The sequence below is a fragment of the Paenibacillus sp. J22R232 genome, assembly GCF_056269165.1.
The window spans coordinates 1-55,978 of record NZ_JBWDNK010000026.1 but is presented as its reverse complement, the minus strand read 5'-3'; the positions used below and the strand labels follow the sequence as shown (position 1 = coordinate 55,978).

The 55,978-nt window shown below is 48.5% G+C and carries 50 protein-coding genes, 7 tRNA genes and 1 other RNA gene; 4 read left to right on the top strand and 54 right to left on the bottom strand.

The genetic code is table 11. From position 1 onward, the window contains the following. Window positions 1-152 precede the first annotated feature (152 nt). The 14 genes from AC0YN3_RS32125 to smpB form a co-directional block, all read right to left on the bottom strand. The gene (locus tag AC0YN3_RS32125; RefSeq protein ID WP_475778898.1) at window positions 153-2,003 is read right to left on the bottom strand and encodes a Rieske 2Fe-2S domain-containing protein; all 1,851 of its coding nucleotides are present in this window, start codon (window positions 2,001-2,003) and stop codon (window positions 153-155) included. 268 nt (window positions 2,004-2,271) lie between these two features. Next, a complete protein-coding gene (locus AC0YN3_RS32120) occupies window positions 2,272-3,120 on the bottom strand; it encodes an undecaprenyl-diphosphate phosphatase (RefSeq protein WP_475778897.1) in 849 nt (282 codons plus the stop codon). Next, window positions 3,120-3,857: an ABC transporter permease gene (locus AC0YN3_RS32115; RefSeq protein WP_475778896.1), complete on the bottom strand. Its 738-nt coding sequence runs from the start codon at window positions 3,855-3,857 to the stop codon at window positions 3,120-3,122. The genes AC0YN3_RS32120 and AC0YN3_RS32115 overlap by 1 nt, the downstream gene beginning before the upstream one ends. Continuing rightward, a complete protein-coding gene (locus tag AC0YN3_RS32110; protein ID WP_475778899.1) occupies window positions 3,850-4,770 on the bottom strand; it encodes an ABC transporter ATP-binding protein in 921 nt (306 codons plus the stop codon). Before AC0YN3_RS32110 ends, AC0YN3_RS32115 begins: the two co-directional genes overlap by 8 nt. A gap of 60 nt (window positions 4,771-4,830) precedes the next feature. Continuing rightward, on the bottom strand, window positions 4,831-5,877 hold the full coding sequence (locus AC0YN3_RS32105; protein ID WP_475778895.1) for a sensor histidine kinase: 1,047 nt from the start codon (window positions 5,875-5,877) through the stop codon (window positions 4,831-4,833). Continuing rightward, window positions 5,864-6,580: a response regulator transcription factor gene (locus tag AC0YN3_RS32100; protein WP_475778894.1), complete on the bottom strand. Its 717-nt coding sequence runs from the start codon at window positions 6,578-6,580 to the stop codon at window positions 5,864-5,866. Before AC0YN3_RS32100 ends, AC0YN3_RS32105 begins: the two co-directional genes overlap by 14 nt. A gap of 415 nt (window positions 6,581-6,995) precedes the next feature. After that, the gene (locus AC0YN3_RS32095) at window positions 6,996-7,823 is read right to left on the bottom strand and encodes a PIG-L deacetylase family protein (RefSeq protein WP_475778893.1); all 828 of its coding nucleotides are present in this window, start codon (window positions 7,821-7,823) and stop codon (window positions 6,996-6,998) included. Beyond that, a complete protein-coding gene (locus AC0YN3_RS32090; RefSeq protein WP_475778892.1) occupies window positions 7,820-8,659 on the bottom strand; it encodes a PIG-L deacetylase family protein in 840 nt (279 codons plus the stop codon). Before AC0YN3_RS32090 ends, AC0YN3_RS32095 begins: the two co-directional genes overlap by 4 nt. After that, window positions 8,652-10,925, bottom strand: coding sequence for a helix-turn-helix domain-containing protein (locus AC0YN3_RS32085; protein WP_475778891.1), 2,274 nt, complete (start codon window positions 10,923-10,925; stop codon window positions 8,652-8,654). Before AC0YN3_RS32085 ends, AC0YN3_RS32090 begins: the two co-directional genes overlap by 8 nt. A 35-nt stretch (window positions 10,926-10,960) precedes the next feature. Beyond that, window positions 10,961-12,478 (bottom strand): extracellular solute-binding protein, encoded by a 1,518-nt coding sequence (locus AC0YN3_RS32080; RefSeq protein WP_475778890.1) that lies wholly within the window; start codon window positions 12,476-12,478, stop codon window positions 10,961-10,963. Between the two features lie 35 nt (window positions 12,479-12,513). Then, window positions 12,514-13,407 carry a carbohydrate ABC transporter permease gene (locus AC0YN3_RS32075; protein ID WP_475778889.1) on the bottom strand — a complete coding sequence of 298 codons (894 nt, stop codon included), beginning with the start codon at window positions 13,405-13,407 and terminating at the stop codon, window positions 12,514-12,516. 22 nt (window positions 13,408-13,429) lie between these two features. After that, window positions 13,430-14,338, bottom strand: a complete 909-nt coding sequence (locus AC0YN3_RS32070; protein WP_475778888.1) for an ABC transporter permease — start codon at window positions 14,336-14,338, stop codon at window positions 13,430-13,432. Between the two features lie 390 nt (window positions 14,339-14,728). Continuing rightward, window positions 14,729-15,093: a transfer-messenger RNA gene (gene ssrA / locus AC0YN3_RS32065) on the bottom strand. A gap of 272 nt (window positions 15,094-15,365) precedes the next feature. Then, window positions 15,366-15,845, bottom strand: coding sequence for an SsrA-binding protein SmpB (gene smpB, locus AC0YN3_RS32060; protein ID WP_475778887.1), 480 nt, complete (start codon window positions 15,843-15,845; stop codon window positions 15,366-15,368). A 138-nt stretch (window positions 15,846-15,983) separates the two neighbouring features. On the opposite strand from smpB, the gene AC0YN3_RS32055 reads away from it, so the two are divergent. Beyond that, entirely contained in the window at window positions 15,984-16,712 is a 729-nt protein-coding gene (locus AC0YN3_RS32055) for a copper homeostasis protein CutC (protein ID WP_475778886.1), read from the top strand. A gap of 91 nt (window positions 16,713-16,803) precedes the next feature. Here the strand turns inward: AC0YN3_RS32055 and AC0YN3_RS32050 are convergent, their stop codons facing one another. From AC0YN3_RS32050 to AC0YN3_RS32005, 10 genes are all read right to left on the bottom strand, one after another. After that, the gene (locus AC0YN3_RS32050; RefSeq protein ID WP_028609190.1) at window positions 16,804-17,004 is read right to left on the bottom strand and encodes a cold-shock protein; all 201 of its coding nucleotides are present in this window, start codon (window positions 17,002-17,004) and stop codon (window positions 16,804-16,806) included. Between the two features lie 258 nt (window positions 17,005-17,262). Continuing rightward, complete coding sequence (gene rnr / locus AC0YN3_RS32045; RefSeq protein ID WP_475778885.1) at window positions 17,263-20,199, bottom strand: ribonuclease R; 2,937 nt, start codon at window positions 20,197-20,199, stop codon at window positions 17,263-17,265. A 169-nt stretch (window positions 20,200-20,368) separates the two neighbouring features. Further along, window positions 20,369-20,605, bottom strand: coding sequence for a preprotein translocase subunit SecG (gene secG / locus AC0YN3_RS32040; protein WP_183570711.1), 237 nt, complete (start codon window positions 20,603-20,605; stop codon window positions 20,369-20,371). Window positions 20,606-20,704: 99 nt separating this feature from the next. Then, window positions 20,705-21,472, bottom strand: coding sequence for a sugar phosphate isomerase/epimerase family protein (locus tag AC0YN3_RS32035; protein WP_475778884.1), 768 nt, complete (start codon window positions 21,470-21,472; stop codon window positions 20,705-20,707). A 130-nt stretch (window positions 21,473-21,602) separates the two neighbouring features. Continuing rightward, the gene (gene eno / locus AC0YN3_RS32030; RefSeq protein WP_308996222.1) at window positions 21,603-22,895 is read right to left on the bottom strand and encodes a phosphopyruvate hydratase; all 1,293 of its coding nucleotides are present in this window, start codon (window positions 22,893-22,895) and stop codon (window positions 21,603-21,605) included. A 24-nt stretch (window positions 22,896-22,919) separates the two neighbouring features. Further along, window positions 22,920-24,461 carry a 2,3-bisphosphoglycerate-independent phosphoglycerate mutase gene (gene gpmI / locus AC0YN3_RS32025; RefSeq protein ID WP_475778883.1) on the bottom strand — a complete coding sequence of 514 codons (1,542 nt, stop codon included), beginning with the start codon at window positions 24,459-24,461 and terminating at the stop codon, window positions 22,920-22,922. Window position 24,462: 1 nt separating this feature from the next. Continuing rightward, entirely contained in the window at window positions 24,463-25,221 is a 759-nt protein-coding gene (gene tpiA, locus AC0YN3_RS32020; protein WP_475778882.1) for a triose-phosphate isomerase, read from the bottom strand. A gap of 40 nt (window positions 25,222-25,261) precedes the next feature. After that, the gene (locus AC0YN3_RS32015) at window positions 25,262-26,446 is read right to left on the bottom strand and encodes a phosphoglycerate kinase (RefSeq protein WP_475778881.1); all 1,185 of its coding nucleotides are present in this window, start codon (window positions 26,444-26,446) and stop codon (window positions 25,262-25,264) included. A gap of 174 nt (window positions 26,447-26,620) precedes the next feature. Then, window positions 26,621-27,625, bottom strand: a complete 1,005-nt coding sequence (gene gap / locus AC0YN3_RS32010) for a type I glyceraldehyde-3-phosphate dehydrogenase (RefSeq protein WP_441944371.1) — start codon at window positions 27,623-27,625, stop codon at window positions 26,621-26,623. 109 nt (window positions 27,626-27,734) lie between these two features. Then, a complete protein-coding gene (locus tag AC0YN3_RS32005; protein ID WP_475778880.1) occupies window positions 27,735-28,772 on the bottom strand; it encodes a sugar-binding transcriptional regulator in 1,038 nt (345 codons plus the stop codon). Between the two features lie 235 nt (window positions 28,773-29,007). On the opposite strand from AC0YN3_RS32005, the gene AC0YN3_RS32000 reads away from it, so the two are divergent. Beyond that, window positions 29,008-29,082: transfer RNA gene (locus AC0YN3_RS32000), tRNA-Arg, on the top strand. Between the two features lie 412 nt (window positions 29,083-29,494). After that, window positions 29,495-30,079 (top strand): ATP-dependent Clp endopeptidase proteolytic subunit ClpP, encoded by a 585-nt coding sequence (clpP, locus tag AC0YN3_RS31995; protein WP_169091151.1) that lies wholly within the window; start codon window positions 29,495-29,497, stop codon window positions 30,077-30,079. A gap of 373 nt (window positions 30,080-30,452) precedes the next feature. Here the strand turns inward: clpP and AC0YN3_RS31990 are convergent, their stop codons facing one another. The 24 genes from AC0YN3_RS31990 to AC0YN3_RS31875 all read right to left on the bottom strand — a co-directional run bounded on the left by AC0YN3_RS31990 (window position 30,453) and on the right by AC0YN3_RS31875 (window position 54,335). After that, window positions 30,453-30,722 (bottom strand): HPr family phosphocarrier protein, encoded by a 270-nt coding sequence (locus AC0YN3_RS31990; RefSeq protein ID WP_028609180.1) that lies wholly within the window; start codon window positions 30,720-30,722, stop codon window positions 30,453-30,455. A 209-nt stretch (window positions 30,723-30,931) separates the two neighbouring features. Then, a complete protein-coding gene (gene whiA, locus AC0YN3_RS31985) occupies window positions 30,932-31,861 on the bottom strand; it encodes a DNA-binding protein WhiA (protein WP_475778879.1) in 930 nt (309 codons plus the stop codon). A gap of 6 nt (window positions 31,862-31,867) precedes the next feature. Beyond that, window positions 31,868-32,854, bottom strand: a complete 987-nt coding sequence (locus AC0YN3_RS31980) for a gluconeogenesis factor YvcK family protein (RefSeq protein WP_221226501.1) — start codon at window positions 32,852-32,854, stop codon at window positions 31,868-31,870. Window positions 32,855-32,866: 12 nt separating this feature from the next. After that, on the bottom strand, window positions 32,867-33,754 hold the full coding sequence (gene rapZ, locus AC0YN3_RS31975; RefSeq protein WP_475778878.1) for an RNase adapter RapZ: 888 nt from the start codon (window positions 33,752-33,754) through the stop codon (window positions 32,867-32,869). Window positions 33,755-33,919: 165 nt separating this feature from the next. Then, window positions 33,920-34,870, bottom strand: a complete 951-nt coding sequence (locus tag AC0YN3_RS31970) for an ROK family glucokinase (RefSeq protein ID WP_183570734.1) — start codon at window positions 34,868-34,870, stop codon at window positions 33,920-33,922. Between the two features lie 185 nt (window positions 34,871-35,055). Next, a complete protein-coding gene (gene trxB / locus AC0YN3_RS31965; protein ID WP_475778877.1) occupies window positions 35,056-36,003 on the bottom strand; it encodes a thioredoxin-disulfide reductase in 948 nt (315 codons plus the stop codon). A 21-nt stretch (window positions 36,004-36,024) separates the two neighbouring features. Further along, window positions 36,025-37,776, bottom strand: coding sequence for a tetratricopeptide repeat protein (locus AC0YN3_RS31960; RefSeq protein ID WP_475778876.1), 1,752 nt, complete (start codon window positions 37,774-37,776; stop codon window positions 36,025-36,027). Between the two features lie 166 nt (window positions 37,777-37,942). Then, entirely contained in the window at window positions 37,943-38,893 is a 951-nt protein-coding gene (locus tag AC0YN3_RS31955) for a ribose-phosphate diphosphokinase (RefSeq protein ID WP_183570740.1), read from the bottom strand. A gap of 115 nt (window positions 38,894-39,008) precedes the next feature. Then, window positions 39,009-39,815 carry a histidinol-phosphatase HisJ gene (gene hisJ, locus AC0YN3_RS31950; RefSeq protein ID WP_475778875.1) on the bottom strand — a complete coding sequence of 269 codons (807 nt, stop codon included), beginning with the start codon at window positions 39,813-39,815 and terminating at the stop codon, window positions 39,009-39,011. A gap of 43 nt (window positions 39,816-39,858) precedes the next feature. Beyond that, window positions 39,859-40,551, bottom strand: a complete 693-nt coding sequence (hisIE, locus tag AC0YN3_RS31945) for a bifunctional phosphoribosyl-AMP cyclohydrolase/phosphoribosyl-ATP diphosphatase HisIE (protein WP_475778874.1) — start codon at window positions 40,549-40,551, stop codon at window positions 39,859-39,861. Beyond that, window positions 40,548-41,306, bottom strand: coding sequence for an imidazole glycerol phosphate synthase subunit HisF (hisF, locus tag AC0YN3_RS31940; protein WP_475778873.1), 759 nt, complete (start codon window positions 41,304-41,306; stop codon window positions 40,548-40,550). Before hisF ends, hisIE begins: the two co-directional genes overlap by 4 nt. 66 nt (window positions 41,307-41,372) lie before the next feature. Then, window positions 41,373-41,990 (bottom strand): imidazole glycerol phosphate synthase subunit HisH, encoded by a 618-nt coding sequence (gene hisH, locus AC0YN3_RS31935; RefSeq protein WP_475778872.1) that lies wholly within the window; start codon window positions 41,988-41,990, stop codon window positions 41,373-41,375. 1 nt (window position 41,991) lies between these two features. Continuing rightward, window positions 41,992-42,597, bottom strand: coding sequence for an imidazoleglycerol-phosphate dehydratase HisB (gene hisB / locus AC0YN3_RS31930; RefSeq protein ID WP_183570751.1), 606 nt, complete (start codon window positions 42,595-42,597; stop codon window positions 41,992-41,994). Between the two features lie 949 nt (window positions 42,598-43,546). Next, complete coding sequence (hisD, locus tag AC0YN3_RS31925) at window positions 43,547-44,833, bottom strand: histidinol dehydrogenase (RefSeq protein ID WP_475778871.1); 1,287 nt, start codon at window positions 44,831-44,833, stop codon at window positions 43,547-43,549. Window positions 44,834-45,184: 351 nt separating this feature from the next. Beyond that, window positions 45,185-45,400, bottom strand: coding sequence for a hypothetical protein (locus tag AC0YN3_RS31920; protein ID WP_475778870.1), 216 nt, complete (start codon window positions 45,398-45,400; stop codon window positions 45,185-45,187). 35 nt (window positions 45,401-45,435) lie between these two features. Continuing rightward, on the bottom strand, window positions 45,436-46,080 hold the full coding sequence (gene hisG, locus AC0YN3_RS31915; RefSeq protein WP_475778869.1) for an ATP phosphoribosyltransferase: 645 nt from the start codon (window positions 46,078-46,080) through the stop codon (window positions 45,436-45,438). Further along, window positions 46,077-47,306: an ATP phosphoribosyltransferase regulatory subunit gene (locus tag AC0YN3_RS31910; protein ID WP_475778868.1), complete on the bottom strand. Its 1,230-nt coding sequence runs from the start codon at window positions 47,304-47,306 to the stop codon at window positions 46,077-46,079. Before AC0YN3_RS31910 ends, hisG begins: the two co-directional genes overlap by 4 nt. A 195-nt stretch (window positions 47,307-47,501) precedes the next feature. Next, on the bottom strand, window positions 47,502-48,035 hold the full coding sequence (locus tag AC0YN3_RS31905; RefSeq protein ID WP_475778867.1) for an acyltransferase: 534 nt from the start codon (window positions 48,033-48,035) through the stop codon (window positions 47,502-47,504). Then, window positions 48,022-48,693: a pyrophosphatase PpaX gene (gene ppaX / locus AC0YN3_RS31900; protein ID WP_475778866.1), complete on the bottom strand. Its 672-nt coding sequence runs from the start codon at window positions 48,691-48,693 to the stop codon at window positions 48,022-48,024. The genes AC0YN3_RS31905 and ppaX overlap by 14 nt, the downstream gene beginning before the upstream one ends. A gap of 23 nt (window positions 48,694-48,716) precedes the next feature. Further along, a complete protein-coding gene (gene lgt, locus AC0YN3_RS31895) occupies window positions 48,717-49,718 on the bottom strand; it encodes a prolipoprotein diacylglyceryl transferase (protein WP_475778865.1) in 1,002 nt (333 codons plus the stop codon). 21 nt (window positions 49,719-49,739) lie between these two features. Continuing rightward, window positions 49,740-50,678: an HPr(Ser) kinase/phosphatase gene (gene hprK, locus AC0YN3_RS31890; protein WP_475778864.1), complete on the bottom strand. Its 939-nt coding sequence runs from the start codon at window positions 50,676-50,678 to the stop codon at window positions 49,740-49,742. A gap of 179 nt (window positions 50,679-50,857) precedes the next feature. Continuing rightward, window positions 50,858-51,979, bottom strand: a complete 1,122-nt coding sequence (locus tag AC0YN3_RS31885; protein WP_183570767.1) for an ABC transporter ATP-binding protein — start codon at window positions 51,977-51,979, stop codon at window positions 50,858-50,860. 89 nt (window positions 51,980-52,068) lie between these two features. Next, on the bottom strand, window positions 52,069-53,211 hold the full coding sequence (locus AC0YN3_RS31880; RefSeq protein WP_475778863.1) for a PucR family transcriptional regulator: 1,143 nt from the start codon (window positions 53,209-53,211) through the stop codon (window positions 52,069-52,071). A 176-nt stretch (window positions 53,212-53,387) separates the two neighbouring features. Beyond that, on the bottom strand, window positions 53,388-54,335 hold the full coding sequence (locus AC0YN3_RS31875) for a glycosyltransferase family 4 protein (protein ID WP_475778862.1): 948 nt from the start codon (window positions 54,333-54,335) through the stop codon (window positions 53,388-53,390). A gap of 182 nt (window positions 54,336-54,517) precedes the next feature. On the opposite strand from AC0YN3_RS31875, the gene ssuE reads away from it, so the two are divergent. Then, window positions 54,518-55,069 (top strand): NADPH-dependent FMN reductase, encoded by a 552-nt coding sequence (gene ssuE, locus AC0YN3_RS31870; protein ID WP_475778861.1) that lies wholly within the window; start codon window positions 54,518-54,520, stop codon window positions 55,067-55,069. A gap of 147 nt (window positions 55,070-55,216) precedes the next feature. Here ssuE and AC0YN3_RS31865 read toward each other — a convergent pair. The 6 genes from AC0YN3_RS31865 to AC0YN3_RS31840 all read right to left on the bottom strand — a co-directional run bounded on the left by AC0YN3_RS31865 (window position 55,217) and on the right by AC0YN3_RS31840 (window position 55,807). After that, a tRNA-Lys gene (locus tag AC0YN3_RS31865) sits at window positions 55,217-55,292 on the bottom strand. 15 nt (window positions 55,293-55,307) lie between these two features. After that, a tRNA-Tyr gene (locus AC0YN3_RS31860) sits at window positions 55,308-55,392 on the bottom strand. A gap of 37 nt (window positions 55,393-55,429) precedes the next feature. Continuing rightward, a tRNA-Phe gene (locus tag AC0YN3_RS31855) sits at window positions 55,430-55,505 on the bottom strand. A 16-nt stretch (window positions 55,506-55,521) separates the two neighbouring features. Next, window positions 55,522-55,598 (bottom strand) — tRNA-Asp (locus AC0YN3_RS31850). 34 nt (window positions 55,599-55,632) lie between these two features. Then, window positions 55,633-55,708 (bottom strand) — tRNA-Val (locus AC0YN3_RS31845). A gap of 22 nt (window positions 55,709-55,730) precedes the next feature. Further along, window positions 55,731-55,807: transfer RNA gene (locus AC0YN3_RS31840), tRNA-Met, on the bottom strand. Window positions 55,808-55,978: the final 171 nt, after the last annotated feature.

Genomic DNA, 55,978 nt, shown 5'->3' with positions numbered 1-55,978 from the left:
ATGGCTAATTTCTCTTCCCCGCAGTACTCATTTATTTGAGACATGAAAAAACTCCCCTTGATAAACAGGTTTTTATTATTTCACCTGTCTACCTAAAGGGGAGCATATCAATGGGTAGTTGTCTTTTTGGTTATTTAATCATTACTCGTATCTCATTCAGCGAACAAAACATCGAGTTCCTGATACAACCGATCCTTTTTTTCTTGCAGAATTCCATGGGACAAAAGGGCGAGTTCCAGCGTTTCCTGATTAGATCGATAACACCCCATACAATATAATCCATATCGTCCTAATATCCGCTCGATGTCATCTCCATACCGATCAAACAAATCTGCTATAGTCATTTTATTTATATCATTCTTGGAATTTAATTGTGATAATCGGTTAATCCTTGGATTCTTACGATAATACGGTGCTTGAAGCAATCTCCAAAAGTCAGCATGATAGATATCCGAATCTCGATAGAAGCTACACCAGTATCCAATAAAAGCTTCATCCCATGATATATCCTTCTGCACGATCGAGCCTAGAATTTCATTCGGCATACTAATCGATATCCCAGTTCTCTCTACTCCCGCTTCTTCAATCGATAATGCTCCATTCGCGATACGAAAAGAAACGTCAAATGCTAAGTCGGATATCTTCCCGGTCGATGTCAGTAAAACCTCAACATCCTCTGAAAAAATAATCTCAGGTACCTCGTTTAACTTCAATAAGTAAGAGATGACTTCCTCTCGAGAGACCTTGGTGGCCGACGGATACGATTTCAAAAAGCTTGCTTGGTCAAACTGATCCTTTAACCAAAGACCTTTGCTAACCGGATCATACAATTCTCTGCGATTATATCCAATACGTTCAATCTCATCTACATTCGGTACCCATTTTTCTCCAGCTAACAAATCGACGATACGTATCGGCTTATTTTCGAAAAACCGAAGCACGTCATCCAAGCTGTTTTTGAGAGATTTTTTTACAAACGGCTCGTGTTCCGGGTTCCATAGTTCAAAATGGCTTGCAAAGGGAATTAAATAGTTGGTTTGGTACAAAGACGCCGCTTTTTCCAACATCGTCAGAAGACCGCTGCAGCTTTTCCTCATAATCGTTGATTTTTCGTCTTCACTTAAATGTCCCCATGTTAAAGGGAATCCCGATGCGCCAGGCGAGAATGCTGAGGCGATGGCATCTACGGGACCAACCTGCCTGGCAATGTGAGGATTTAACCCTGCGTCGTTTAAATTCAAGAAACGGAACCCTTTAATTTCAATGAGTACAATCGCATCATTCCAGAGGCTTATTGGCTCGTAACAAGTAATAAAAATTTGATCTGCGATCTGAATTTTCTCTCCGAATGGCATTGCATGAACTCTACTGAAGCCAAGCTCCGTTAATCGGTGCTTCAACCGCTGATTAGGAAAGTCGGGTACGTAAACAGGGGTCTCTTTATTAAAATGAGCGAGGGTCGGCTCATGGAAGTGATCGGAATGCTCGTGCGAAATCCAAATTGCATCTGGTCGCAAATCCGAGCCATCCGTTAACGGGGTAGGGTAGTGAGTCCACGCCCCTAAAAAGCAGGGTCCGTCAAGCCATGGATCAGTCAATAACCGAAAATTTTCAGTCTCGAATTCCAAGCATGCATGAGAATGGAGCTTAATAGACAAATCCTTCGGAATTTGATTCGTCGACTTTTTCACGGATGGCTCCTCTTCGTCACTTTCTAAAAGAGCAAAGATCACCCCATCTTCAATGATCGTATCTATGGATTTCATACTCTGATTCACATTAGTTAAACATTTCCCTGACTTCTCATCAAACTTCCACATATGCACCGGGCATTCGAAAACACCATCCGTATGACAAATAGTACCTCCCATATGCGGGCAAGTGGACGAGAGAAGTTGAATCGAATCGTTTTCCCGGACTAAAAAGAACGGTTTCCCATCGATTTCGAGTGTAGCAGGCCAAGTATTAAATTGCGCAACCTCTCCGATTAACACTTTTTTCATAAGATCGTTTCTTACCCCCATAAAAATTAAATTGGCTCAGCCCCAATATCTGCGATTGAATTCGATTCCTACCATGTAAAAGTTATAATGACTTACGGAATGGCGATAACGATCTACTGTCTCATTTGTTCAGCGCCAGTTAAGAAATTTACCCCATTTTTTCAACCTTGTTACTGTCGATCATATCTTACAACAATACAGGATTGGCATATAATTTTCCATACTTGTCCTAACATTTTTGTACGTACAGCGTTGAATTTTTTTGTGCCTAAATAAAATAATGAATCAATAGACTGAACTTGAAAGCATTAAAGGAATCGTTCAAAAAAGTGTAAAATACCGCAGCGAGCGCAAAACGGTAAAACGCAAACCATTCTAGACGAAGCCGTTTAATTATTTTCAAAAAAGTAACGACGGCAATCATGGCCACGATAAAGGCGGTAATAAACCCGACTAGAAACAGCGTCAAATTGCTTGACGTCAATAACTCTCGGCTATCATACATGTCCAGCATCGTCGCGCCGAGCATGACCGGAACCGATATCATGAACGTGAAATCCGCGGCGGCTCTCTGGCTCGTGCCAAGCAGCATTCCGCCAGCTATCGTCGAACCCGATCTTGAAAAACCCGGCCACAAGGCGAGGCATTGGAACAATCCGATTCCAAAAGCCTGTTTGTAGGTAATGTCGTCCGTTTGCTCGGAAATCACTTTTCGCTTTGCCCGCGCACCAATGATCAGGAGAATCCCTCCCAGAATCAAGCCAATGAGTACAGGTGCCGGCCCGAATAATTCACGTTTAATGACATCCTTGAAAATCAGGTAAACGATAAGGGCAGGAACCATGGCGATTATCAAATGAATGGCGTTTAATTTCCCCGCTGCGGAAAAGTTGAATGTCAGCAGCCCTTTTAGCATATCCACATACCTTTTCCAGTAAAGCACAAATACCGCCATGACCGCACCGAGCTGAATGACAATCTTGAACGTGGTAGCCGCATCTCCTTCGAAACCCATCAAATGGCCTGCTAAAATCAAATGCCCTGTAGACGATACGGGCAGAAATTCGGTCAACCCTTCGATAATACCCAATATAATCGCGCTTATCATATCGTTCATTAATGAATGTCCGCCTTTCTAAAGTAGAGGAGTGCCGCGATGAAGCAACCAATCGCTGGCACAGCGATCGACATGTATGAGTATGACGCGGGATACTCCGGCAGGAGCGATCCGTTTACAATATCAAATGCAGCTATCCAAGGAATTAATCCCTTGTGCTCGGAATTTGAACCCATTACATTAATCAAAGTAATCACGATAGTCAAAATAATCGCCGGCACATAATTTTTCATCAAGAGCGTAATGAGCATAACAGGCGAGGATAGAACAAATAAAAACGAACCGGCAGCGATGAATTGCTTGAATGACTGCAAAAGCAAAGACATTGTCAAGCCATCAAACTGTCCAAGCATGCCTAGTAGCAGTGTTAATCCCCACGCCACGATCGTAAGCGCAATTATCCACATAAACAAAAGAAGCAACTTGCTGACTAGTATGCCAGTGCGGGATACCGGGATAGTAAGCAAATTTTTCAACGTATCCTCCGCATATTCACGGCTAAAAAGATAGGCTGCCGCCACACCATAGAGCGGAACGCCTATTAGTACCGACGTATACAGGTTGGTGTCAAAGAATAGATCTGCAAATAGGATCACCTCCGTCGGCTCATTGCTATGAATATGGATATAAGTCGAAACGACGACCAGGAATGGAGCAACCATGGCACCGATAAACGTTAAAGAAAACATTTTTGAGCGTTTAAGCTTCAATATTTCTGTATAGACCAGATCACCCAATGCTTCCGCCTCCCACAAGCTGAGTAAAATAATCTTCTAATTTGTCCTCACTGATAACAATCTTCGAAACCTCGATGTCCTGCTGAACAAATGTTTTATTGATTTGACCCTGCTCTCCAAAATGCGAATAAATTCGGATTTGGCCTTGCTCACGAATTTCATAATCCATGACGTTGAAATGGCTCTCAAGGATCATGGTAGCTTTTTTATCGTTTGACACTTGAAACTCCACATATTTGCGATTCATTTGGCGAAGCTTATTAATTGCCGTTTCCTCCAGCAATTTGCCTTTATGAATAATGCCCACGCGGTCCGCGAGCTGCTCGATTTCGGATAAAATATGGCTCGAGATGAGTATGGTAATTCCACGTTCCTCTGCCAATGCTTTGATCAGTTTGCGCATCTCCTTGATCCCGATTGGATCAAGCCCATTGGTAGGCTCGTCAAGGATAAGCAGCTCTGGATAATGAAGGAGCGCTCTCGCAATGCCAAGACGCTGCTTCATCCCGAGCGAATATTTCCCTACGGTCTTCTTTGTTTCATCTTGCAATCCGACCATCTCCAGCGTTTCCGCAACCGCATTTCGTTTATGGATGCCCATTATTTTAGCGTTAATCAACAAGTTCTCCACCGCAGTCAGATTTTCGTAAAAGCCCGGCACTTCAACAATCGACCCGATTCTGCGTAAAATATCTTTTTGACGGTGCGCAAGATTTTCGCCGAATATGTCAATTTGACCCTCGGTAGGTTTGATTAGCCCCATAAGCATGCGGATGGTCGTCGTCTTGCCGGCGCCGTTCCGTCCCAAAAAACCGTATATTTCGCCCTGGTTGACCTTCATGTTTACACGGTCGACCACAATCGACTTGCCGTAAGCTTTTGTCAGGTTTGTGGTTTTAATGATAACGCTAATCGTAAAACACCTCTTTTCGTAAGCATGTCATCATTATAGACAGACGATTTTAACAGCTTCTTATCTATTTTTTAATTGTTTCTTAATTTTCACGCCGTCTCTCGGCAAAAACAAGACAAAGGACGTTTTCTCCCACGGTATGCTTTGGACTGCAATCCCTCCACCCTCTCTTTCCGCGAGCGACCTTGCTATGGCAAGTCCGAGACCGCTTCCTCCGCTATCCGAGCTTCTCGCCTTGTCACTTCTGTAATTTCTTTCGAATATTTGCGCAAGCTCCTCTTCTTGTATCCCCGGACCCCGGTCCCAAATGATCAATTGGTACTCTTCGTCCATTTCTTGCAAGTCTACCCCCAGCACTTTCCCTTCTTTTCCGTACTGTACAGCGTTCTTCACAATATTCCCGATCGTTCTCATCAGTCCCATTCGGTCTACCCGCACAGGGTATATGACATCCGGAATATGTGTTTCCAAGGAGACCCCTTGCTTCGTCAGCTCCGGCAGAAACTCAATCAACAGTTCTCTGGTCAGCTCGGCCAAATCGATAACTTCCTCTTTGCGAGGCATCTCATCGGCATCGAGCTTGGCCATCATAAAAATTTCGTCAATCATTTCCTTGAGCGCAGAAGCCTTTACCGACAGAATCGCGATATACTTCTGTTTTTCCTTTTCGGAAGTTGCAATGCCGTCCTTCAGAGCGTCCACATAGCCAATAATGGAAGTGAGTGGCGTTCGAATATCATGTGAAATGCTGGACAACAGGCTGACTCTCGCCGACTGCGATTGGACTGATTCGATTTTGATCTGTTCAAGCTGATCGATGACTTCATTGATCGAAAAAACAAACTCATTCCAAATCGGGTCCTCTTTCGCAAATAACCGGGTCTTAAAATTGCCGCCAGCCGCTCGTTTTAACTCTGCAGCCATGTATGCCAATTTTGGGCGGAGAAGTAACACCATGGCTAAAGCAATGCCCGTAACTACGACAAATGTTGCGAGTAAAATCCATTGTGAAATCACCAATCCGTTGGGGTGCAAAATCGTGATAGAAAGCCCAACAATGATGACCAATTGAATTGCGAGCAGCGCGATGAGCTTATTCAGATTCATTTTTTTCACCCGTGAATTTGTAACCGATTCCCCATACCGTTTGAATAAACAGAGGGTTGGCTGGGTCTGCTTCTATTTTTTTGCGAAGTTTTCTGATATGTACCATGATCGTGTTGTCGTCTTCTATGTAGCTGCTGTCCCATACATGACGAAATAACTGGGTCTTGGTAAATACCTGTCCGGGATTAGTCGCCAAAAACTTTAGAAGTTCAAATTCCTTTGAGGTAAGTGAAACCTCTTCTCCTCCGGCATTGACGGTATATTGCCGTAGATCGATCGAGAGCCCTTTGTACGTGATCTTTAATTTGCTTTGCGTACCCTGTTCGCTCCCAAGAACCAGATATCGCCTCATAAGCGCCTTTACTCTGGCGACAACTTCATTGATACTGAAAGGCTTCGTCATATAGTCGTCAGCGCCTATGCTTAATCCCAGTATCTTCTCCGCTTCATGATCCTTGGCTGTGAGCATTAATATGGGAACGTTCGATTTGTTCCGCAATCTTCTACACACTTCGATCCCATCTACCAGCGGCATCATAATATCCAATATAACAAGGTTGTAGCTATTAACGTCGAACAAGCGCAGTGCATGTTCTCCATCTGTCGCTACATCCGCATGATAAAGTTCCCGTTCCAAATACTTCTTCAGCAAATCCCTTATTTCCCTGTCATCGTCGGCAATCAGTATCCGAACCTCGTCCATGATTTCACCTGCTTTTTTAAATTAATCATTATTCAACCATATTGCCATATCTGACCATCGTTTAATAGAGTGGATCTTGCCCATGAATAGCGTAACCGAATTCCTTCATTAATTTAAGAAAATTTTTACTCATCCACTAATTATTTCCATTAATACGTGAATAAGGGCGTAAGCACACTTGTGCCTACGCCCTTGCTCCGCTCAGCGTTTAGTCGTCGGGATCGACATCGCCCAGCAAATGTATGTCATTCGGACTGTTAACTTCCGACGAATCGTGGTCGGTAATCGACCTCACGAAGTCGGGTTTTCCATGGTTCGGTAAAGGGGAGGGATCTAACCACCCTTTATATGTTTTAACAACAAATACTGCGTTGAACTCCTTTGGCAGCAGCATGCGGAGCTTATTTTACTCATGCTAGCCGCGTAGCCTCGATAGGAGCTCCAATCGCTGATCAGGAAGCACACCTGCGTTATACTCCGCATATTGGAAAGGCTCCGCGAATTTGACGTTTCCAGCCTCATCCATTCCGTAATCCCGCTCCAGTGCCGGAAGCATTTCGTCCGATACCCGGAAAAACGTCGACCACCCTTCCAATATGAACTGTCTCTTCCCTTCGAAATCATGCGGCACAGGCTTCGTCATCCCCTGCTCGAACGGGGCGAACTCATAGAACTGAGTAGCATGGGAGTGACAAGCAAGCAGCTTCTTCTCCAGTACAGGGCCGATATCGATGACGATATCCGCTTTATACGATGCGCGCATGGAGTAATCCGGCATAAGCAGAAACAACGGCGGCTCATCCAAGCAAGGCGTATCAGGAACGATATTCGGTACATTGGCTACGAATGCGGAAGAATCGGCTACGACCCGACCCGCATATCTATTATCCGTATGCGTTCCCCCTTCCGGATGGAATCCAATGACGATATCAGCTTTCCAGGAACGAATTCGCTGAATGACTGCTTTCCTAATTTCCAAAGTCGGAAGAAGCCATCCGTCATGGTTGTCAAGAATTTCATACTCCGCAACGCCTAAGTGCTTAGCTGCTTCAACCGCTTCGGCAGCTCTTCGCTTGGCAAGCGTTTCGCCAGACAGCTCATGGTGCCCAGCATCTCCGTTGGTCAAGGAGAGGTATTTCACCTGATGACCTCTTTCGGTCAACAATGCCGTCGTGCCCCCAGCGTAAATTTCGGGCTCATCCGGATGCGCAGCGATGACAATGACTCGAAGGACGTCCTTCACACAATCACCTCTTCCGACAATTTTTCAATAAGCACGCGAACCCGCTCCCCTGTCCCTCCCGAGTTGTAGGAAGCGAGCTCGAACGGTTCCGCATACTGAAAGCGGCCCGCCCTCAACTCCCCGTACATCTCCACAAGCGAGGATGTCATCTCTTCCGAAACGTGTAGAAAATCCGATATGTCTCGCAGCAGCCATTCCCGTCTATCCTTCCAGACCGCGGGCACCTCATCAAGCCTTCCTTTCGTCCAAGGCTGATATTCGAAAAACTGCGATTCATGCGCGCCGCAGCCAAGCAGCTTGCTCTCTAGCGCTTCGTCAATTCCAACAACAATATCCGCGCTATATCTCTTCTTCATGGAATAGTCCGGCATAAGCAAATAAAGCGGCGATTTGCTTAAATACTTCGTATCAGGCACGACATTCGGAACAAGCGTAACGAACGCCGCGGCATCGCTTACCGCCTTGCCCGCATAACGATTATCCGCATGGGTGCCACCTTCCGGGTGGAACGTAATGACGACATCCGCCTCCCATTCCCTAATCCGTTTAATAATGGCATTGCGCAGCTCAAGCGTGGGCAGTAGAGATCCATCCCGGTTGTCGAGAATTTCGTAATCTGCAATACCTAAGGCAGCCTGCGCCCTCTTAGCTTCCTCCGCTCTACGAAGCACAAGCTCCTCTCCCGATAATTGAAAATGTCCTCCATCCCCGTTCGTAAGTGACAGAAACTTCACCCGATGGCCACGCCTGGCAAGCAGCGCTGACGTTCCTCCCGCATATTTTTCACCCTCGTCTGGGTGCGCGAAAATAACGATCACGTTTAACGTTTCACTCATTCATGCTGGCTCCTTTCAGATTCAACCGGTAATCACTTGGCGTAACGCCGACTTCTTTTTTGAATACGGTGAAAAATGTGCTTCTTGATTGAAACCCAGACTGTGCAGCGATCTCGGTAATCGTCTTATCCGTTTGGACAAGCAAATATTTGACGAGCTGTATGCGTTCATTCAGGATATAACCCGAAACCGTAATTCCGGTCCACTCTTTGAATAGCGTGCGGGCATAATTGACGGATAGCGATACGTGATTAGCCATTTGATCGATCGTTAACATCGGATTGTGAATGTTAAGCTTCAAATACTGGAGCATTTCCTCCACTCGTTCGTCTCTTCGGTCACCCGCACGACGCTCATACAAATTGCCTATAATAGCCTCGGTATCTTCTTTCAGCTTATCCATTGCTTCGTCCAATGTGTTGAATCGGTCCAGGTCCGAGCGAACGCCGTTCATACCGGAGAAATTCATTACTTTTCCGAACGCTTTGTACAAGTGATAGATCAGGAATGTCAGTTGCAGCTTACATTCGTCATAAGACATTTGGCGAAGCCTGTTTCCCGCTTCATCCAGCAGGCGCTTCGCCTTTTCTGTCTGTCCTAGCCGAATGGAGTCAATGAGTCCTGGTGGAATCGTATCATCCGGTAATTGTATCGAGCTTCTCGCTTCATTCTCGTAATCCGATTCTTGGTAAATTCGACTATTTCCATCGATAAAGCTAAGCGTTGCCAACTGGAAGGCCTTGTCGTATACAGCTTTCATATCGCAGTCAGGCTGGCGGAAATCACTTAATCCTACGGTCAGATTTAGCTTCAGCCACTTATGCACTCGGGTATTAATTTCTTCGAAGCAGTGAATTAGCTCCGTCCTTTCTCCTTCCGAACCGACTCCAATAATAAAGACGATATGATTGCCCCCAAAATCAATGCTTTCTACCTTCCAAGCCTTGAATGCAAAGGCCTCGCAGGCGATATTGACGATTGTGCCCTTGAGCGTTTTGCGGGAGGAGAAATCGTATTTCTCGGATAACGCCATATAGGAGTCGATTCTGCATACAGCGATAACGATGCTGGCGTAATCCAGAATCGTACTGGATTCTTGAATCCGTTTGCGGGTCGAGCCTTCTAGCTTGCCCTCATTGACCCACTCGCGCAGGTCATCTTCCTTCTGCCTAAGCCGTCCGTCCTGAACCGACTGATTCAACTGCTCAATCCTCTCCGTGAGAATCCCGAAGCCTAGCTGAATCTGGTGAACCTCGGTCTTCGGCAACAACCTTCTTCTCCAGCCGCTTTCCGCAGCCGTTTCGACCATGCTGGATATTTGCCTCGCCAACTGGCTGACGGGACGATGATAGCTTCTCGCATTCCAAAACAAGATCGCGATTAACGATACCAATAATCCGAGAAACGAATACAAAATTTTGTGCTTGAAAGATTCCGCATTTCGGAACCAATCATCCATTCTTGCCGAGTAATATATCGTCCAGTCTTCAACGCCTGCCAGATCATAGGAGATGATCCACTGGCTATCTTGGATGCTTGTTCTGAATGTTTCCTTATGCTGTTTCTTTCCTTGCTCACGCAGATGCTGGAGCAGCGCCGCATCAGATTGGCCAATAATGGGCTCACCATTGCCATCTGCCACATGAATGAATACGTCGCTATCCTTGTTTAACTGCAGCATAGACTTCTGAATGGCATCGCTGTTTAACCGAATAACAAGGAAGCTCTTTGGACGGTCTTTCTCAAGTCCGAACGGCAGCAGGATGGCTAGACTCTCATGGCCCTGGAACAGCAGCTTTGTAATGCGGAAATAGTTCGGCAAGTCTCCTTGCATGAGCTCTCCCATGCCATCCATTATTATTTCATACGCTGGAAGCATCCCCGTCTCATAATCAAATACGCGTCCCAGGTTGGCATTGTACACAACAGCGGATTCGATGAAAGGCTCATTAACGAGTCTTTTCTTCAGTAATTGCACCATGCCGTTAAGTACAAACGGATCATCTTCCCGCAATTGTACCCATGTCCTGATTTCTGGCTCTTCGTATAGGCTAAGCGTTACCCGCTTAAGACGGTCGAACGTAAAAATGAGGTTTTCTTTCGTTTGCTCCAGCTTATAACGGTCATTTCGCTCAAGCTCTTGCGAAGCATACTTGGAATACTGATTCGATAGATAGAAGGAGAAGGGAATAACGGTCATGCTGAACAAAATAACCAATATAAGAAAGACGTGCAAATAAGCCTCAGCTTGGATATATTTACGCATATGGTCCTCCCCTCTCCCTCTGTTCCGCTATAACGTTACTTTTTCAGGAAATCATCGATTTGCTTTTGCCCTTCCTCCTGGATTTTTTTGAGCGCGGGACCGGCCTTCTCGGTAAACTCCTTCCAATACGTATCCAGATCAACCGCGCCGTTGTAGATCGGAAGCAAATACTGGTTTTCCAACGCGTAAAATTGGGACAGCTCGTTCTGAACGGCACTCGTATCAAAGTTAAAGCCTGTCAGTACATCGACCGTAAAGTTGTTCGCGTTCATGATAAACCGATTTAGCTCGATAGCGGAAGGCTCTTGGCTCGCGTCGAGGCGGTCAAATTTCGGATTCCAAATCCAGTCGTACGGGAACCATGGGTATTTGTCTGGCGTCAGCATTCTATACTGCTGATCCCCTGCGTCTTCCCAGTTAACGCCCTTGATTCCATATGCGAGTAGATCATAATTTTCTTGAGAGGCGTTAGCCCAATCAAGAAATTGAATCGCTTCTTTCTTGTGCTTGCTCGACTTCGGAACGGTCATAAAATTCCACTGTTTGAACGTCGACGAATTTTTGCTCGGCGTCGGATCGAAAAGCGTATACGATTCAAGCTCCGAACCCGGCAAGTTAGAGAGTAGCTTCTCTGCCAGATCGGCTTTTAAGCCAAAATCTGTCGCTAAGTAAACTGCCGTAGGATGAGTCGTGACCCAGTTATCAGGATCCTTGATTGCCATCACGTCCGGATTTATAATTTTGTCCTGATAAAGCTTTCGTGCATTCTCGATTGCGCTCCAAATGACAGGGCTAGGGTCATCCAGCATGTTTCGGATGATCGGTGAATTCGGGGCCCTATAGAGGATGAAATCAGTCAACATCGGCGTCATCATAACATCCGTTCCTTGCGCTAAGCGGAAATGCACCTCGGACATCGGAATTTGCGTTTGAGGCGTCATTGGGATGATGTCGGGGTACTGCTGCTGTACCTTTCTAGCGAACGAAATAATATCATCATATGATTGCATTGGCGGCAAATCGAGCTTTTCTCTTAAGTCCTTGCGAATATAATAGGTCGTCGGTTTATAGAAGGAATTTCCAAGCGGAATCGCCAGCACTTGGCCGTTAATTTTGTTTGCGTCCCACATTTGCTGCGGGCGTGCCGCTAATATATTTTTGCCGTATTCGTTGAGCAATTCCTCAAGCGGCTCATAATATCCTGCTGACGCCATGCTGTCTAGATGCATCCAGGGTGCTTCGAACATCAGGTCGACCGGCTCGCCGCTCGTAAGCATAATCTGCGTTTTCTGATGAATGTCTGACCAAGAGGAGAAGATGACGTCAAGCTTTACATTGAGCGTACCCTTCATTTTATTCTCGATTTCCGCGATAACCTTATCCATATCTGCAGGACGGTCACCTGGCATAACGATCTTCAGCGTCACGGGATCTGAAATAGCCTGCTGTCCATTTTGACCGTTACCGGGACTTTCCCCGGTATTACGAGAGCAAGCCGTAACGAACAAAGCGATTATGAGAAGCGCAGCGCTTCGTTTGGACCATTTTTTCATATCGTTAACCTCCACTGGGTTTATCCCCTCTTCTATTAACCTTTCACCGAACCAATCGTTAATCCTTTTACGAAATACTTCTGAATGTATGGGTAAAGGAATATGATCGGACCGATCGTCAAGCAAACTGTCGCGAGCCGTACGCCTTGGTTCGGCAATCCCCCTCCGTAAGAACCGGGACTGCCTTGAATGTATGACAAAATATTAAGATTGGAAATGAGCTGCCTAATCATAAGCTGAAGCGGCTGAAGCTTGTAATTATCGACAAACAGCAATGCTAGCCACCAATCGTTCCAGTAGAAAATCGCATAAAACAAACTGATCGTCGCGATCGCCGGCACCGAAATCGGCCACATAATGCGGAAGAAAATCCGATAATCACCTGCTCCATCCATGACAGCCGATTCGTATATTTCGAAGGGCAGCGTACGGAAGAATGAAACTAAGATGAACGTGTAAAATGGGTTAATAAGCGATGGCAGTATCATGGACCATATACTGTCCTTGAGTCCCAACCACATAGAGATTACAATATAGAAGCCAACAAGCCCCGTGCCGAACAGAATCGTAAAATAAGTAAAAAACGCCAACTGGTTTTTGAACTTGATTTTCGGATGGGCCAGCACGTAGGCGAACATCGCGGTAATGAGTACGGCTAGCACTGTACCTACGATCGTCACGAATAACGTTACACCGTAGCTATAATAGATTTGATTGCCCGTTAGCAAGTACCGGTACGCATCGAGTGACCATTTGCTCGGCAGGAGACTAAAGCCGTGTAGGCCGAGCACGCTTTCGGATGCGAACGAATTCACAATAACGAGCCAGAATGGAATAAAAGAAAATAACGCGAACGACGTAACCACCACATACACAGCGGCAATGACTATTTTGTCGGAAGTGCCTATTTGTTTGATAGCTTTTAGCATGGCAATTATCACTCCTTCCGTTCTAGAAGATGCTCGATTCCTTGTCGATCTTCCTTACGATAAGGTTAAAAACACAAATCGTAACCAACCCTAGCACGGATTGATAAAGTCCGATAGACGAAGACATGCCGAAATTACCCAGCTGCCGCAAAGCGCGGTATGCGTACGTATCAATGACGTCCGTCGTCTCGTATAGGACGCCATTGTCTCCGACGAGTCCGAATATCATACCGAAATCACCGTAAAAGATACGTCCAATCGCTAGCAATGTAAGCACGATAATCGTCGGGCGCAGAAGCGGCAGCGTAATATGCCTAATGCGCTGCAGCCTTGTTGCTCCGTCTATTTGCGCGCTCTCATAATACTCCGGCGAAATGCTTGTAATGGCAGCCAAATAAATAACAGCCTGGTAGCCTGCCGTCTTCCATACGCTAATGACCGTTAATATGGCTGGCCAATAGTGAGGCATGTTGTACCAGGATACAGCATCCAGGCCCAACTCCTTCAACGAACGGTTTATTAAGCCATCCGAGGTGTTAAGCAGAGAGAACAGCATCATGCTTACGACCATCCAAGATACGAAAAACGGAAGAAACGCCATTGATTGCGCGACTCTTTTGAAGACGGCCTGCCTAATCTCATTAAGAAAAATGGCTAGTATAACGGAGATGACAAGACCGAACGCAATGAATAATGCATTAAGAAACAAGGTATTAAACGTAACGCGCAGCCAGTCGCTTCCGCCGAAAAAAAACTTGAAATTATCAAGTCCCGTCCAAGGGCTCCCCCAAATCCCGTCAAAATAATTGTAGTTTTTAAACGCAATCACATGGCCGAACATTGGTAAATAGAAGAAAATAATAAGTACCAGCAAGCCCGGGACCGCTAATGAGTACAACACCCGATTGCGCATAATTTCTCGAAACACCATTTTGGTTTCACCCCCTTCATAACGTTATGATAACGTCATGTTGGGGTCACAATATAGTCTCCGATTCAATGATTCAGTTCAGATTTCATGGATTTCGGTACAACTCGTCCTTAATATGTAATGATTTCTAACATTAAATTAACATACAAAGCATATTTACCGCAATTTCAATAAAAAAGCACCCTTCATGGTCCCGGCATGGCGGAACACATAACTTGGAGTGCTTGAACTCATAATATTTCATTTTCGGGGTACTTACCCATTCAATGCACCATAAATGCAATATTTGTTCTTGTAGTGATGACTGCCCTGTAGCTCATGAAAATAAGTACCTTAACAAGAATAAGAAATGCAAAAACCCGACCTCACGAGGTCGGGTTTTTCATGGTTTGGTGGAGGCGAGGGGATTTGAACCCCTGTCCGAAGATCACGCCACACAGGCTTCTACGGGTGTAGTCACAGTTTTGATGTCACCCGAGTATCGCCCCGTAACCGGCTATACGTTGGGTCAGCCTGATTGTCTTCTTCAGCTCACCGCAGGCGGAGATGAGACAGCGTATTCCACTACTTGTTAGCCCCTAATCCAGTCACATGGACGATGCTGGGTAGAAGCACGCACACAGTTTCTTAGGCTGCGAAAGCGTAGTTTGTTTGTTGTTTGCCGTTTAATAGGCTTTAGCGTTGATGAAGCAGACGACTCCCTGCTACCCGCAACCCGCGCTCGTCCAATCCCCGTCGAATCCATAAACGCCCCCAATTTTGCATAAACGACTAGCTGCACACAAACATGAAATACATGTCTTGCTTGCACTACCGTTTAGCTCAATTGAAGCTTTAGGATCAAGGATCAACTTCATCAGATTAAACGTCTGATTCAACTGTTCCGATTGTCTAGCACGAATGCACTTTCTAAATTGACTTTGCTTTGTGTTGCCTTTTCTACTGCTTTAGTATACCACGAACGCTCGGCAATTGCGCGCGTTTGTTATTGGCAACGCTAGACGTTTGCTTCCATGGAAATATAAGCTTAGCGGGCAACCTTTTGTTTCTCGCGAAGAGCACGCTGGATATCGCGCTGTGCATCGCGCTTCGCCGCCGTATCCCGCTTATCGTATTGCTTCTTGCCTTTACCTAGCCCAATCAACAGCTTCGCATATCCATTGCGCACGTAGATCTTTAAAGGTACAATGGCATAGCCCTCTTGCTTCGATAAGCCCAATAGCTTATGAATTTGAGCTTTGTGCATCAATAGCTTGCGTGCACGCGTTGGATCGGTAGGGTTGTGCATATTGCCTTGCTCAAACGGGCTAATGTGCATATTGTGAATGAAGATTTCACCGTTACGAATGGTTGCGAAAGCATCACTGATGTTCGCCCTGCCATTACGCAGCGATTTAATTTCCGTTCCCAAGAGCACCATCCCAGCTTCGAACGTTTCCTCAATGAAATAGTCATGGGAAGCCTTCTTGTTCTGGGCCAGCTGCTTGCCGTCACTTTTCTTACCCATGCTAGTCACCTCGACATCATTCAGCTACAATAGTTGTTGTACATATGCTGGTGTTCATTGTAACAACTTTAGGAACGGAAATCAAGGCGCCTGCAGAGACCCGCTCTCTCGCCGTCGTATTCGAGAAGGAGAATATCCATGCTGCTTGAAATCATAGCTACAACAGCCGATGAAGCGGTTACAGCCGCACTCCACGGCGCTGACCGCATAGAACTAATCTCAGACTTCGAGCAAGGCGGACTGAGCCCCAAGCTAGACGTCATCTCCGAGGTGGTTGAGGCACTTAAACGACTGGAGCAATCCAATAGTTCAGCATTTCCTAAGATCATTCCCATACATGTTATGGTTAGGCCACATAGTCAATCCTTCGTGTATGATGAAGCAGATTTGCAAGAAATGATTACTTATATGCTAAGCTTGCAAGGCACAGGTATCCATGCTTACGTTCTAGGAACGCTGCGCACGGACGGCACAATAGATATACAGTCATTGGAGCGCCTTTTAGACGCTGCAGGGGACATCCCGGTCACCTTCCACCGTGCATTCGATGAGGTCACGGACCAGCAGGAGGCTTTATCCACTCTATTGCAGTATTCTCAAATCAAATGGATTCTCACCTCCGGCGGCAAACCAAGCGTACTCGATGCAACCGATCAAATCGTTAGGTTGATTCAACGAACTAATGGGCATGATATAACTATCCTACCAGGAAGCGGACTAACCGTTGCGGCATTGCCGGGCTTTCTCTCAGCCACCAAAGCGCAAGCCGTTCATCTCGGCACTGGTGTCAGACTTGGCGGAACCACAGCACCGATCGATGGTTCGCTTATACGAAGCGCCCGGCAAATGCTTGACCAATTTCGTTAAAATATAACCTATTCCCCCTGCTTAGTTTCGCACAAAAAAAACCGCCCTCAACCCTAAGGTCAAAGGCGGTTTTATTAACGTTCGTAAGCTACTACAGCTTTACAACGTTTTCTGCTTGTGGTCCACGGTTGCCTTGAACAACGTTAAATTCTACGCGTTGTCCTTCTTCAAGAGTTTTGAAGCCTTCGCCAGTGATTGCGGAGAAATGTACGAATACATCGTTGCCGCCTTCAACTTCGATAAAGCCGAAACCTTTTTCTGCGTTAAACCATTTAACTGTACCTTGTTGCATGTGTAAAAACCTCCAAAAAAATAATATTAATATGCGCCTGGTTTGTCTTTAAACAAAAAATTCACACATTGGAAAGGGTTTCATGACTATAATGACACCCTTTTCAATATGTGAATTCAGGTTCATATTATCGATTGATTTGAGTTTACTATACCCAGAATTAAAAAGCAAGCGACGAGCTTAAATATATTTTGCCATATTGTCCAGATCGCGGCGGCTTCCATTTATGACATAGAACGGAAGCCGCCCGCCTGTTATTTACTTGCGATTCTTGCGGACAAACGCCGCTGTGGCATTGCCCCCGCCGCCGCTTTTCTTCTTCCGCTTGCTCTTGCCAGGAGCTGCGCCACTTCCATCCGGGCTTGGCGCATCCGCCCCGCGCTCGCCGCTAAAAGCACCGCTCGGCGCCGCATTCTTCCGCCTCGCCGCATCGCCGCCGCCTTCGCTCCGCCGCTTCCCGGCTCCGCCACGGCCACTGCCGCCTTGCCCGCCGCCTCCGCGTATGGGCAGGCCCCACATATCCGTGCGCGATCCGCTTCCGCTTCCGCGCAACTGCTCCCGGCCTTGGCCCGGCGCTCCGCCTGCCTCTTGCCCCGGCCCGCGATCCGACGCCGCTAACCCGCCGTCGTTCCCGCCGGCACCGGCTTCGCCGCTGCCTCCTCGGCCGCGCCGCTTGCCGCCGCGCCCGCTATCAGGCGCATCGATCCGCCATGGATTGGCTTGCTCGACAATGCCAACCACGCTGCGGTCCACGCCGCTATTGAATCCGCCTCGGCCGCCTTTTCCGCCACGGCCTTTGCCTCCGCGGCCACCTGCGCCTGCTCCGCCTCGGCTATCCGCGCCAGCACTGCCGCGTTTGCCTTCGCCTGCCGCAGCAGCTGAGCTATTGCCGTTACGACCGCGGTCACCAGAACCGGAACCGCTTCCGCCGCGGCTTTTTCCGCCTCGGCCACCACGATCGACACTGCCCGCACGATCACCGAAACCTCCGCGTTTTTTTCCGCCGCCAAAGCTGCTTGGAATGCCTTTTCCGCTGCGCGGCTTCATGTCCATCAGCTCGAAGTCAATCGTGTGCTCCGTCATGCTGACGCGGGTAACGCGAATTTTTACTTCGTCGCCAATCCGATATATTTTGGATGTGCGCTCGCCAACCAATATCATATGCTGCTCATGGAAGTTATAGTAGTCGTCTGACATGTCGCTTAGGCGAATCAAACCTTCCACTGAATTATCCAGTTCAATAAACATGCCGAAGCTCGTTACGCTGCTAATGATTCCTTCGAACTCCTCGCCCACTTTATCGAGCATGAATTCGCATTTCTTCAGCTGCTCCGTATCGCGTTCGGCATCAACCGCAACCCGTTCGCGTTCTGACGAATGCTGGGCTACTTCCGGCATGCGTGCCGTAAGCGTCTCATGGCGCGCCTCCGTCAAATGGCCCCCGCCATCCAGCACCTCGCGAATGATCCGGTGGATGACCAAATCAGGATAACGGCGAATCGGAGACGTGAAGTGCGAATAAAATTCAGCCGCAAGCCCAAAATGTCCTAGGCTCTGCGCATCATATTTGGCCTGCTTCATCGAACGAAGCATCACCGTCGAAATAACGGTTGCCTCTTTCGTTCCCCGTATTTCCTCAAGCAGCGTCTGCAACGCTTTCGGATGAATCGAATTGCCTTTGCCCTTTACGGTATAACCGAAGTTTGAAGCGAACTGGACGAAATTGAGCAGCTTCTCCTGCGTCGGGTCCTCATGAATCCGGTAGAGGAACGGAACGCGCAGCCAGTGAAAATGCTCAGCAACCGTCTCATTGGCGATCAGCATGAACTCCTCGATAATTTGCTCAGCAACGGAACGCTCTCGCTTGATAATATCGACCGCTTTGCCGTTCTCATCCACGATTACCTTCGATTCTTGGAAATCGAAATCGATGGCGCCGCGTTTCATCCGCTGGGAGCGCAGGCGCATCGCAAGATCCTCCATAAGCCCGAACATATCGAGCAGATCGGCATATCGTTCCTTAAGCTCCGTCTGCGGCTCTTCTTCCGTAGCCGTCAGAATTTTTTTTACGTTCGTATAGGTCATGCGCTCTTTCGTACGAATCACGCTCGTAAATACGTCATGGCGTACGCGCTTCAGTGTCGCGGCGTCGAATTCCATCTCGCAAGAGAGCGTAAGGCGATCCACTTTCGGATTAAGCGAGCAAATGCCGTTCGACAAGCGATGCGGCAGCATCGGGATTACGCGGTCAACCAAATACACGCTGCATCCTCTGCGGTAAGCTTCCTGGTCCAGCTCAGAATTTTCCCTCACGTAGTACCCTACGTCCGCAATATGGACGCCGAGCAAATAGTTGCCGTTTTCCAGCCGCTTCACATGCACCGCATCATCTAGATCCTTGGCATCCTCGCCATCGATCGTGACGATGACTTCATCGCGAAGATCACGTCTTCCCTGCTGAACGATTTCTTCGTCGGTAATCGAATCCGGCGCAGCCTCGGCTTCCGCCATTACCTCATCCGGGAATCCCTCCGGCAGCTGATGCTTGCGAATAATCGACAAAATATCTACGCCCGGATCATTCTTATGTCCTAAAATTTCGACAATTTCGCCTTCGGCCGCAGAACGTCCTTCCGGATAGGAGACAATGTTCACGACAACCTTTTGTCCGGAAACTGCTCCTTGATAGCCGCCTTTAGGAATAAATATATCGCGGTTAATCCTTTTGTCATCCGGTACAACGAACGCGTAGACATCGTGGTCCTCGAATGTGCCCACGATCTGAGTGACTGCCCGTTCCACGATGCGAACGACCTCGCCCTCCATCCTGCCGCCATGCTCGCTTCTTGTCGTGACGCGCACGAGGATAATATCGCCGTTCATTGCGCTCTTCAGGTCATTCGCATGCAAATATACATCCCCGTGATCCTTCTGATCCGGTATCAAGAAACCAAAGCCCTTCGCATGCGATTGCAGCTTGCCCCTTAATAAGTTCATCCGCTCCGGCACGCCATAATGGTCATTCGGTGTACGAATGATTTTGCCAGCGTCCTCAAGCAGGTTCAGCAGTTTAAGGAACTCCTTAAACTCCGCTGCTCCCTCGATACCAAAATGCTTCTCGAGCTCTTGGTACGTCATCGGCTTGTAAGCCGTTTCTTTCATAAAATCAAGCAGTTCCTGCTCGTGAATGGTCATTAGTTGTTTTTCTCCTCATAAACCTGCGGCCAACTCTAGCTTCGGTTGCGGCAGGTTGATAGATTATCATATACCATGTAGTATACACGAAATGGAAGCCCCGCATCCGTGAATATGCTGAAAATACAAAAAAAGCGAGGAATGTCCTCGCTTTCTGCGTGTGTGTCCGTTATTGTTTTACGAAGTAAGATACAACAAGCGCTAATATAAAGAAGCCAGCCGCCAGAACTACTGTCAAACGCTGCAAGAACAAATCCAAACCGCGCGCCTTCTGTTTGCCGAACAAGTGCTCAGCTCCGCCCGTAATTGCTCCGGACAAGCCAGCGCTCTTTCCTTTTTGCAGCAATACTACAGCAATCAGGCCGACAGAGAATATAACGAGCACGATCTTCAATAAGATATCCATTCATTCCACCTCCAGCATAGGAGCTCCGTAAAAACACGTAAATCGAGTGTACCATAGCTGGGCCTAAATTACAATAGGACAAGCCCAAAACACGGCCTTTTATGCAAAGCCATGGGATTTTAGGAACTGATAGTTATTTGCGGCGCTCTCAAGCGAGCTTGATTCGAACTGCTCCTGCTCCACAATCATAAACTCAACGCCAGCTGGCTCAAGCTCAGTCAACAACTCGTCATAACCAACCTCGCCTTTTCCGATTTCAGCATCCTTCAAGCCTTTGGAGAAATCCTTCAAATGCACCAAAGGAACACGGCCCTTGTAGCGTTTCAAATAATCAGCAGGCTTGTAGCCCGAAATATGCAGCCAGCCCAAATCGAATTCCATGACCATTAGCTCGGACGGCATTTCGGTCAAAATCTGATCAATCACGGGCTTTTTCTCCACTAACTTGAAGTCGCATTCGTGATTATGGTACCCATACTTAAGCCCCGATGCCCTAACCTGCTGGCCGCATTTCGTGAATACGTCAATCAGGTATTTCACATTATCTTTAGTCGGCTGCTCCGGCAGCGGTGCCCAAGGCGTTATGATATACGTTACGCCAAGCTCTTTGGCATATTCAATTTGGCCTGCCAAATCGGATTCCATATTTTTTGAATCGCTAAAATTTAATGGGACATGTACGGAAGGCGCCGTTAGCCCAAGCTCGGCAAGCTTGCTCTTGAGCTCAGGGGCCGGTGTTTTAAAGTACCCCGCAAATTCGACTGCCGTGTAGCCGATCTCCGCTATTTTTTCGAGCGTGCCCAGAAAATCGATTTCGGTTTGGTCCCTCACGGAATACATTTGAATGCCTATGCCTGGTTTCGCCATCCTACACACCGCCTAATCGCGTAATTCCGTTCCCATCTATTATGTCCGAGATTACGGCTGAACTATGGCACAAAAAAAGAAGGGCATGCCCGAATGGACATGCCCTTCTCCAAAAGCCGCAAATTGCGTCTTATTTGAAGTTTTTCAAGTTGTAGAATGCGGATTTGCCTGCGTATTGCGCAGTTGAACCCAATTGGTCTTCGATGCGAAGCAATTGGTTGTATTTAGCAACGCGGTCAGTACGGGACGGAGCGCCTGTTTTGATTTGGCCAGCGTTAGTCGCTACAGCGATGTCAGCGATTGTGCTGTCTTCGCTCTCGCCTGAACGGTGAGAGATAACAGCTGTGTAGCCAGCGCGTTTTGCCATTTCGATTGCATCGAAAGTTTCAGTAAGCGAACCGATTTGGTTAACTTTAACCAGGATCGAGTTGCCCACGCCTTTGTCGATACCGTCAGCAAGACGCTCCGTGTTCGTAACGAATAGATCGTCACCAACCAGTTGTACTTTACCGCCAAGCTTTTCAGTAAGCAGTTTCCAACCGTCCCAATCGTCTTCGGAGCAACCGTCTTCGATTGTGATAATTGGGTATTTGTCAGCCCATGAAGCAAGAAGGTCAACGAACTCAGCAGGCGTGAACGATTTGCCTTCGCCTGCAAGCACGTATTTGCCGTCTTTGAAGAATTCAGTTGAAGCAACGTCCATACCGAGGAATACGTCAACGCCTGGCTTGTAGCCTGCGCGCTCGATAGCGGAGATGATTGTTGTAATGGCTTCTTCGTTTGAACCTAGGTTAGGAGCGAAACCGCCTTCGTCGCCAACAGCTGTGTTAAGACCTTTGTCATGCAATACAGCTTTCAGGTTGTGGAAAATCTCAGCGCCGATACGAAGCGCTTCTTTGAAGCTTTCAGCACCGACAGGAAGAACCATGAATTCTTGAACGTCGATGTTGTTGTCAGCGTGCTCGCCGCCGTTGATGATGTTCATCATAGGAACTGGAAGCACTTTAGCGTTGAATCCGCCAAGGTATGTGTAAAGAGGGACATCAAGAGCATCAGCTGCAGCGCGAGCTACTGCCATCGATACCGCAAGAATTGCGTTAGCGCCTAGCTTAGCTTTGTTAGGCGTACCGTCAAGCTCGATCATTTTGCGGTCGATAGCTACTTGGTCAAGAGCGTCAAGACCGATGATTTCAGGAGCGATTTCTGTGTTTACATTCTCAACAGCTTTCAGAACACCTTTGCCAAGGTAACGGGATTTGTCGCCGTCACGAAGCTCAACAGCCTCGTAAGCGCCTGTGGAAGCACCGGATGGAACGATTGCGCGGCCTTTGCCGCCTGATTCTAGGGAAACTTCTACTTCTACTGTCGGATTTCCGCGGGAATCCAACACTTCGCGTGCGTATACATCAACGATAATTGACATGAGAGAAACACTCCTTTAAAGGTTTTATTTGGGGTTAATCAAGGAAACGCCAGTCATTTCTTTCGGTTTGGACAGCTCAAGAAGATCAAGAAGCGTTGGCGCGATGTCGGCAAGAATGCCACCGTCGCGAAGCGTCTCGCCCGCTTTCGTCACGATAAGGGGTACAGGATTCGTCGTATGTGCCGTAAACGGACGGCCATTCTCGTCAAATACCATATCAGCATTACCGTGGTCTGCCGTAATAATGCATACGCCGCCTTTGGCAAGCACAGCTTCCACTACTTTGCCAAGACATTCATCCGTCGCTTCAACCGCCTTGATCGTAGGCTCCAGCATGCCGGAGTGACCTACCATATCGGGGTTCGCGAAGTTCAGGATAATGGCGTCATGCTTGTCTGATTCGATCTCGCGCACCGTAGACTCGGCAAGCTCATACGCGCTCATTTCCGGTTGAAGATCGTACGTTGCGACCTTCGGGGAATTGATAAGCACGCGAGTTTCGCCTGGAAGCTCATGGTCGCGACCGCCGCTGAAGAAAAACGTAACATGCGGGTATTTTTCCGTTTCAGCTGTGCGCAGTTGTGTCTTGTTGTTCTGTACGAGTACTTCGCCAAGCGTATTATCAAGGTTCTTTGGTGAATACGCAACGAATCCGCCTACGGTTTCACTGAATAGCGTCAAGCAGACGAAATACAGGTTTACCGGACGGTTCGCACCACGGTCAAAGCCTCGGAAATCCTCATTCGTGAATACTTGCGACAATTGAATCGCACGGTCAGGACGGAAATTGAAGAAAATAACCGCATCCTCGGATTCCACTAAGCCAACTGGCTTGTTTTCACCATCCACAATAACCGTTGGCATAACGAATTCATCATAAACCGATTTCTCGTAGGATTCAACTACCGCTTGAATCGGATCGTAATATTGAGGTCCTTCGCCATATACCATGGCACGGTATGACTTCTCGGTACGCTCCCAGCGCTTGTCGCGGTCCATGGCATAATAACGGCCTTGCACCGTAGCAATGCGCCCTACGCCAACCTCTTCGATCTTAGCTTGCAGACGCTCCAGGTAGCCTTTGGCGCTATCCGGGGATACATCGCGTCCATCCAGGAAAGCGTGGATGTATACATCCTCCAGTCCTTCCTTTTTGGCAAGATCAAGCAAAGCGAACAAATGCTCAATATGGCTATGTACGCCGCCGTCAGAGAGCAGACCGTACAGATGAAGCTTCTTGCTGTTCGTTTTCACATGGCGAACCGCTCCAAGGATGGTCTCGTTCTCGTAGAACTCGCCGTCCCGAATCGATTTGCTGATACGCGTCAAATCCTGATACACAATACGCCCCGCGCCGATATTCAAATGGCCAACCTCGGAGTTGCCCATTTGCCCTTCGGGCAAACCTACTGCTTCGCCCGATGCCGTCAAAGTCGTATGCGGATAAGTTGACCAATAACGATCATAGTTTGGTTTGTTTGCTTGCGCAACAGCATTGCCGACAACATCGTCACGCAATCCGAAACCGTCAAGAATAATAAGCGCTACAGGTTTGGGAGCAGCCATCTTACTTGGCCCCCTCGACCAAAGCGATATAGGAAGCTGGCTCTAGGCTGGCACCGCCGACAAGTGCGCCATCAATATCGGTTTGACCCATATACTCAGCTACGTTGTTAGGCTTCACGCTGCCGCCGTATTGGATGCGAACGGCATCTGCCGTTGCTTGGTCATATAGGCCTGCAACAACGCTGCGGATGTAGCCGATAACGTCTTGTGCATCCTCGGAAGTCGATGACTTACCAGTACCGATTGCCCAGATTGGCTCATAAGCAATAACGACTTCTGCCGCTTGCGCCGCGGATACGCCTTGGAAAGCTGCTTCCGTTTGCACTTTGCAAACATCCTTCGTTTGTCCTGCTTCGCGCTCTTCCAGCTTCTCGCCTACGCAGACGATTGGCAGCAAGCCGTTTTTGAAAGAAGCGTGAACCTTCTTGTTCACGATCTCATCGGACTCAGCGAAGTATGCACGACGCTCGGAGTGGCCAATAATAACGTATTTCACGCCAAGATCCTTCAGCATCACGCCGCTGATTTCACCTGTAAATGCGCCATTGTCTTCAAAGTGAACGTTTTGCGCTCCGATAGCGATCGAAGTGCCTTTCGCAGCTTCAACAAGGGCAGGAAGCGTCGTGTAAGGCGCGCAAATCACGCTCTCCACACCATCAACCTCAGCTTTGCCTTTAATCTCGGAGAAAAAGGATACAGCCTCGGATACTGTTTTGAACATTTTCCAGTTACCTGCAATAATCGGTTTTCTGTTGCTCATGCGTAATCCTCCTCATAACATTTTATTGGGGTGAAAGCTATTATTTATCGTTAAGGGCTACAACGCCTGGAAGCACTTTGCCTTCCATGAACTCGAGGGAAGCGCCGCCGCCAGTCGAGATGAAGTCCATTTTGTCAGCCAGGTGGAATTTCTCGGCTGCTGCTGCGGAATCGCCGCCACCGATAACTGTGTAGCCTGAAGTTTCTGCGCAAGCGTTGGCAACGGCTAGCGTACCATGCGAGAATGGCTCGATTTCAAATACGCCCATCGGTCCGTTCCAAACGACTAGCTTGGAGTTTTTAATTACATCGGCATAAAGCTCACGTGTTTTAGGTCCGATGTCAATGCCTTCCCAATCACCAGGGATGCTGTCTACGTCAACGATTTGCGTGTTAGCCGTAGCGCTGAAGTCGTCAGTAACGACGATATCGACTGGGATCAAAAAGTTTTTGCCTAGCTTTTTAGCTTTCTCCATGAACTCAAGGGCAAGATCAAGCTTGCTGTTATCGACAAGCGATTTGCCGATTTCATGGCCTTGCGCTTTGAAGAATGTATAAGACAAGCCGCCGCCGATGATGACGTTGTCGGCAATTTCAAGCATTTTGTCGATAACCGCGATTTTGTCTTTTACTTTGGATCCGCCAACGATTGCCGTGAAAGGACGCTCAGGGTTGTTCAAAGCTTTGCCTAGCACTTCAAGCTCTCTCTCCATAAGAAGGCCAGATACGGCAGGAAGGATATGGGCAATGCCTTCTGTCGATGCGTGCGCGCGGTGAGCAGCGCCGAAAGCGTCGTTTACGAACAAATCAGCAAGCTTAGCGAATGCTTTTGCCAGTTCTGGATCATTCTTCTCTTCGCCCTCGTAGAAACGTACATTCTCTAGAAGCAATACATCGCCGTTGTTAAGAGCAGCTACCTGCGCTTCAACCGCTTCGCCAATCGCTTCGTTTGCTTTCGTTACTTGCTTGCCAAGAAGCTCGGACAGGCGCGCTGCGGATGCCGTGTGGCGAAGCTCTTCTACCACTTGGCCGTTCGGACGGCCAAGGTGGCTTGCTAGAATCACTTTAGCGCCTTTTTCGATTAGGAAGTTGATCGTAGGAAGCGTTTCACGGATACGCTTGTCATCGGTAATTTTGCCATCCTCTAGCGGCACGTTGAAATCAACGCGGACAAATACCCGTTTACCAGCAAGCTCAGCTACATCACGTACACTTTTCTTATTCATTTATGAAACCTCCCGAATAATTGTTATGGAAAGGGATAGCCGTCGAATTACAAAAAAAAGAAGGGCGCTCCTTCAAAGAAGAAACGCCCCCGTGATTTACGTCTCCTAGAAGCCGCAAATCAAAGACCTGTGCTCCGCCTGCGCGAAAGCCGCGGGTCCGTCCGCCTTCTTTGCTTACAGACCTTTGCTAGCGATGTAAGCAGCAAGATCAACTACGCGGTTCGAGTAGCCCCACTCGTTGTCGTACCATGAGATAACTTTAACCATGTTGCCTTCAACAACCATAGTCGAAAGACCATCGATTGTGGAAGAAGCAGGGTCGCTATTGTAGTCGCTTGATACAAGCGGCAATTCGTTGTAGTTCAAGATGCCTTTAAGAGGACCGTCAGCAGCTTCTTTCAATGCCGCGTTCACTTCTTCTACCGTTACATCTACTTTAAGCTCAGCAACAAGATCTGTTACGGATACGTTAGGCGTAGGAACACGCATAGCCATACCGTTCAATTTGCCTTTAAGCTCAGGAAGTACTAGGGAAACAGCTTTTGCTGCGCCAGTTGACGAAGGAATGATGTTCTCAGCAGCTGCGCGAGCACGACGCAAGTCTTTGTGAGGAACGTCAAGTACGGATTGGTCATTTGTGTATGAGTGAATGGTTGTCATCATACCTTTAACGATTCCGAATTTGTCGTTCAATACTTTTGCGAAAGGCGCTAGGCAGTTCGTCGTACAAGAAGCGTTGGAAATAATGGTATGTGCCGCAGCGTCGTATTTGTCTTCGTTAACGCCGATAACCACTGTAATATCTTCGTTCGTTGCTGGAGCGGAGATGATAACTTTTTTAGCGCCGCCTTGCAAGTGAAGCTCAGCTTTTTCTTTCGCTGTGAAAATACCAGTTGATTCAACTACGATTTCAACGCCAACGGATCCCCATGGAAGGTCAGCAGGGTTACGCTCTGCGAATACTTTGATTTCGCGTCCGTTAACAACAAGCGCGCCTTCTTTTGCTTCAACAGTACCGTCAAGTTGACCGTGAGTTGTATCGTATTTCAGAAGATGTGCCAGTGTTGCAGTGTCCGTAAGATCGTTTACTGCCACGATTTGAACATCAGGGTTGTTCAGTGCTGCGCGAAATACGTTACGGCCGATGCGACCAAAACCATTAATACCAACTTTAACCATTTGTAATTCCTCCTAAGCGTTTTTAAAAGAAATGAATATATTTCAAGATGCTTCGCGCATGGCCGGAGCCCTTTGCTTACCATCATGATTCCTTTACTGCTGCTATGCGCTAATTCTTTTCTTGCTCGATTAACGCTACCATTTCTAGTGCTGCCGCTTCATCGGTCACAAGTACGTCATTATGGCCGAAGCGCATAATTGCCGCTATCGCCTCGCCTTTGCTCTTTCCTCCGGCTACGCCTATAACAACTTCAGTCTTCACAATATCCTCAAGCCGTAACCCTACCGTTTGCATTTTGTGCACGACAGCGCCTTTTCGGTCGAAATAAAAACCGAATGATTCTGCCAAAGCTCCCTCGGCTTCCATGGCATCGATAATCGCACGGTCCAATCGACGGCGTCTTGCCATGACCATAGCATCTCCGATTCCATGTACAACGATGCGAGCACTGCGGATAACATCCACGATCTCACGAATATTAGGCTCGTTCATAATAGAAGCGAATGCTTCCTCGCCCAGATGATCCGGCACATGCAGAAGCCTGTATTGCGCCCCTGTTCGCTTGGCCATCATCGATGCAATCGTGTTGGCTTGGTAGTCCAGGCTCTCTCCAAGACCGCCCCTAGCCGGTACGAACAAGTTCGTCTTCAGCTCCGATGAGCTTGCCAGCTGGTTCGATACCTGAGCAATGGTCGTCCCGCCGGTTACGGCCACAACGTCGTTTGGCTGCATAACCTTGACCAGAACCTGACTGCATGCACGCCCAAGCTCTCGCTTAGTCTGTGCAGAAACTTCCGAATCGCCCGCAACGATAACGACCTGAGATAAGCCGTAATGCGTGCGAATCGTTTCTTCCAGCTCGGATAGCCCGAACATGGTTTTGTAAAAAGGCTCAAGCTGTTCTAGCAATAGCTTGCCTGAATCGCTAATTCGCATACCTGCCGAGTGAATCTCGAGCAGTCCCTGCGATTTCAGAAAGTCGGTCTCCGCACGGAGCATCCGCTCCGTCATCGATAATGCCGACGCCAGCGTTCGGCGTCCGATTAAATCCGACAGCATCACCCGATGCAGAATCGAATACCGTTTCTTCATGACGTCGAGCAGATCAGGCACAAGCTGCTGCTGCAGTTCAACGATCTGACGCATCTCTCATCCTTCACTCCATCGGCCTCTAGCGTATTCGGTTCAGACGTGTTGGACTCAATATGTCCCGCGGTATCATTTCAAGTCCCACCTTTATTTTAGCGGAAAATGGTTCTTGAAGCAATAGCCGTTTCTATTATGAAAACGATTTCCGACACATTTTTAACAAATTTAATTTTTGAGCATCTATTGCTTTAACCACCAAAATATCATATAATAATTTTTGCGACTATTTTACGCGCCCGTGGTCCAATGGATATGACGCAGCCCTCCGAAGGCTGAGATCTAGGTTCGATTCCTTGCGGGCGCGCCACAACGCCTTTTCAGCCGACTCGGCTTGCAACTTCTATATTGATACAGAGCGACCGTTCCTATACATGGGAACGGTTTTTTTAAAATATAAGACTTTATAAGTTTGACGCAATAAAGTATTCTTCTATTTCTATGAGAAACGGCTTCGCCCTCCTCTGCAGAGGAGGGCGAAGCCGTTTCTTCTTGTTTTCAATCGTTCCATTTTTGGTCCATACTGCTTTTTACCCAATTACGTCCTTGTTCGAAGCATGCCAGAACGCACTGGATTTCCTGTTCCAAGGCGCTGCGTCCCCTTTTTCATTCGGGGATAACGGGATTTGTCTGACTATCTTTGACTTTTGCTTTTTCATCCGTTATTATGAAAATACGATTTAACCATTCATTGTTTTTCGAGGAGGGGGCTTACGTTGGATATGAATTTCGTTCCTATGGTTATTGAGCAAAACAATCGAGGTGAGCGTGCGTATGACATTTACTCTCGCCTATTGAAAGACCGTATTATTTTTCTTGGCTCGGGTGTAAACGACGTGGTGGCCAACTCCATCATTGCGCAATTGCTATTCCTGGCAGCAGACGACCCAGAGAAGGACATTTCTCTTTATATTAACAGCCCAGGCGGTTCGATTACGGCAGGCATGGCTATTTACGATACAATGCAATACATTAAACCTGACGTGTCGACCATTTGCGTAGGTATGGCTGCTTCCATGGGAGCTTTCTTGCTTACTGCAGGCGCAATCGGCAAGCGCTACGCGCTTCCGAACAGCGAGGTCATGATTCACCAGCCGCTAGGCGGGGCAGAAGGCCAAGCAAGCGATATCGCGATCCGCGCAAAACGTATTATTGGTATGCGCGATAAGCTGAACGGTATCCTTGCAGAGCGCAGCGGTCAATCGCTCGAGCGTATTGAGAAGGATACGGACCGTGATTACTTCATGAGTGCTGCTGAAGCGAAGGAATATGGCCTTGTCGATAAAGTAATCGAGAAGCTCGCTTAAGTCGTTTCACGCATCATGCCAAACGGGGCTGCTCCCATGGGTCTGAATAGACCCGGGGAGCGGCCCCGTTTTTGGTATGACCGATTTTACGACAGGATCGCTGTTTTCAAAAGCTGCACCTATTAAGAAGATACGTCTGACGGCGTCCTTTCTATAGACGCAATTGTTTCGTGAAACGCATAGAGAAAAGATGATCAATCTCATATCCTTTCCTATGCGTCAAGCGTAAACGGCTGTCGCCGTCCTCTGTGGCAAAAGCGGTCGTTTCGCGGATTTATAAGCACATTTATATGTGAAAAAAATAAATTTTTATATTAAAAAAAGCCACCCTCGGTCATGCGACCCTGGACGGCTTTTATTTAATTTAAACGAATTATTGGTTTTCCAGCTCTTCTTTGCTTACCAAAGCGACTAAAGCGTTTACAGCCTGCTCTGCATCCGAACCCTCAGCACTTATGGATACTTCAGTGCCCGAGCTGATTGCTAAGCTCATAATTCCCATTATGGATTTAGCATTCACTTTTTTGTCATCTTTCTCTACAAATACTTCGGAGGAAAATTTGTTCGCTTCTTGTACGAATAATGCTGCTGGTCTTGCATGTAGTCCCGTCTTAAGACGAACAACAACCGGAAGCCTTGTCATGGAAACCATACCCCCTATATTTTACTCAAGCATTAGCATGCGGCACATGCACATACGGCTGTAATGCCGCCGTCCTCTGGCTGCGAAAGCTTGTTTTCCGGTCAAAGACAAAAATGCTTTTGCTTGTTTGCTTCGCATTCCCATCTTCATAAATAAAGACATTTTAAATTATTATATCATTATACCAGCCGATACACTAGGATGAAAGTTCATACGCCGCGGATTTTTTCCGCGAGTTCGTCGATTTTGCGCAAACGGTGGTTCACGCCCGACTTGCTTACCTTTCCCCCCAGCATTTCACCCACCTCTGTCAGATTCATATCCGGATGCAGAAGCCTAATCTCGGCAACTTCCTTCAGCTTGTCAGGCAGGCTGTCTAAGCCAACCTCGCGCTGCAGCAGCTTGATATTCTCAATCTGCCGAACGGCGGCGCCAATCGTTTTATTCAGGTTAGCCGTTTCACAATTTACGATTCGGTTAACGGAGTTGCGCATATCGCGCATGATTCGAACATCCTCAAACTTGAACAAAGCTTGATGCGCGCCGATTATATTGAGAAGCTCGATAATTTTCTCGCCCTCTTTAATGTAGAAAATAAAACCCTTTTTCCGTTCAATGCACCTAGCGTTTAGATCGAATTTGTTCGCAAGTTCAACCAGTGATTCGCAATGCTCTTGATACATAGAGGAGATCTCCAAATGGTAAGAAGAGCCCTCCGGATTGTTGACCGAGCCTCCAGCAAGAAAAGCACCCCGCAAATAGGACCGTTTGCAGCAAGGCTTGCGAATAATTTCCTTGTCGATGCCCAGGGTGAACATAAATCCTTCGGATACGATTCTGAGCTCGCTCAATATTTCTTGTACCCCAGCCGGAATTCTCACGATATACACGTTGTTTTTTTTCAGCCGCATCTTCTTGCGAACGAGCAGCTCGACATGTATTTCATAGTGTTTTTTGAGCAGGGAATAAATTCTTCTGGCAATCGCGGCATTTTCCGTTGAGATGTCCAAAACGACTTTGCGGCTGGATACGCTAACCGAACCGTTCATCCGTATAAGCGCGGATAGCTCCGCTCTCTCACAACAGCTGTCCGCCTCGATTAGTGTCAGCTCTTTTTTCGTTTGCGCCGCAAATGACATTGTGTATCACCTCTTTCGTAACATCCAGTTCTCCACCAGCTTATAGATATGATGGCTTAAACGCTCGGCATCATGCCGTAAAAAAGTTCGGAACAAAACAAGCCGGTCAGCTATGACCTCATAGCCCTTCTGTGTGACCGCATCCAAGTCGAGATGCACCGCTTTCGCCCCCAGCTCGGCGTACTTGCTCTCGATCTGAGGCGGAATCTCACCGTCGTTCACAATAACATAATCGAATAAATGATGGCCAATATGCGCGTGAATCGCATCCAAATGATCGCCTACTGAATAATTATCGGTTTCGCCGGGCTGTGTCATGACATTGCACACAAACAGCTTCACAGCCTCAGACTCCACAATGGCATTCGCTAGCTTAGGAACAAGCAAATTAGGAATAATGCTTGTATATAAGCTTCCGGGCCCTATCAGGATCGCGTCTGCTTGTTCGATGGCTTCCACAGCTTCCTGAAGCGGTTCCACATTGGTCGGCTCCAGAAATACTCGCTTGATTACTTTTCCCGCCTTGGGAATCATTGATTCGCCGGTTACGATCGTGCCGTCTTCCATCTCTGCTTTCAACACAATCGCTTTGCCGGCTGCCGGCAGCACTCGCCCTCGAACGGCAAGAACTCGGCTAAGCTCGCGAATGCCGGTTACGAAATCCCCGGAGATATCCGTCATCGCGGCCAGCATTAGATTGCCGAGACTATGTCCCGCCAAACCCGGCACTGTTTTGAAGCGGTATTGCAGCACCTCGGTCAGAAGCGGTTCTGCATCCGCCAGTGCCATTAGCACATTCCGTATATCGCCGGGCGGGGGGATCTGCAGCTCGTTGCGCAAAATACCTGAGCTGCCTCCATCGTCGGCAACCGTTACGATAGCCGTTATATCGAGCGGCTTCTCTTTAAGCCCGCGAAGCATGACTGAGAGGCCCGTACCGCCGCCAATGACGACGATCTTCGGCCTTCTCAGAATTTTGTGCCTACTTTGCATTCTCTCACCTCGTCAATGCTTGTCACGTTCGGCATCGCGATGACTGACACGCACACGTTCCGTATCGCTGCTGCCGAGCATGCGTCCCAAATATTCAGCTATGGCAACGGAACGATGTTTCCCGCCAGTACAGCCAATACCAATAACAACCTGACTTTTGCCTTCCTTGCGATAAAGAGGAATAAGGAATTGCAGCATGTCTAGCAGCTTTGTGAGGAATTGCTGTGTTTCAGGCCATTTCATAACATATTCGTACACTTCGGGGGTTTGACCGGTGTTGGGCCTCAGATGCTCAATATAATGAGGATTAGGCAAAAAACGAACATCATAAATTAAGTCAGCATCAATCGGAATGCCGTACTTGAATCCGAAAGAGGTAACGTTAATCGATAGGCTGTTTTGCTCTAGATTCGTAAAATGCGAAATAATCCGTTCTTTCAGATGCGCCGGCTTCAGTGTACTTGTGTCAATAACCTGAGAAGCCCACCCTTTCAGGTCTTCCAAAAGACGCCGTTCATTCTTGATTCCTTCAAGCGGCATGCCTTCAGGAGCAAGCGGATGACGGCGGCGGCTTTCCTTATAGCGCTGAACGAGCACGCCGTCTGTTGCATCCAGAAACAAAATTTCACAGCTAATCGTATAATGCTCCTTGATATAAGCAAGCGATTCCGAAAGCGCCGTGAAAAACTCCCTGCCGCGCAAATCGATAACGAGTGCCACGTTTCCGATTTTACCGTTCGACTGTTCAATCAGCTCCGCGAACTTAGGAATAAGAACGGGCGGCAAATTGTCAACGCAGAAGAAACCGAGGTCCTCCAGGCTTTGGACAGCAATCGTTTTGCCCGCGCCAGACATCCCGGTTATAATGACAAGCTTCGCTACTGTTGCTGTCGTTTCCATGATCAAACCTCCTAAAGACTTTGCGAATGCAAAGTCACTTCGTAAGGATATGCTTAGACTTTGCGAATGCAAAGTCACTTCGTAAGGATATGCTTAGACTTTGCGAATGCAAAGTCACTTCGTAAGGATATGCTTAGACTTTGCGGATGCAAAGTCTCCTAATAACTAACCTCTAAGAATAAGTCCAGCCGCGCCAACTACGCCTGCATTGTTGCCTAGCGTTGCCGCTACGATTTTCACGTTTTCCTTCGCTTGCTCCTGCGTGTATTTCTCGAATACTTCGCGGATTTGATCGAATAGGAAATCTCCCGCTTTGGATACGCCGCCGCCAATAATGAAATATTGCGGATTAAGCACGATAGCGATCATCGCCATCGATTTGCCCAAGTAATAGGCAGCACGGTTTACGATACGAGTCGCTACCTCGTCGCCTGCTTTCGCAGCGTCAAGGACGTCCTTCGCCATAATATCTTCTACGGATGAAAGCGATGTGCGGTCGCCGCGTTCTACAGCGTCCTTCGCCATACGAATAATGCCAGTTGCAGAGGATACCGTTTCCAAGCAGCCCATTTTGCCGCAGCCGCATTGAATGGCTTCAAGATCAGGCACGATTGCCATATGTCCCAGCTCGCCTGCCATCCCCATATATCCCTCTACGATTTTGCCTTCTATAATAATGCCGCCGCCTACGCCTGTTCCTAGCGTATAGCATACGCAGTGTCCGATTCCTTTGCCCGCTCCGCCCCAAGCCTCGCCTAGTGCCGCTACGTTGGCATCATTGTTTACTTTAACCGTCTTATTGAGCTCTTGCTCCAAGTACGCTTTCAAATTGACGTTCTCAATTTTCAGGTTTGGCGCAAATTTCACAATCCCGTTCGGAATATCAAGGAAGCCGGCAATGCCTACGCCTACGCCGTCTACTTGCTCCCAGGAAAAGTCGGATTCCGTTACGATTTGCTGCGCGTATTTTGCGATATTTTGAAGGATAGTGTCCGTTCCTTTACTCGCTTCCGTCGGCCCTTCATACGTGTGGAGCAACTGCCCATCCGCATTGCAAATGCCTACCTTAATTGCTGTTCCGCCGACATCGACTCCAACGTAAATCTTTTCAGACATCACTAGTCCACCTCATCAATATGTTAATCTTCTCTGTAACACTATAAGCGACCTTTATCCTCTGGTCAAGATAGGTGAATACGGGGAAAAGGAGCACTCTTGGCTATTGAAAAGGCTATACCTTCAAGCGTCGCGCTCTGCCGGTATAGCCCTTTCTTTATCTTATGATGCTTAGTCGGCAACTATTAAAGCGATTGGCTCCAGTCATGCGTCACGGTGCCCTCGAGGAATCTCTCGCAATCAAGCGCCGCCATGCAACCGCTGCCCGCTGCCGTAATCGCCTGGCGGTACTTGCTGTCTTGTACGTCGCCGCAAGCGAATACGCCTGGTACGTTCGTTTCGGAGGTGCCTGGCTTAACAAGAATATAGCCGTGGTCATCCGTATCGATTTGGCCGTTTAGGAACTTCGTGTTAGGTGTATGCCCAATCGCAATGAAGATACCGTCTGTTTCGATAACGTCTTCTTCGCCTGTTACGTTGTCACGGACCTTAAGCCCAGTAACGCCCATGCCCGTTGCGACAACCTCAACCGGCGTACGGTTTAGGCTCCAGCTGATTTTTTCGTTCTCGCGAGCGCGGTCTTGCATAATTTTGGAGGCGCGCAGCTCATCTCGGCGGTTCACCAGTTCCACGTTCGTTGCAAAGCGCGTAAGGAAGCTTGCTTCCTCCATCGCGGAGTCGCCGCCGCCGACTACGATTATTTTCTTGCCGCGGAAGAAGAAGCCATCGCAGGTTGCGCAGGTGCTGACACCTTTGCCGACATTATCTCTCTCGCCAGGAATTCCGAGGTATTTAGCCGATGCCCCTGTGGAGATTATGATGCTCTCGCCTACAATTTCGCCTTGGCCTTCTACCTGAACCTTGAAAGGACGCTCGGACATATCCACGCTGTTAACCCAACCCGTAACAAACTTTGCGCCGAAACGCTCCGCTTGCTTGCGCATGTTCGCCATTAGCTCTGGTCCCATAATGCCTTCCGGGAAACCAGGAAAGTTCTCAACCTCGGTCGTAGTCGTCAATTGTCCGCCAGGCTCAGGTCCTTCGATAATAAGCGGGTTCATATTGGCGCGTGCCAAGTAAATTGCTGCTGTAAGTCCGGCAGGGCCGGTACCGATAATAATGGATTTGTACATCGTCTTTCACCTCGTAAAAGTTTATTCGTCCTGCGTTTCCTGCGCCGAGAAGACAGAGCTCATCGACTTCATCTTTTCTTTGATGCCGCAAACCTCGTCAATCAGCTTGACGTTCTTGCTGACTGTCGCGATGGACGTTCCATACCTAACCGAGACCTCATGATAAGAAATCGACCTCCGGTGCATCTTGGCTGTCAAATATTCCAAAGCGGCTGCCCAGCCCTCAGGCTTCGCAAGCTTAGGGACATCCGGATACACGCGTGACAGAAACTCTACCCATAAAGTCATTAAGTCATGCTGCTGAACCAAATCGTATTGCTTGCTCATGCGGGAAAGCGCCGTTTCCACGACAGCCTGCCACTTGTCTTCCCATACAGGAAGCCGTGAAGGAACCCGGTTAGGCTCAATGACGGTTTCTTTTCCTTCCAGGAAAATCGGCAGCGGCTCTTGCACGCCCATGGTTCGAAGCACGAAGATGGCTATGCGCTTTAAGTAATCATCCTCGTCTCGCTCGAGGAGGAAGGTTTGGAGCACATCCTTCACTTCGCTGTCCGCGATCATGCCTAGAGCCTGAATGACCTGAAGCTTCGTATGCTGATCGCCATGGCGCAGCGCCCAGAAGAACGACGACCGAACGAGCGGGTCACGTTTAAGATGGTCGGGAATGCCGTCTGAGGATTTCTCCCACAGCTTGAACTGCTCCTCGAATGGCAAATGATAGTGGTAGCTGATCGATGCCGTCATCTCTCCGCCGCGCAGCAGCTCCAGCTGCTCCATATAATAATGGGGTATGCCCGATTTAGGATCCAGCTTGATCGTCTGCTTCCATAACCGCTCCGCTTCCTGCAAGCGTCCGATATTGCATGCGGCAACAGCCGCATAATGATATAAGCTCGGATCCTGCGTCAGCTCAGAGTCTTTCAGAAGCCTTGTAAAATGCTTGTAAGCAGCTCCATGCTCTCCTAAGATGCCCATTGTCGTTGCCAGTTTAAACACATGCTCCTGATGAAACGGCACCGTCTTCGTAAGCAGTTCGACAAGCGGCCGCAGGCTTGCTTCGTCATTCTTATGCTGATAGAAGATGGCAAGGTTGCAAAGCGCATGCAGATTGCCCGATTCAAGCTCAAGCACCTCATGAATGGTATCCATCGCCTTGTCGAACATGCCCATATAATAATAAGCCAGCGCCAAATTGTTGCGGGCAGCAAGGAAGTCCGGCTGTCCCTCAATAATTTTCTCTAGAATGCGCACGGCCTCGGTGAACTTGCCTTCCTCCAGCAGAGTACGGGCCAAATCATGCTCAACCATGCCTTCGCGCGATTTAATGTTCGTCAGACGCGTCGGTCGCTCCAGCTCATAATGCAGAAGATCCATCATATCCTCTGCCTCGTCTAGGAACTGCCCCTCCGAATCCTCTTCTAAATATCGAATAAGCGAGCCTTCGGCCGCTTCATATTGTTCCATATTCGCATAATTGTTCGCCATGTAGAAATGGCATTCCGTCATTGTAGGATCAAGCTCATCCACAATCCAGCCCAGAATCCGGTTGGATTCCTCGTAATTGCCCATTTCCGATAGGATGCCGGCCATATTGCAATGGTTTACCGGATTATCCGGCTCGTATTCCACGGCGCGACGAAAATATTTAAGTGCCTTGTCATAATGGAGTCGATCCAGTGACCGAACCGCACGTTCGAAAAAAAACGTGGCGTCCCATTGAACCGGTATGACTTTCGTCTGTTGATCTACGGCAACACGTTTCTTCCCTTTCACTGGCAAGGCACCTCCCGTTACTTCCGATTTTCTACGATTATACCATAGCCATACCTTTGAGAACATGAAAGAATATGTGGGAAAATCGCGGACAGCAAATACGCCACCCGCGATTTCCCGCGTCCTTGCTATTCAATTCATGTAATCGGCATTCCTGAATGAGCGCTTATACGCCGTTGTTTTTGAACAGTGTGCTGATGGAGCCGCCCTCCAAAATGATGCGTGTTGCTTCTGCAAGCAGAGGGGCAACGGATAGCACCTTGAAGCGTTCCGGCGTCGATTCCGGCAAGCTGATGGAGTCCGTAACGATAACCTCTTTAATATTAGGATGATCCAAACGCTCAATGGCTGAGCCGGAGAATAGCGGGTGCGTTGCGCATACGTATACGTCCTCGGCGCCGCGCTCCTTCAAGCCCTCCACAACGTTTACGATTGTTGAGCCCGTATCGATCAGATCCTCAATAATAATAGGCGTCTGACCTTCGACATCCCCGATTACGTGTGTAATAACCGATTCATTGTGCGCTGGGCGTTTCTTGATCATAATCGCAAACGATGTATCCAGGTAGTTCGCAAGCTTCTCTGCGGTTGAAGCACGTCCTGCATCCGGCGAAACGACAACCGGGTTCTTGATGTTCTTTGTCTTCAAGTAATCGCTGATGAGATCAAGCGCCGTCATATGATCGACCGGAATGTTGAAGAAGCCTTGAATAGCTGGAGCATGTAGGTCGATTGTGATTACGCGGTTCGCTCCAACAGTCGTGAGCACGTCCGCCAGCATTTTCGCTGAAATCGGCTCCCGTGGCGCTGCTTTGCGCTCCTGACGCGCATAGCCGTAATACGGCATGATGATGTTGACCGTTCTTGCGGATGCACGCTTCGCCGCGTCAATCATTACGAGCAATTCGACAAAATGCTCGTTGATCGGATGCGAGAACGATTGCACGAGGAATACGTCACAATTCCGAATCGTTTCCTCGTAATGCACATAAATCTCACCGCTTTTGAAACGGGACATCTTGATCGCGCCTAAAGTCAGACCAAGCTCTGCACTAATTTTCTGAGCCAATACCGGATTAGACGAACCCGAAAAAATACGCACCTTGTCGCTTAACATGATACCCTCCTGAGCGTTAAAACCAATTAATTTTACGGAACAAGTACTCGTCCTTGTCGGATCATTCGACAAAGCTTGTTTGATCTTCTATATTATACATGTAATTTACGATATTTCAAAAATCAATCATCACTAATTTTCGACAATTAAATGTCGCCAGCTGCTTATATCCAACTTCTCTCAGTACGGAGTAGGCTTGATCCAAGTATTGGCCCAGCCTTTCAGGCTGATGGGCATCCGATCCTACGGTGAGCGGAATGCCTAACTCAAGCGCATATTCGAGCATCCTGCGGCTTGGAAACATTTCTGCGGCAGGCGTGCGCAGTCCCGATGCGTTAAGCTCAATGGCCATCCCGCTCCGCTTGACCGCTTGAAGCGCCGCATTCTCCAAATGGGTCACATCCTCCTCCGGCTTGAAGCCGAAGCGTTTGATCACGTCAATATGCCCAATGTAATCATAAAAGCCGCTCGCCGCCGCTTTTCCTACAGCTGCGTAATACTGCTCGTAAACCGCCATGCGGTCACGGCCTTCCCATCCTGCCGTTTGCCGGAAATCGGTAATATCCCATTCGCCTAGAAAGTGAACGGAGCCAATGACGTAATCCCAAGGGTAAGCTTTGACGATCGCTTCGATCTGCTCCTCGCAGCCCTCGATAAAATCGCCCTCCAGGCCTACCCGAATGTCGATCTGTCCCTTGTACTTTTCCTTAAGCTCTAGGCACTCCTCTACGTAACGGGGCAGTTCATCCATAGCCATGGCCATCTCTGGATAATAAGATGCAGGATCAACGTGGAGCAGCGGCATATGGTCGGAAAGGCCGAGCTGCACGAGTCCGATCTCTATTCCCTTCCGTACGTATTCCTCCAGCTCGCCTACGGCGTGGCCGCAGCGGGCATGATGGGTATGGTAATCGATAAACATGTGCGTACCGGCCTTTCTATCGCAATTTGGAGATAAGCGGTCGCTATCTCATTTTGTTCGTTGTCTTTTTACCATGGCGGCTATGGATTTCGCTGATTACATCATCAAGCGGCAGCCCTCTCTCGCGAAGCAGCACCATCAAATGGAAAATCAGATCGCCGACTTCGCTTCTCAGTTCGTCGTTATCTTTGTTTTTGGCGGCGATAATGACTTCGGATGCTTCCTCGCCGACCTTCTTCAAAATTTTGTCCACGCCTTTGTCAAACAAATAAGACGTATAAGAGCCCTCAGGGCGTTCTGCATAACGTTCTGCTATCGTGCCTTCCAGCTGCCCCAGCGTGCCGAAGCGGTCCACGGTCGGCGCTGCATTGCTTGTGGAAGCTGCCTTGTTCCCATTCACCTCAACATTGTTGAAGAAGCAGCTGTAGCGGCCCGTATGGCAGGCTGGGCCTTTTTGGTCTACTTTAACCAGAAGCGTGTCGCCATCGCAATCATAAGCCATGGAGATGATACGCTGCGTATGTCCGCTTGTCGCGCCTTTATTCCACAGCTCATTGCGCGATCGGCTCCAGAACCAAGTGACGCCCGATTCTACCGAAAGCTGCAGCGACTCCTTGCTCATGTATGCCATCATAAGCACTTCTTTGCTTTGTGCATCCTGCACGATTGCAGGAACGAGCCCCGCTTCGTCCCATTTAATGCTTGAGCTCAAATCGTTTGAATTGGATTCCGTCATCGTACTTCTACTCCCTTTAACCGCAAATCGTCTTTCACTTCACGGATCGTCATTTCTTTATAGTGGAAAATCGTTGCTGCAAGCGCCGCATCCGCATTAGCTTGCTTGAATACATCGTTGAAATGCTCGATTCTTCCCGCTCCGCCTGAGGCGATAACCGGAATGCCTAGCGAATTCGAAACCGCTTTGGTCAGCTTAATATCGAAGCCATCCTTCGTTCCGTCGGCATCCATGCTCGTCAGCAGAATTTCACCCGCTCCCAGACGTTCTACCTCGCGCGCCCATTCTAAAGCTTTGATGCCCGTTGTTTTGCGGCCGCCATGCGTATAAACTTCCCACTCGCCCCACTCCGCGTTAAACTTTGCGTCAATGGCAACCACAATGCACTGCGATCCGAATTTGCGCGAGCCCTCCTGCACAAGCGCGGGATTAACGACAGCGGCCGTGTTGATTCCGATTTTGTCAGCGCCCGCACGCAGCAGCCGCTTCATGTCATCGACATGGGAGATGCCTCCGCCTACCGTGAACGGAATCGTAATTTCGCCAGCCGTCCGTTTGACGACCTCGATCATCGTTGCGCGGCCTTCCACCGAAGCCGAGATGTCCAAAAAAACAAGCTCATCCGCGCCTTCCTTGTCATAGGTAGCCGCAAGCTCGACGGGATCTCCGGCATCGCGCAGGTTTACGAAGTTCACGCCTTTCACAACGCGGCCATCCTTCACGTCTAGGCATGGAATAATACGCTTTGCCAGCATGTTTCCCTCTCCTTTGTTCCCGTTAAACGGGCTTCATCTATATCGTCCATCAAATAAATAACAAAATTATGACTTCTCGCCTTTCGTTAGCGCAAGAAAGCTTCCTAGCAGCTGCATGCCCAGATCTCCGCTTTTTTCGGGATGGAACTGCATGCCGAAAACGTTGCCGCGGCCGACAATTGCCGTTACTTGCTGGTAATAGTCCGTAGTCGCAAGCAGATCGGAGGCCTGCTCTACCTTCGCATGGAAGGAGTGAACAAAATAGACATGGCCTTCAGCCAAACCGTTGAATAGCGGCGATTGCCCTTGAAGGAAAGACAGCTTGTTCCAGCCCATATGCGGAATTTTGTAATCACCCTCGAAACGCACGACCTTCCCAGGCAAAAGATTCAGTCCTTCATGCAATCCGTATTCCTCGCTTGCAGTGAATAGCAGCTGCATGCCGAGGCAAATGCCCAGCATCGGCTTCCCTGATGCAGCGTATGCTTTCGCCACCTCGTCAAGCTTCGTCTCACGCAGATTCTGCATCGCATCGCCGAAAGCCCCCACGCCCGGCAGGATTGCCCCTGCTGCGGCAGCGATTGTGGCCGGGTCATCGGTAATGACCGCCTCATAGCCCAGACGCTCTACCGCTTTGCTTACGCTGTGCAGATTGCCCATGCCGTAATCGATAATTGCGATCATGCTATAGCACTCCCTTCGTCGAAGGTACTCCTTGCACGCGCGGGTCAATGCTCGTCGCTTCATCCAGCGCACGTCCAAGCGCTTTAAATACCGCCTCGATCATGTGATGCGTGTTTTTGCCGTAGTGCACAATGACATGGAGCGTTATGCGGGACTCTAGCGCCAGCTTCCAAAGAAACTCATGGACAAGCTCCGTAGAGAAGCTGCCTACCTGCGCAGATGGATACTCCGCACGGTATTCGAAATGCGGTCGGTTGCTCACGTCGATAATAACCTGCGCAAGCGCCTCATCCATTGGCACGAATACGCTGGCATAACGCTTGATCCCGCGTTTGTCGCCCAGCGCCTCGCGAAGCGTCTGGCCGATGCAAATGCCGATATCCTCTACCGTGTGGTGATCGTCTATGTCGATATCTCCGCGTGCTTCGAGCTCCAGGTTGAACTGGCCATGCTTTGTAAACAAATCAAGCATATGGTTCAGGAACGGCACGTCCGTTTCGATTTTCGTTTCTCCCGTTCCGTCTACTGCAAATGTAAGCTTAATATCCGTCTCATTCGTCTTGCGTGCTACCGATGCTTCGCGTACCCGATTTTCTGACACTTTCATTCCTTCTTCCTGCGTTAGGTTTAGTTTAGATGTTGATTTAAGTATTTTGTTCGATGTTAAGTTAGCTTGCAGGTGCTATGTTTTAGCTTGTGTAGTAGAAACCGTTTGATAATAGCTTTCTGATGCTACATTGCAGATTTTGAACAGAAACGATTTTACTGCTACTATTCGAGGCTACATTGCAGTTTGTGCAATAGAATTCACTTCTCTTTTAGCTTTCTGGAGCTACGTTGCAGTTTGTGCAATAGAATTCACTATTTCTGCTGGTTTCCTGCTTTAGAGTTCGTTTCTATTGCAGTAAATGCAATGTAGTTCCTTAAACTCATGTCATGTCAGGTTTTCATTGCACTTTCTGCAACGTAACTAATAGTGCAAAATCATTCACTATGGTCGAGTTTCAAGAAAATGATTGTGAACTAGTGACCACTTTGCTAATAACTTTCCTTTACTACGTTGCAGTTTGTGCAATAGAAACCACTTTGTTGCTACCATTAGAATGCTACGCTGCAGTTTGTGCAGTAGAAACCAGTTTGTTGCTAGCCTTCGAGTGCTACATTGCAGTTTGTGCAATAGAATTCACTATTTCTGCTGGTTTCCTGCTTTAGAGTTCGTTTCTATTGCAGTAAATGCAATGTAGCTCCTTAAACTCCATGTCATGTCAGGTTTTCATTGTACTTTCTGCAACGTAACTAATAGTGCAAAGTCATTCACTATGGTCGGATTTTAAGTAAATGCTACTAAAGTACATGTACCACTAAAGTCAATTGCAAGCACCGTACAAGTCTAGGTGCATGCACAAGTCAAACATCATCTAGTTAAGTACCCCATTCACTAACAAGCCCGCACATTTAATAACGGTGAGACGGTGCCACAGGGATCTATCTCATAAGCTGCTCCCCATCATACGTCCGAGGAAGTATGCATTAATTGATGACTGACTTATTGTTTATTATTCGCGCTCTTTCTCTAAACGAATCTCAATGGCGCGAGCGTGTCCCTCAAGTCCTTCATGGCGCGCCAGAGTCATGATTTTCTCGCCATTGGCTAAGAGCGCTTGCTTGCTGTAATAGATAAGGCTCGATTTCTTCAAAAAGTCATCCACATTCACTGGGGAAGAGAACCGGGCTGTACCGTTCGTCGGGATGATGTGATTCGGTCCTGCAAAATAATCCCCAACCGGCTCCGAGCTATATGGCCCGAGGAAAATCGCCCCTGCGTTCTGGATATAGCCAAGTAGGCGCATAGGATCAACCGTCAGCACCTCAAGATGCTCGGGCGCTAGCTGATTGACGACGTCGATACCTGCTTCCAGCGAATCGACGAGCAGCACGGCGCCATAGCTGTCTATTGAGCTGCGCGCGATGTCCTGGCGCGGCAGCGTGGAAAGCTGACGCTCCACTTCCGCGGCAACGGCCTCAGCAAGCTGCTGCGACGGCGTAACGAGTATCGCCGACGCCATCTCATCGTGCTCGGCCTGCGACAACAGATCCGCGGCTACGTACGCAGGATCGGCTGAATCGTCGGCAAGCACGACGATTTCACTTGGCCCGGCGATGCTATCGATATCGACGGCACCGAATACGGCGCGCTTAGCCAGCGCCACGTAAATGTTGCCCGGTCCGCATATTTTATCGACCGGAGCAATGCTGGCCGTGCCGTACGCAAGCGCGGCAATGGCCTGAGCCCCGCCGACCCGGTACATCTCCTTGACGCCGGCCTCCGCGGCGGCAACGAGAATATACGGGTCGATACCTGCAGTGCCGCCGGTTGCAGGCGGCGTCACCATGACAATCTCCGGCACGCCGGCTACCTGTGCCGGAATCACATTCATCAGCACGGACGACGGATAAGCCGCCTTGCCTCCGGGCACGTATACGCCGACCCGCTTCAGCGGTCGCATGATCTGCCCGAGCAGCGTTCCGTCCTGCTGCAGGTCCATCCACGAGGTCCGCATTTGCTTCTCGTGGAACACCCGCACATTCACGGCCGCTTCGCGAATCGCCGCAAGGAAGTCGGCGTCGACCTTCGCGTACGCCGACTGAATCTCCTCCTGCGTCACGCGCAGCGATGCCGCGTCCAGCTTAACCCGGTCATGCTGCTCCGTATACCTCAGCAGCGCTGCATCCCCCTCGGCCTTTACGTCTGCGACGATCCTCAAGGCCGATTCATTTTGCTCAGGAGTTCCATACTCCACTTCGCGCTTCAATCCAAACTCCTCTGCACGCATAATACGCATATTATCCACTCCTTCCTCTTACTCTCATACGACTTCATTGCCTAATATTGCTTAGGGCGCCAAGCTCACACTTCACTCTTCTACGCTCAAAGCCCTATATTGCTCATAGCGCCAAGCTCGCACTTCATTTTTCTTAGGCTCAAAGCTCGATATCACTCACAGCGCCAAGCTCGCACTTCACTCTTCTACGCTCAAAGCTCGATATCACTCACAGCGCCAAGCTCACACTTCACTTTTCTTACGCTCAAAGCTCGATATCACTCGCAGCGCCAAGCTCGCACTTCACTCTTCTACGCTCATCAAAGCCCTATATTGCTCACAGCGCCAAGCTCGCACTTCACTCTTCTACGCTCAAAGCTCGATATCACTCGCAGCGCCAAGCTCACACTTCACTCTTCTTACGCTCAAAGCCCTATATTGCTCATAACGCCAAGCTCGCACTTCACTCTTCTTACGCTCAAAGCTCGATATCACTCGCAGCGCCAAGCTCGCACTTCTCGCTTCCACGCTCATCAAAGCCCTATATTGCTCATAGCGCCAAGCCCGCACTTCACTCTTCTTACGCACAAAGCCTTATATTCCTCATAGCGCCTAATACTCGCTTATTCCCGTTTAGCCAACGTCGCCTGCAGGCGATCGCACAAGCCTTGAATCACTTCGTTTTTCATCCGGTAGCTTACCCGGTTCGCAATCAAGCGGCTAGTGATGCCGAAGATGGATTCCATCTCCACAAGCCCGTTTTCACGAAGCGTTTGGCCCGTTTCCACCATATCGACTATGCGATCGGCAAGGCCGATCATCGGTGCCAGCTCAATCGAGCCATTCAGCTTAATGACCTCTACCTGCTGCCCAAGCTCCCTGAAATACGCAGAAGCTACGCTTGGATACTTGGTCGCAACGCGAGGATTCATGGTTGGCTTCCAATCTGGCAAACCGATCACGGACATCCGGCACTTGGCGATTCCCAGATCAAGCAGCTCGTAAACGTCCTTATTTTCTTCCATTAGCACATCCTTGCCGACGATGCCGATATCCGCCACGCCGTATTCGACATAGGTTGGAACGTCCACCGGCTTCGCCATGATGAATTCCATTCCCACCTCAGGTAGCTCAATAATCAGCTTGCGAGTGTCGTCGAAGTCGCTCGGGATCGGCAATCCGGCTTCACGGAACAGCTTCGATGCCACCTTATAGATCCGGCCCTTCGGCATCGCCACCTTCAAAATATCCTTTGTCTGTCCGCTCATGTGGCGCTGCCTCCTTTAATTCCGTTTCCGTCATACGACAGCAATGCTGTGTACGCTACGCCTTTATAGGTGAAAGAGTTCTGTTTCAGGCTCCTTGCTTGATCCAATGCGCTGCTTGCTTCATTTAAACGTTCCGTTACGACGTTAACGCCCTCTGCACGCAGCTCCTGCGCTTTGACAAGCGCTTCTCCGCGGCCGTCCGAGTTGTAGACTACGAGCGTCCGCTCAATCTCATTCTCTGCTTTGTCTCCAAGCAGCTCCAGAATACGCGTCGTCTTAAGAGCAAAGCCCGTTGCAGGAGCCGGTCTGCCGAACTGAGCAAGCAGATTGTCGTAACGGCCGCCGCTTACGACTGGGAATCCCAAATCCGCGGCATAACCTTCAAAGGTCATACCCGTATAATAAGAAAAATCACCAATCATCGTCAGGTCGATAAGCACATGCTCACACACGCCGTACGCCTTCAAAACATCCCAAATCTCGCACAAATGGCTAATAGATGCGCGAGCGTGCTCATCTACATTAAGCTGCAGCGCCTGCTCGCATATTTCCTGACCGCCGCGCAGCCGCAGCACGCCTTCAAGCTCTTGCTGCACCGTCTCTTCGAGAGCAAGCTTGCGCAGCTGTTCCCGATAACCTACAAAGTCCCGTCCAAGCAAGCAGCCCTTCAGCTGCTCTTGGGCATCCTTGCGTCCTGGAAGCGACTCCTCCATTAAACCGTTAAGAAAACCGACATGCCCGATCGCAATTTTGAAACGATCCACGCCAGCAGCCTTAAGCGAAGCGATAGCCAGTGCGACGACCTCTGCATCTGCCTCCGCCGAAGAATCGCCCACAAGCTCCACGCCCGTTTGAAAAAACTCCGCCTCACGGCCAGCTTCCTCTTCGATGGCCCGGAACACATTCGAATGGTAAGACAAGCGTTGCGGGAAATCCGCTTGTTTCAATAAGGATGACACGACGCGAGCGATCGGCGCCGTCATATCGGAGCGTAAAACAAGTGTCGTACCACGGTTATTAAGAAGCTTGAACAGCTTCTGATCCGAGGTCGAGCTTGCAACACCTACCGTATCGTAATATTCCATCGTTGGCGTTATAATCTGCTCGTAGCCCCAGCTCTGCATGCAGGCCAGTACGTCACGTTCAATATGGCGCAGCTTAGCAACTGCGCCTGGTAAATAATCTTTAACGCCTATCGGCTTCTCGAACACTTTTGGTTTAGACATATAAGTTCACCTTCGTTTACTTTAGTAGTTTAAAGCGATACCATGTTACCATGCTAACAAATTAAAGGGTCTAGTCGTAATATTAGCATGAATGACTTATTTCCGTCAACCGGATAAGGGCAATGTAATCCCCCAAAAATAAAGCCTCGTCCGGCTGCGAGACGAGCTCGCGCGGACGAAGCTTTTCAAGGCTCATTAGTTCAATAAATTGCGCGCACTCTCGTCATAATCGCTCGGCATTACGATATCATTCCGTTTGATCTCACGCATCGGATTGCCTCCTACAAACGCATAAGCAGGGACATCCTTATGAACGACAGAGCCTGCCGCCACCACTGCGTGATCGCCGATCGTAACGCCTGGCAATATCGTCGTATTGGCGCCTATCATCACATGGGAGCCGATGGAAACATTGCCCAAGCGGTATTCCTTGATCAAATACTCATGAGTCAGAATTGTTGTATTATATCCGATAATTGTATTATTGCCAACCGATATGCGTTCTGGGAAGAAAACATCTACCATAACCATCAACGCAAAAGCGGTATGCTCGCCAACTTTCATACCGAGCACTCGGCGGTAAATCCAATTTTTAAGGGGAAGGACGGGGCAATATCGCGCGAGCTGGATAAAGATAAAGTTACGAACCGATTTAATTCGGCTTACTGTCGTATACACCTGCCACAGCGCGTTTGGTCCTTCCACTGGATACCGATCAACTTTGCGCAAGCGTCTCCCGCTCCATTCCTGCATATGAATAAAGATCGCGCATGTCATGGATGACAGCATGCGCGCCTGCTTCCTTCAGCTTCTGCTCGCCTTTCAATGACCAAGCTACTCCTATCGCCAGAGCACCCGCAGCAAGAGCAGATTCGATGTCTACGGTGCTGTCGCCTACCATCATGGTAGTCGCAGGATCGGCACCGAGCAAACCAATAGCCTTGCTGACTGGTTCTGCATGCGGCTTCGGATTAACGACATCGTCGATTGTGACGATGGCATCCACATAGTCATACAAGCCAACGTATTTCAAGCCGCGCTCTGTCGTTAACCTCATTTTGGTCGTAACGACGCCAATTTGAATCCCTTGTTTATGCAAACGCTCAATGACCTCGTTCACATAGGAGAATGGCTTCACATATTCATCATGAAGCCGCAAATTCACCTCACGGTAAGCTGCTACTAAATGAGTAACATCATCTAAGCCCGAAAAAAGCTTCATCTGGTCGGTTAGCGGTTGACCCATGCTTGGAATAATATGCTCCCTGCCGAAGCCTTCAGCCGTTATGCCCTGCAGTGATTCTATGAACGAGCGGATGATGAGCTCATTGGTGTCGATAATGGTGCCGTCCAGATCGAACAGCATCGTTTTGATCATGCTCGTCATGTTAATGCCTCCTTGAATTACGCTTAAGGTTTACTGTCGTCATTTTCTTTTTTAGCACCTGTAGAATCGGCAATGCTTGAGATCGTTGCGTCATTGCCACCGTTGCGCTCTGGTTTGCTTGTGGTAACCGGATCGAGATAATAAGCGGAAGCATAACCTTTCTTCCTCCGTATAATGATGAATAGGACAGCTCCTACAATAAGAATCAAAGCAAGTGCCTGCGAAATTCTAATATTTCCATAAGCCGGATCCAGATAACCCTGTTTGAATAAGACTTCCATCGGCGTCCATAGTCCATTGATAAACGAAGCAAGCCATGATGGCCCTCTAAATGCCAAGCTGTCGGTACGAAGCGCTTCAATGAAGAAACGGCCGATGGAATACCAGATGAAGTACGTAGCTGTCAGCTCGCCCGCGCGCAAAAACCGTTGACGGCGCAAAACGAACAACACAATAAGCCCGACCAAGCTCCATATGGATTCATATAAAAACGCAGGATGACGATATACGCCTTCAACGAGCATTTGATCTACGATAAAAGATGGCAGATGAAGCGTATTACGCAGGAAGTCTTCACTTACCTCACCACCGTAAGCCTCTTGGTTCATGAAGTTGCCCCAGCGTCCGATCATTTGTCCGACAAGCATGCCCGGAATCGTGATATCGACAAGTCGCCAGAACTTGTAGCCTTTGTAGCGGAAATAAAAGAAGCCGCAAATAAAGGCTCCGATAATGGCTCCGTAGATGGCGATTCCGCCATTCCAAATTTTAAAGACGTCAATCAAATTGCCTTTGTAATCATCCCATTTGAACGCTACGTAATAAATCCGTGCGCCAATGATCGCAGAGGGAACGCCTAGAAGCAGCAGATCCATAAACAGATCAGGTTTAATGCCGAAGCGCTTGCCTTCTTGCACGGCGAGCAGCAACCCAACGAGAGCTGCTGTTCCTAGAATAATGCCGTACCAATGCACTTCAATTGATCCTAGGCTGAAGGCGATTGGATTCAATAACAATGTCTTCATTCTTTTATATCCCCTTTAGGTTCAATCATATTCATCCATATCGTCGGCAATCGTTTCCGTTAGTTTATTCGTGAACTGCAGCGCGGCATTGTAGCCCATCCGTTTCAGCCGGAAATTCATGGCTGCTACCTCGATAATAACCGCTAAGTTCCGTCCGGGACGTACGGGTACCGTCACAAGCGGGACATCGGTGTCGATAATGCGAGTTGTTTCCTCGTCTAGGCCTAAGCGGTCATATTGCTTGTCCTGCTGCCAGTTTTCCAGCTTGATGACAAGGCCAATGCGCTTCTGCGTCCGTACCGCGCCTGCTCCGAATAAAGTCATGACATTAATGATGCCGAGGCCTCTAATCTCAAGCAGATGCCTGATAAGCTCCGGTGCACTGCCATGCAGCTGTGAGTCGGAGGTTTGCATGAGCTCTACCGCATCATCAGCGACCAGGCGATGTCCGCGTTTAACAAGCTCCAGCGCCGTTTCACTTTTACCGATGCCGCTACCGCCCGTAATAAGCATGCCTACGCCATATACGTCAACAAGCACTCCGTGGATAGTAGCCGTGGGCGCTAGCTTTCTTTCGAGAAAATCCGTGATTCGGCTTGAGAGAATAGTTGTCGCAATCTGGCTGCGGAGGAGCGGAATTTGAATTTCGTTGCATTGTTCTACGAGCTCGTGAGGCGCTTCTAGTCCTCTAGTCAGGATGATGCAAGGCGTATCCTCGTTACAAAGCCGAACCATTCGGTCTTTCCGCTCTTCGCTTCCAAGCATATTCAAAAACGAGATTTCCGTCCTGCCCAGCAGCTGAACGCGCTCACTCGGATGGTAATGGAAATAACCAGCCATTTCTAGACCCGGGCGATATAAATCATCTACCGTGATTGCACGCTTCATCCCATCCTCGCCAGCAATAATTTCAAGCTGAAACTGCTTGACGAGCTCAGATACTTTCACTTTCTTCGGCATCGCTCTAGCCTCCCTCATATGACAACTGCGTAAGTGTATGTATGCTTTTTTCCAATGTCTTCATCGTAAAGGAAAACGTCTTCGAACGCAACGTTTGCTCCGCTTGCCTGCGCCGATTTCTAGCAAGACAAAAAAAAGAACAGCCGGATAGTCCGACCGTTCTTTCTCCATACTATTTATTAAGCTTCGAAAATGTTAAGTTCAGTAGCTTTGTCGAACAAATGTACTTTGTTCATGTCAAGCGCAAGCTTAACGCTTGTGCCGTCACGTAGACCAGAGCGGCCGTCTACACGAGCGATAACCGTGTCAGTGCCGATACCGTTCAGGTATAGGTACATTTCGTGACCAAGGTTTTCTGCAACTTCCACGTTCGCGTTAACGATCGTTTGCGGAGAAGCTTCAAGGAAAACTGGCTCTTCATGAAGATCCTCTGGACGAATACCCAGAACGACTTCTTTGCCGATGTAACCTTTTGAGCGAAGCGATGCCGCTTTGCCTTCAGGAACAACTACGTCTACGCCGCTTGCTTTGAAGCGAAGCGCGCCGCCTTGTTCTGTCAGGGAACCACTGATGAAGTTCATCGAAGGAGCGCCGATAAAGCCCGCTACGAAGATGTTTACTGGGTGGTTGTAAAGCTCTTCTGGAGAAGCCGTTTGTTGAATGAAACCGTCTTTCATAACAACGATACGGTCACCCATTGTCATTGCTTCGATTTGGTCATGCGTTACATAGATTGTTGTTGTTTCAAGACGTTTTGTAAGCTTGCTGATTTCCGCGCGCATTTGTCCACGAAGTTTCGCGTCCAAGTTGGAAAGCGGCTCATCCATCAAGAATACTTGCGGCTCACGAACGATTGCGCGCCCTAGAGCGACACGTTGACGTTGACCACCGGAAAGCGCTTTTGGCTTACGGTCAAGCAAATGCTCGATATCTAGAATTTTAGCAGCTTCACGAACGCGTTTGTCGATGTCTGCTTTTTTGAATTTACGAAGTTTAAGGCCGAAGGCCATGTTTTGGTATACGTTCATGTGCGGGTACAACGCGTAGGATTGGAATACCATCGCGATGTCGCGGTCTTTAGGAGCAACGTCATTCACAAGGCGGTCGCCGATGAACAATTTGCCTTCCGAAATTTCTTCAAGGCCTGCAATCATACGAAGAGTTGTCGATTTACCGCAACCTGATGGTCCGACCAATACGAGAAACTCTTTGTCTTTAATATCTAAGTTAACGTCAGTAACCGATGCTTTGTCAGTACCCGGGTATTTTTTGTAAATGCCTTCTAAACGTACGCCTGCCATGATAATTTTCCCCCTAGAAAGAAATTTCGATATGCCTATATCTTATCCCACCGAGGAGCTTGTGACTATGCACATACTTTACAAAAAAACTAATTTCTTTTCGTAACTTTGTACAATAGCAATATAATTTTGACTAGAACGGCATCTCTGAACTGTCGCACATCGAGTCCCGTTTCCTGTTTAAGCTTATCCAAGCGATATAATAACGTATTGCGGTGAATGTATAATTTCTTAGCCGTTTCACTGACATTGCAATCGAGCGTAAAAAATGTCTCAAGCGTGCTCAGCATTTCAGACTCCACGAACAAATCTGCTCTTTTTAGAGACTGCTCCAAATATTTGGCGCGCTGAAGCTCAGGGATCGCATTCAATAAGCGCTCCAGCTGCAGCATCCATGGCAAATGAATGTTCCTGCCTACATGGAATTTTCGGCCTAGATTAATCGTTTCCCTTAACAGCATTGTCGTTTCAATGATGCCTTTAGCCGGAGACGCCGGGTGGGCGACAGCTAAATGGCATTCTCCGATCCACTCGCTGGCAAGCATCTCATGCAGCCCAAAACCGATTGAAGCGAGACTCTCCTCAAGGGATTCCTCCTCCTGCTCCTCGAAAGCGTCAGAATCCTCGTCTCTTAGCAATGACATAGAACCCCAAATAAGCCATTCCTGGCTTTTAAGCGGAATCAGTAAAATGTCATCCGACATAAAGGAGCGAAGCAGCTTCTCCAGATCGGCATAAGTAGCTTGCTGCGTGCCAGGCTGCTCGGTAACGAGCAAAAAAGGAATCATCTCATTAAACAGCCGGCTGCCAACCGTTAAATGATCGGGTAGTGAATAAGCAGGTTCATCTGCTTCCAATTGCTTTTGAATCCATTCGCTAAGCTTGATTGCCTGTCTTTCCGTCTCCGAGAGCGCCGCGCTTCTCTTCTCAGCCACCGTTCCCCTATTCAACTGCAATGTCCAGCTAATCAGTTCCTTCTCCGTAGCTTGAAGCGCAGAGCCTTCCAATTCAAGCAGGTTTACCTCATATTCATTAGATGAAATAACGATCCACGTTTTATTATCCTTCTCTACGCGCTGGCCTTCTATGGGTGAAGGTGCCGAGTGCTCGCCTAACCACAGCTCGTCAGCGTTGCTTATTAGATCATTCCACTCCGCTATCGATCTCGAAACAGCATGTACCGGACAGTTCAAAATGTGCTCCAGTGGCTTCAACCAGTCTGTCGTGCTCATTTCTCTATCTCCAATCTCCACAAGCGTTAGCGGCTATGCGGCATCCCCATGATGCAGGAAGCCGCGCGAATGATGATTAGCAGCTCCATATAAGCGGATTAATGTAAAAAAGCTTTTTCAACATTTCGTTAGAATATCGCTTTTTTCCGTCATTGTACCACATAGGCTTGTTTAATTCAGCTTATCGCAAGTAAAAGAATGATGGAGAGCAGCGCAAACAGCGCCGCGATCAAATAAAGGAATGAAACAGTCTGCACCTGGCTGAGTCCCCATTTCATTAAAAGGTGATGCGTATGCAGCTTATCTGCACGGTGCAGGCCTTTACCGCTTATAAGTCTCCGCATCATGACGTAAATCGTATCGAATATAGGCAGGCCAAGCGCAAGAAGCGGAACAAGGAGCGTAATGAAGGTCGCTTTTTTAAACGTACCGTCTACCGCGATAACCGCTAACGTGAATCCCAGAAAGGTGGCGCCCGCATCGCCCATGAATATTCGCGCCGGATAGAAATTATGTACAAGAAAGCCAAAGCAGGCTCCCGCCACAATGATGGCAAGAATGGCTGTGCTGGGCTGTCCTTTAATTAGAGCAACAATCAACAGCGTAAGCGCTGATAGCGTGCACACTCCTGAAGCAAGACCATCAACACCATCGATAAAATTAATCATATTGATTAAAGCGAATACCCATATCATCGTTGTCAGCCAAGACAGCCAATCCGGAAAGGAAACAAACAAACCTGTAAATGGATTTGCAATTCCTGCGATATGGATATGAAATAAAGTCGGAATCGACGCTGCACCCAAATAAAGGATGACGCGTGGCCATACGGGGAACTCTTTTCCTTTCGCTTTTGAGGCATCATCAAGAAGACCTACAATGACAAGGACAGTACCTCCAGAGACAATGGTCCATGTTAGCGGGGTAAATCCAATGCATGCAAACATGGCAATCACGCAGCCAACGAAAATAGCCGCTCCACCCATAAGTGGAATCGGCTTATTATGTATTTTCCTTTGAGTAGGACGGTCAACAAAGCCCAGGCGCAGCGCAAGAATCCGAAGCGGTGGTACGCTTGCAAACACAATCGCAAAGCTAATAAAAGCCGCTATTCCGTATATCATTGCAACTACCCCTTTATCTATAATTTGAATCCGTATATACATTGTTCCCTTATACCGATAAAATACAAGAAACCGTTTTTTGTCCGTTTGACCGTTGCCCGCATTCGTGATAGAATTTATCCAAAGTTTACTTATCGGATTAATGTATTTTAATATTGAACTTATCAAAGAGGAGCCTACCTATGCCGAACATTGTTATTATCTCCGGAAGTCCGAATGCTTCATCACGTTTGAACGGAATTACCCAGTACGTCGAACGGCAACTCAAAGAACACAACCTGACAGTCGATACGATTACCGTTGTATCCCTGCCGGCTGAGGATCTTATTCATGCCCGTTTCGGCAGCCCAGCCATTGTGGAGGCGAACCAGCTTGTTGCAAATGCAGATGCTGTTATTATCGCAAGTCCCGTATATAAGGCATCATTTACAGGCGTTCTAAAAACGTTCCTGGATCTTCTTCCTCAAAAAGGTCTCGATAACAAAATTATTGCTCCGCTGTTTATTGGCGGCACGATCGCGCATCTTCTCTCTATTGACTATTCCCTTAAGCCCGTGCTTGCATCCATGGGCGCCAAAATTTATGTTAGCGGCGTATACGCTGTTGATTCGCAAATCAACCGTACGCAGGAGCCGAATGAAGCCCCCGTATTCGAGATTAATGAAGAGCTAACGCTGCGTCTTAATGAAACAGTAAACGAGTTGGCACGCGAGCTTGAGCTTCGTCATAAATAAATCATTGATCGGCATAAATGTATGATTGCATGACAAAAGGTGGACACCCAGCAGGCTTAATCGCCTCGGTGTCCACCTTTTTCGGCTATGAAATCAAAAAAACCGAAGATCATAAGATCATCGGTTGCGATGGTTGTTTTAAAAAAATGGTGAGTCATGTAGGATTCGAACCTACGACACCCTGATTAAAAGTCAGGTGCTCTACCAACTGAGCTAATGACTCATGATGTAAAAAAACTGGTGGAGGATGATGGATTCGAACCACCGAACTCGAAGAGAGCAGATTTACAGTCTGCCGTGTTTAGCCACTTCACTAATCCTCCATGCTATTCATTATTTCCCGTTAAACGGAAAATAAAGTGGTGGCTCGGGACGGAATCGAACCGCCGACACGAGGATTTTCAGTCCTCTGCTCTACCGACTGAGCTACCGAGCCTTACTTTAAAGAAAAATGGCGGAGCTGACGGGATTCGAACCCGCGGTCTCCTGCGTGACAGGCAGGCATGTTGGGCCACTACACCACAGCTCCAAGTGGATTCGGTCTCGAACCGAATAAGTAAATATGGTGGAGGATGACGGGATCGAACCGCCGACCCTCTGCTTGTAAGGCAGATGCTCTCCCAGCTGAGCTAATCCTCCATATATTACGGTAAAAAGGTAATGGTAGCGGCGAAGGGGATCGAACCCCCGACCTCACGGGTATGAACCGTACGCTCTAGCCAGCTGAGCTACACCGCCACGCTTGTCCCCCGAATCATTGTCGATGCAGCGCTCGGGGACGCTTGCAAAGTCAGAACATTACGCCCTGAAAACTGGATACGAAAGATCAGGTTTGCTGAACCTTTACTGCTGCTGTCTACCGGATGTATGGGTCACGGCAAACGTGTTTAGGATAAGCCCTCGACCGAT

Excerpts from the sequence above, each read along its gene's own strand:
- AC0YN3_RS32125 (WP_475778898.1), bottom strand. The coding sequence starts at position 2,003 with ATGAAAAAAGTGTTAATCGGAGAGGTTGCGCAATTTAATACTTGGCCT.
- AC0YN3_RS32120 (WP_475778897.1), bottom strand. The coding sequence starts at position 3,120 with ATGAACGATATGATAAGCGCGATTATATTGGGTATTATCGAAGGGTTG.
- AC0YN3_RS32105 (WP_475778895.1), bottom strand. The coding sequence starts at position 5,877 with ATGAATCTGAATAAGCTCATCGCGCTGCTCGCAATTCAATTGGTCATC.
- AC0YN3_RS32100 (WP_475778894.1), bottom strand. The coding sequence starts at position 6,580 with ATGGACGAGGTTCGGATACTGATTGCCGACGATGACAGGGAAATAAGG.
- AC0YN3_RS32090 (WP_475778892.1), bottom strand. The coding sequence starts at position 8,659 with ATGAGTGAAACGTTAAACGTGATCGTTATTTTCGCGCACCCAGACGAG.
- AC0YN3_RS32085 (WP_475778891.1), bottom strand. The coding sequence starts at position 10,925 with ATGCGTAAATATATCCAAGCTGAGGCTTATTTGCACGTCTTTCTTATA.
- AC0YN3_RS32080 (WP_475778890.1), bottom strand. The coding sequence starts at position 12,478 with ATGAAAAAATGGTCCAAACGAAGCGCTGCGCTTCTCATAATCGCTTTG.
- AC0YN3_RS32075 (WP_475778889.1), bottom strand. The coding sequence starts at position 13,407 with ATGCTAAAAGCTATCAAACAAATAGGCACTTCCGACAAAATAGTCATT.
- AC0YN3_RS32070 (WP_475778888.1), bottom strand. The coding sequence starts at position 14,338 with ATGGTGTTTCGAGAAATTATGCGCAATCGGGTGTTGTACTCATTAGCG.
- smpB (WP_475778887.1), bottom strand. The coding sequence starts at position 15,845 with ATGGGTAAGAAAAGTGACGGCAAGCAGCTGGCCCAGAACAAGAAGGCT.
- AC0YN3_RS32055 (WP_475778886.1), top strand. The coding sequence starts at position 15,984 with ATGCTGCTTGAAATCATAGCTACAACAGCCGATGAAGCGGTTACAGCC.
- AC0YN3_RS32050 (WP_028609190.1), bottom strand. The coding sequence starts at position 17,004 with ATGCAACAAGGTACAGTTAAATGGTTTAACGCAGAAAAAGGTTTCGGC.
- rnr (WP_475778885.1), bottom strand. The coding sequence starts at position 20,199 with ATGACCATTCACGAGCAGGAACTGCTTGATTTTATGAAAGAAACGGCT.
- secG (WP_183570711.1), bottom strand. The coding sequence starts at position 20,605 with ATGGATATCTTATTGAAGATCGTGCTCGTTATATTCTCTGTCGGCCTG.
- AC0YN3_RS32035 (WP_475778884.1), bottom strand. The coding sequence starts at position 21,472 with ATGGCGAAACCAGGCATAGGCATTCAAATGTATTCCGTGAGGGACCAA.
- eno (WP_308996222.1), bottom strand. The coding sequence starts at position 22,895 with ATGTCAATTATCGTTGATGTATACGCACGCGAAGTGTTGGATTCCCGC.
- gpmI (WP_475778883.1), bottom strand. The coding sequence starts at position 24,461 with ATGGCTGCTCCCAAACCTGTAGCGCTTATTATTCTTGACGGTTTCGGA.
- tpiA (WP_475778882.1), bottom strand. The coding sequence starts at position 25,221 with ATGAGCAACAGAAAACCGATTATTGCAGGTAACTGGAAAATGTTCAAA.
- AC0YN3_RS32015 (WP_475778881.1), bottom strand. The coding sequence starts at position 26,446 with ATGAATAAGAAAAGTGTACGTGATGTAGCTGAGCTTGCTGGTAAACGG.
- gap (WP_441944371.1), bottom strand. The coding sequence starts at position 27,625 with ATGGTTAAAGTTGGTATTAATGGTTTTGGTCGCATCGGCCGTAACGTA.
- AC0YN3_RS32005 (WP_475778880.1), bottom strand. The coding sequence starts at position 28,772 with ATGCGTCAGATCGTTGAACTGCAGCAGCAGCTTGTGCCTGATCTGCTC.
- clpP (WP_169091151.1), top strand. The coding sequence starts at position 29,495 with ATGAATTTCGTTCCTATGGTTATTGAGCAAAACAATCGAGGTGAGCGT.
- AC0YN3_RS31990 (WP_028609180.1), bottom strand. The coding sequence starts at position 30,722 with ATGACAAGGCTTCCGGTTGTTGTTCGTCTTAAGACGGGACTACATGCA.
- whiA (WP_475778879.1), bottom strand. The coding sequence starts at position 31,861 with ATGTCATTTGCGGCGCAAACGAAAAAAGAGCTGACACTAATCGAGGCG.
- AC0YN3_RS31980 (WP_221226501.1), bottom strand. The coding sequence starts at position 32,854 with ATGCAAAGTAGGCACAAAATTCTGAGAAGGCCGAAGATCGTCGTCATT.
- rapZ (WP_475778878.1), bottom strand. The coding sequence starts at position 33,754 with ATGGAAACGACAGCAACAGTAGCGAAGCTTGTCATTATAACCGGGATG.
- AC0YN3_RS31970 (WP_183570734.1), bottom strand. The coding sequence starts at position 34,870 with ATGTCTGAAAAGATTTACGTTGGAGTCGATGTCGGCGGAACAGCAATT.
- trxB (WP_475778877.1), bottom strand. The coding sequence starts at position 36,003 with ATGTACAAATCCATTATTATCGGTACCGGCCCTGCCGGACTTACAGCA.
- AC0YN3_RS31955 (WP_183570740.1), bottom strand. The coding sequence starts at position 38,893 with ATGTTAAGCGACAAGGTGCGTATTTTTTCGGGTTCGTCTAATCCGGTA.
- hisJ (WP_475778875.1), bottom strand. The coding sequence starts at position 39,815 with ATGTTTATCGATTACCATACCCATCATGCCCGCTGCGGCCACGCCGTA.
- hisIE (WP_475778874.1), bottom strand. The coding sequence starts at position 40,551 with ATGACGGAATCCAATTCAAACGATTTGAGCTCAAGCATTAAATGGGAC.
- hisF (WP_475778873.1), bottom strand. The coding sequence starts at position 41,306 with ATGCTGGCAAAGCGTATTATTCCATGCCTAGACGTGAAGGATGGCCGC.
- hisH (WP_475778872.1), bottom strand. The coding sequence starts at position 41,990 with ATGATCGCAATTATCGATTACGGCATGGGCAATCTGCACAGCGTAAGC.
- hisB (WP_183570751.1), bottom strand. The coding sequence starts at position 42,597 with ATGAAAGTGTCAGAAAATCGGGTACGCGAAGCATCGGTAGCACGCAAG.
- hisD (WP_475778871.1), bottom strand. The coding sequence starts at position 44,833 with ATGCGTATTATGCGTGCAGAGGAGTTTGGATTGAAGCGCGAAGTGGAG.
- hisG (WP_475778869.1), bottom strand. The coding sequence starts at position 46,080 with ATGAGCGGACAGACAAAGGATATTTTGAAGGTGGCGATGCCGAAGGGC.
- AC0YN3_RS31910 (WP_475778868.1), bottom strand. The coding sequence starts at position 47,306 with ATGTCTAAACCAAAAGTGTTCGAGAAGCCGATAGGCGTTAAAGATTAT.
- ppaX (WP_475778866.1), bottom strand. The coding sequence starts at position 48,693 with ATGACGAGCATGATCAAAACGATGCTGTTCGATCTGGACGGCACCATT.
- lgt (WP_475778865.1), bottom strand. The coding sequence starts at position 49,718 with ATGAAGACATTGTTATTGAATCCAATCGCCTTCAGCCTAGGATCAATT.
- hprK (WP_475778864.1), bottom strand. The coding sequence starts at position 50,678 with ATGCCGAAGAAAGTGAAAGTATCTGAGCTCGTCAAGCAGTTTCAGCTT.
- AC0YN3_RS31885 (WP_183570767.1), bottom strand. The coding sequence starts at position 51,979 with ATGGCAGGCGTACGTTTAGAAGGCATTTACAAAAAATACCCGGGTACT.
- AC0YN3_RS31880 (WP_475778863.1), bottom strand. The coding sequence starts at position 53,211 with ATGAGCACGACAGACTGGTTGAAGCCACTGGAGCACATTTTGAACTGT.
- AC0YN3_RS31875 (WP_475778862.1), bottom strand. The coding sequence starts at position 54,335 with ATGATATACGGAATAGCGGCTTTTATTAGCTTTGCGATTGTGTTTGCA.
- ssuE (WP_475778861.1), top strand. The coding sequence starts at position 54,518 with ATGCCGAACATTGTTATTATCTCCGGAAGTCCGAATGCTTCATCACGT.